The following is a 57,671-nucleotide window of genomic DNA, read 5'->3' on the forward strand; positions in this document are numbered from 1 at the left end:
CACCCGTCTCGCCGCTACGCGGCGAGCCACCCTCTCCCACAAGGGGAGAGGGGAAGAAGAGCTCTCGGTTCACTCGGCTCAGCCAAAAGACCTTCCGCTTACGATTGCAGTGTCGGCGCGACTTCGCGCGCGACGTTGACCAGCGCTGCAATCAGCGGCGTCATGGGATCGCGTTGCGGGATCACCAGGCCGATGCTGTAATTGACCTCGGGGTCGACGATCGGGATCGAGCGGACGGTGTCGGACAGGCCGAGCGTCTCGGCGAGCTTGGCCGGCATCACGCTGGCCCAGCGCCCGGTCTTGACGTGCGTGAACAGCACCAGCAGCGAGTTCGACGTCAGCGTCGGTGTCGCCTCCGCGCCGACCGATCGCAATGCGCGGTCGATGATGCGGCGGTTCTGCATGTCTGGCGTCAAGAGGCACAGCGGCACCTGCCCGACCTCGGTCCAGGTCACCGTCTCGCGATCGCCGAACATCGCGTCCGGCGCGGTGAGCAGGCGATAGCTCTCGTTGTAGAGCGGGATGGTGCGCACCTTGCCGATCGGCTCGTTCTCGATATAGGTCAGCCCCGCATCGACCTCGAGATTTTCCAAGAGCCCCAGCACCTCGGACGAGGTGGTGGACTGGATGCGGAAGCGCACCTCCGGATGCTTGGCACGAAACGGCGTCGTCAGCGCGGCGACCATGCCGAGCACGGTCGGGACCGCCGCGATGCGGATCTCGCCGGAGAGCTGATGCTTCAGCCCGTTGATCTCGTCGCGCATCGCGCGGGCATCGCCCACGATCCGCCGCGCCCAGTCGAGCGCCCGCTCGCCTTCCGGCGTAAATCCCTGAAAGCGCGAGCCGCGTTGGACCAGCATCACGCCGAGAATTTCCTCGAGCTGCTTGAGCCCGGTCGACATCGTCGGTTGCGTCACGCCGCAGGCCTCGGCCGCGCGTCCGAAATGCCGCTCCTTCGCCAGCGCCAGCAATAGTTCAAGCTTGTCGATCAACCGGCCGTCCCCTCGGATTCCATCTCGCATGCAAGCTAGCACGCCGGACCTGCACCAACACGTAAAAACCCGCAGCCGACCCAACTTTCATGACCAATCCGTATCGATCGATTGCGGTTGCAAATCGGTCCGAATCCGCAATCGCAGCTTCTGAGCGATGAGCTCGGTCACCGCGCTGAAGCAGGCGATGACCCTTCCAGCAGCGCCCTGAACACGCGCCGCACCTCGCTCTGGGTCTCCTTCACCCGCGCCTCCAGTGAGGAGAAGTCCGGCGCGTCGCCGGCGCGCGCCATGACGCGCTGCAGGTCGGTGCCGGCGGTATCAGGCTTGAAGCGCTCGCTGACGCAGAGACGCAGGATCTGCGTGAGGTCGTGATAGAGCCGCGCCGCGGCGCGTAGGATCTCCGTCTCCGATTGCGCGAGCACGCCGATCCTGCAGGCATTTTCCAGCACCTGCATGGTGCTGACGTCGAGAATCTCGGGCTTGTCGTGCGCGTGCACGAGCTGGAGATATTGCGCGATGAAGTCGATGTCGACCATGCCGCCGGCGGCATGCTTGAGATCCCAGCAATCGGCCTCGCCCTTCTCCTGCGCAATCGCACGCCGCATGTCGGCGACGTCGTTGGCGGTGATGGCAGGATCGCGGCGGCGGGTCAGGACATCGCGGATGACGCGCTCGATCCGTTCCCGGAATTCGGGCGAAGCCGAGACCACGCGCGCACGCGTCAATGCCATGTGCTCCCAGGTCCAGGCTTCGTTCGCCTGGTAGTCCGCGAACGAGACGAGGCTCGAAGCCACCGGACCTGCGCGTCCCGAGGGCCGCAGCCGCATGTCGATCTCGTAGAGCACGCCGTAATTGGTGCGGGTCGTGAAGGCGCTGATCAGGCGCTGGGTGAAACGGGCGAAATAGTGTGCGCCGTGAAGCGATTTCACCCCGTCGGAGTCCGGATGGTCGCCGTCGAAATCATAGAGCAGGATCAGGTCGAGATCGGACGAGGCCGTCATCTCGCGGCTGCCGAGCCGGCCCATCGCGACGATCGCGGTCTCCTGACCCTTGATGCGGCCGTGCTGGGCGGCGAAGCGATCGGCGACGAGACCGTGCACGGTGTGGACGATTCCCTCCGCGACGTCGGCGAAGGCCGTGCTCGCCTGCTGCGCCGAGACGGTGCCGGAGAGGATGCGTGTGCCGATCAGGAACAGGCTCTCCTGCCCGAACAGGCGCAGGCGATCGAGGAACTCCTCGTATGAGCCGGCGTCCTGCACGGTGGTCGCGAGCCGCCCCGACAATTCCTGCCTGTCGGGCATGGCGCCGAAGAAGCGCGGATCGATCAGGCCATCCATCAGCTGAGGCTGCCGCGCCAGCATGTCGCCGAGCCGCGGCGCGGCTCCCAGCACCAGCGCCACCAGCGCGACGAGATCGCGGTTCTGGCCGAGCAGCGTGATCAGCCGGCCGCCGCGCTGCAGCGCGCCGAGGAAATGATCGAACGAAACGACGGCGCGATCCGGCTCTTCGGCATGGGCAAGGCCGTCGATCAAGGCCGGCACGAACTCGACGAAGGCGCTTCGCGTCGCCTCAACGCGGAAGACGCGATAGTCGCCGGTGATCCAGTCGCGCACCGTCTGCGCGACCGCGGCGGGCTTCTTGAAGCCGAGCGTCGCGAGGTGCTGCAGCAGGCGCGGATCATCGGGGCCCGCACCGTAGTCGAGCGCCGGCAGCCTCGCCGTGCCGGTGGGGTCATCGCCCTCGAACAGTTTTTCGTAATGGCCCTGGACGATCTGGAGCTGGCGCAAGAGGTCGCGCGCAAAGGCCTCCCGAGTCCGATAGCCGAAGAACCACGCAAAGCGCTCGACCGCTTGCTTGTCCTCCGGCAGCGTGTGGGTTTGCTCGTCGGCGATCATCTGCAGGCGATGCTCGACACGGCGCAGGAATTCGTAGGCGGTCGCCAGCTCGTCGCGCGCCGCCACAGTGATCCAGTTGCTGGCGGCGAGCACGTCAAGCGCCCGCAGTGTCGGCCGCACCCGCAATTCCGGATGGCGGCCGCCGGCAATCAATTGCTGGGTCTGCGCGAAGAATTCGATCTCGCGAATGCCGCCGCGTCCGACCTTGACGTTGTGGCCCTCGACCGCAACCTCGCTCTGGCCGCGATAGGTCTGCATCTGCCGCTTCATGTCGTGTACGTCGGCAAGTGCGGCAAAGTCGAGATGCTTGCGCCAGACGAACGGCCCGATCTCGGCGAGCAATGCCTCGCCCGCTTTTGAATCGCCGGCACAGGTCCGCGCCTTGATCATCGCGGCGCGCTCCCAGGTGCGCCCTTCCCGCTCGTAATAGTTCAGCGCGGCGTCCCGCGAGATCGCCACCTGCGTCGAGGACGGGTCGGGCCGCAGCCGCAAATCGACGCGGAAGACGTAACCATCATAGGTGCGCTGCTGCAGGATGCGCGCCATGCCTTGCGTCACGCGGACGAAGAACGGCTGCGGCTCGATATCGGGCGCGAGGGTCGTCGCATCGGGATCGAAGAACACGATGAGATCGATATCGCTGGAATAGTTCAGCTCGCCCGCACCCATCTTGCCCATCGCGAGCACGATCAGCCCGCAGCCCTCTTCGGGTGCCTCGGGATTGGGCGGTGAGAGCTTGCCGCGTGCGGCTTCCTGCCGCAGCAGATATTGCAGTGCCGCCTGCACCGAGGACACCGCGACATCGGTCAGCGCCGCCGTCACCCGCATCACCGGCCAGACACCGCCGATATCGCACAGCGCGATCAGGAGCGCAGCCTCAGCCTTCATGCGGCGGAGCAGCCGCATCACCTCGGCCTCCTCCGAAGCCGCGAGCACCGCGCTGCGCGCCTCCGCGATCAGCGCCGTCAGATGCGCATCCGGATCGCATTCGAGCAGCCGGATCAGGCGCAGGGCATCGGCGCGCACCAGTTCGAACAGATAGGGCGAGAATTCCGCGATCCCGGTCAGGATCTCGCGGACGAAGGGATGACCGAGATGCGTTTCGAGACGGGCCGATTGTACCGGCTCGAGCTCGGCCAGCCAGCTTTCGAAACGGGGTTCGTCGGTTGCGGAAGCGGCAATATGGGGAGCCTCCGCGAAGCGTGCGGCCAGCCTCTCACCATGCTTGTCCGCGTTTCCCGGCGCGGAGTGGTTCATGCCACCTTCTGTGGCACATCCGGTGTTGGCGGAGCAACCCTGTCGCCGGCGCCCGCGCGCGCCGGCAGCACGAGCGTGGCGACGAGGCCGGGATAGGCATCGCCCAAGCGCAATTCGCCGCCGTGCAACGTCGCCACCGCCGAGGCGAGGCTGAGGCCGAGGCCCGAGCCCGGCAGCGTGCGGCTGGCCTCCAGCCGCACGAATCGCTCGATGACGTGCTTGCGGTCGGCTTCGGGGATGCCGGGGCCGCGATCGGTGACGCTGAGCAGCACCTGGTCGCCCTCGCGCCTCGCCTCGATGGTGATTTGCCTCGCGTCCATGCTGACCACGGTTCCCGCCGGCTGTGCCGCGGGCTGGCCGTATTTGATCGCGTTCTCGACAAGATTGGCAAGCGCCTGGCTGATCAGCTCGCGATTGGCATGAACCGGCGTCGGCTCGCACTTGACCTTCAGGGTCATGCCGTCGTCCTCGGCGAGCGGCTCGTAGAGCTCGTGGATGCCCTCCGCGACCTCCGCGGCATCGAAGTCGTCCATGTTGCCGCGCGCCTGTCCGGATTCCGCGCGCGCGATCATCAGAAGCGCATTGAAGGTCCGGATCAGCCCGTCGGACTCCTCGATGGTCCGCTCCAGCGCGGCGCGATAATCCGCCTCGCAGCCCGATTTCGCCAGCGCCTCCTCGGCGCGATTGCGCAGCCGCGTCAGCGGCGTCTTGAGGTCGTGGGCGATGTTGTCGGAAACCTCCTTCAGCCCCGCCATCAGCGCCTCGATCCGCTCCAGCATGGCGTTCAGGTTCTCAGCGAGGCGATCGATCTCGTCGCCGCTGCGCCCCACGGGCAGGCGCTCGCTGAGATCGCCGGTCATGATCCGCTGCGCCGTGCCGGTCATCGCGTCGATGCGCCTCAGCACCCGCCGCGCGACGAAGATGCCGCCGCCGAGGCCGAGCACGACGACGATCAAGACCGAAAACTGCGCCGCCTTGGCGACGATGCCGAACAGGCGCCGCCGCTCTGCGAGGTCGCGGCCGATCAGAAGCCGGAAGCCGTTCTCCAATTCGGTGACGCGAACGAGCGCGCGATGATCGCGGTCATCGCTGTCCTCGATCCGCCGGTAGGCTGTCTCCGACCAGCCGCGCGTCGCCATAACGCCCGGCGCCAGCGAGCCGACATTGCCGGCGATTGCCTGGCCCGTCGGCGTGGTCACGAGATAGAGATTGGCGCCTGGCCGCAGCGCCCGATACTCGATCGTGCGCACGAGACCGACTAGGCCGCGGCGGTCGTAGATCTCGTTGATCTCCGAGGTCTCGGCATTGACGGTCTGCGTGATCTCCTCGGTGATCAGCCGCCGCGTATTCCAGGCGAAATAGGCCAGCAGCGAGGCCGCGAACATCGCGAACAGCAGCAGATAGACCAGCGTCAGCCGGAACGCCGTGGTGCGGACGAGTTTACCGAATGCCGTCACGGATCATGTACCCAGTTTCAACCACGCGCCTGCATCACGAGCATCGACACTCACGTATTTCGCTTTGTTTGCAATAACATAGCCTATAGATTGTCGCACCTGCGCCTAGGTCCCTTGTGGAACGAGCAACGCGAAAGGCATTCGTGACCACACGTGATAGGCGCACGCGGAACGTTAAAGGGGCACTCGATCGGAACCAAGTTAAATCCCCGCAAGCTCGGGCCATGCGGACACCGGACGGAGCCTGCGGGAGCAGTGATCCGCTGTGGGCCTCCCCTTCCGACCACGCTGAGGAACATCAGCCGTTACGGGCGGACGTCCTTGTCGAGGGCATCGCGCCATTGCGGTCAAACCCGCCGGCTTCCCTCACACTTCCAGCCATTGCGCGCGAACGTCGCTGTTTGATTTCAGTTGCTCGGGCGTACCTTCGAAGACCACACGACCGTGCCCCATGACGTAGACGCGGTTGGAGATCTTCATCGCAATCGACAGCTTCTGCTCGACGAGCAAAATTGCGACGCCGGCCTGCGCAATGCGGGCGATGAGATCGCCGACCTGCTGCACGATCAAGGGCGCAAGACCTTCGGTCGGCTCGTCGATCATGATGAGATCGGGGTCGCCCATCAGGGTCCGGCACGTCGTGAGCATCTGCTTCTCGCCGCCTGACAGCACCCCCGCAGGCGTATCTGCCCGCGCGGCAAGATTCGGAAACATGTCGAGCATGTCCTGAAGCTGCCATTTGCCGGGACGCCGCGTATCCTTGATGCCGAGGAGCAGATTCTGGCGGACCGTCAGCCCCGGAAAGATGTCCCGATGCTCCGGCACATAGCCGAGACCGAGGCGCGCGATCCTGTAGCTCGGCAGCCCCGCGATGTCCTTGCCTTTGAAGCGGATCGTGCCTTGCGGCGCAACCTCGCCCATGATCGCCTTGACAGTGGTCGAACGTCCGACGCCGTTGCGGCCGAGCAGGCTGACGACCTCGCCTGCCGCAACGTCGAGATCGACGCCCTGGAGAATGTGGCTCTTGCCGTAATAGGCGTGCAGGTCCCTGACCTCCAGCATCAGTGCGCCTCCTCGCCGAGATAGGCTTCCTTAACTTTCGGGTCCCGCCTGATCTCCTCCGGCGTGCCGGAAGCAATGATGTGGCCGTAGACCAGCACGGAAATGCGGTCGGCCAGGCCGAACACAACGCTCATGTCGTGTTCGACGATGACCAGGGTCTTGCCCTCGGTCAGGCGTCGGATCAGCGACACCGCGCGGTCGGTCTCGGCGTGGCTCATGCCCGCCGTCGGTTCGTCCAGCAGCACGACGGTCGCGCCGCTGGCGATGGTGATGCCGATCTCGAGTTCGCGCTGCTCCGCGTAGGTCAACAAGCCGGCCGGAACATCGCGCCGATGCGTCAGATGGATGTCGTCGAGGATTTGCGCCGTGCGCTCGCGCACCTCCGGCAGGCTATCGACGTTCTTCCAGAAGGCGTAACGGTGCCCCGTCGCCCACAGCACGGCACAGCGGACGTTCTCCCAGACCGACATGCGCGCGAATACGTTGGTGACCTGGAACGACCGCGACAGGCCGCGCCGGTTGATCTCGAACGGCCTGAGGCCGGAGATCACATCGCCGTTCAGTCTCACCTCGCCCGAGGTCGGCTTGATGTGGCCACTGATGAGATTGAACGTCGTCGATTTCCCGGCACCGTTCGGACCGATGATGGCGTGACGCTCACCTTGCGCGACGCTGAGATTGAGATCGCGGATGATGCCGACATTGCCAAAGCGCTTCTCAACGGCGCGGACTTCGATCGCTGCCGTCATGCCAAGTACCCCCGATCGCGCGCGACCGTCGCCGCGCGGTCCCATGCCTCGGCGACGCGCCGCCAGCTCAGGCGCGCGACGAAGAAGCCGCCGATGAGGAGGACCGCCGCGCTCGCCCACGTCAGCGGCGACGCCGGACTGAAGGCAACGCCGAACAGGTTGATCGGATTGCCCTGACCGCTATGCGTGCGCGCGATCGATTCGATCGTCAGGATCACACCGCAAGCCAGTGCCAAGGTCGGCACCGCCGCGATCAGATAGGAAGGGATCACCGTCGGCAGAGTTCCGGCGCGAACCAGCGGCCGGTGCATCATGACCAGCCCGGCGATGCCGCCGGGGGACAGCATCACGATGCCGATGAACATAATGCCGAAATAGAGCTGCCACACGCCGGTGACGCTGGTCAGCCCGAGCTGAAGATAGGTCACGAGGATTGCACCCAGGATGGGTCCGAAGAAGTACGCGACGCCGCCAATGAAGGTCGAGAACAGCACGAGGCCGGATTGGATCGCGCCGAGATAGGCGGCGTTGGCGATCTCGAAGTTGATCGCGGCCAGGCCCCCTGCCACGCCAGCGAAGAAGCCGGCAAAACAGAAGGCGATGTAGCGCACCACGTGCGGATCATAACCGATGAACTGGACGCGCTCGGGGTTGTCCCGCACCGCATTGCTGATTCGCCCCAGCGGGGTCCGCGTCAGCGCATACATCGCGACGGCCGAGATCACCAGCCAGAACGCGATGAGGTAATAGACCTGAAGCTGCGGGCCGAAACTCAAGCCGAAGATCTTCGGCAAAGCCGTGCGGTCGGTCGATATTCCGGACTCGCCGCCGAACACCGAACGCAGGATCAGCGAGGACGACGCCACCAGTTCGGCAATGCCGAGCGAGATCATCGAGAACACGGTACCAGCCCGCTTGGTCATCAGCCAGCCGATGATGATCGCGAAAACGAGGCCGCCGAGTCCACCGAACAGCGGTATGAACGGCAGCGGGATTGGCCAGCCGTGCGAGACCACTGCATTCATCATGTGGCACGCTGCGAAGCCGCCGAGGCCGTAATGCACCGCATGGCCGAACGACAAGAGGCCGGTCTGGCCGAGCAGGATGTTGTAGGACAGCGCGAACACGATCGCGATGCCGATCAGGCTGAAGGACGTCAGCGAGCCGCCGGAGGAGAAGATCAGCGGCAGCACGATCAGCACGGCGACGCCGGCAAGCCATATGCCGTAGAAGCGCAGGCCGTCGCCGGCCGGCTTCCCTGCGAATGTCGATGTCGGCGTCGATGTCGTTTTGGCGTTCATGTCTCGCGCGTCCCCATCAGGCCCATGGGGCGTACGATCAGAATGATCACCAGCAGCAGGTAGGGTACGATCGGCGCCACCTGGGCAATGGTGACGTTCCAGATGTCGGTGAGCACGGACGGCCCTGCCGACGGATCGAGCGGACCGAAGGCGCTCGCCAACGAACCGTTCAGCGCCACCGCGAAGGTCTGTATCAGGCCGATCACCAGCGAGGCGATGAAGGCGCCCGGCAAGGAGCCGAGGCCGCCAAACACGATGACGACGAACAGGATCGGTCCCAGCGCCGCGGCCATGTCGGACTGCGTCACCAGCGCCGGACCGGCGATCACGCCGGCAATTCCCGCCAGCGCGCTGCCGACGCCGAACACCAGCATGAATATGCGTCCGACATTGTGACCGAGATGCCCCACCATATGGGGATGCGTCAGCGCGGCCTGAACGATCAGGCCCACCCTCGTGCGCTTGAGCACCATCAGCAACACGATGAATATCAGGATCGACACAGCCAGCATGAAAATCTTGTAGGCGGGATAATTCGTCGAGAAGATCGTGAAGGCCGGAAAGTCGAGCAGCGCCGGCACGCGGTAATCGACGGGGCTCCTGCCCCACATCATCGCCACGATTTCTTCGATCGCGAACGCAAGACCGAAGGTCAGGAGCAACTCCGCCACATGGCCGTGCTTGTGCGTATTGCGCAGGCCGTAGCGCTCGACCGCCATGCCGATCGCGCCGACCAGCAGCGGAGCCAGCAGCAGGGCCGGCCAGAAGCCAATCCATTTGGTGAGCTGGAAACCGAAGAAGGCGCCGAGCATGTAAAAGCTGGCATGGGCGAAGTTGAGCACGCCCATCATGCTGAAGATGACGGTCAGGCCGCTCGACAGCAGGAACAGCAGCATGCCGAACAGCAGACCGTTCAGCGTCGATATAACGATCAGTTCAAGCACAGTAATCACACCTCTGGCCGGGACAGAAACGGCCCCGGCGAAGTCGGTCCGGATGCGAGCAGCAACCTTCCCGCGAGCCGCTGTCGGCTGCGGGAAGGCAAAGCTATTCCAGGCTTACGGCCGGGTCATCTTGCAAGTTGTGGGAACCATCGTCTTGGATGTGTCGATCTTGGAAACCAGATGCCATCCCCAGCCGGTGCCTTCCTCGTCGAACGGCTCGTCTGCAGCGAGCTTGCCGAAGGAGGAGATGTAGATCGGCTGGAAGAACTGGTGATCGTCCTTGCGCATGACGCCCTCACCGCCATCCAGCACCTCGAACTTGAGATCCTCGAGGGCAGCCGCGACCTTCACCGGGTCGAGCGAGTTGGCCTTCTCGGCCGCGGCCTTGAACATGCGCATCTCGTTGACGGCGCGCGGATACCAAAGCGACATGTTGACCTTGGCACGGAAGGTCTTTTCGAAGTCCATCGCCGGCTGGTGGCCGGAATTGGCAAAGCCCTCGGTGATCTGGAAGACCTGATGGTCGAGACCGGTCTGCTTGATTGCGGTCGGACCACCAGCGCCGCCGGCATAGTAGGTGTACCAATTGACCTTCAGGCCGGCGTCCGCCGCGGCTTTGAGCAGCAGTGCGATGTCCTGGCCCCAGTTGCCGGTCACGACGCTATCGGCGCCCGAAGCCTTGATCTTGGCGATATAAGGCGAGAAGTCGGTGATCTTCAACAGCGGATGCAGTTCGTCACCGACGATTTGGATGTCGGGCCGCTTGGCGCCCAGCATCTTGCGCGCATCCGCACGCACCGACTGGCCGAAGGAGTAGTCCTGGTTGATCAGGTACACCTTCTTGATCGCGGGGACATCCTTCATGTAGCTGGTGAGCGCTTCCATCTTGATGTCGGAGCTCGCATCCCAGCGAAAATGCCAGTAGCTGCACTTTTCGTTGGTCAGGCTCGGATCTACGGCGGCATAGTTGAAGTAGAGCACTTCCTTGCCGGGATTGCGCGTGTTGTTCTTGGTAACGAAGTCGGACAGCGCTGCGGCGACCGACGAGCCGTTGCCTTGCGTGATGAAGCGGGCGCCGGCATCGATGGCCTTCTGCGCCTGCACCAGGCTTTCCTGCGGGTTGGTCTTGTTGTCGAGAGGCAGAATCTCGATCTTGCGGCCCAATATGCCGCCCTTGGCGTTGATCTCGTCAGCCAGATACTGGAACGTCTTCAAGCCGCCTTCACCGATGCTGGCGCCACCGCCGGACAGCGGATCGATGTAGCCGAACTTGATTGTTTCCTGCGCGAATGCCGCTCCTCCGAGCATCGTCAGCGCTGCCGCCGCAGCAATTGCGAGCTTGTGCATCCTGGCCTTCTCCCTTTTGTATGTTCTTGTCCTTGGCGATCGAAGCTGACTCACAACGTCGGTCGCGCCCACTCTTCGCTACTCCAATATTGAATACTGTGTAAAGTTTTGGTGCAAGAAGTAATTGCGGCCTCAACGTGAAGATTGCCGCGCGCCGTCCGGAATATTGAATTCACAGGCAACTTTTGGGATCAAAGCCGCGCTCAATCTGCGGCTGACATCAAGTCCGAACGGGAAAGGATGAAGAGCGCGATCAGGGTCTCAGATTGGTTGCTTTATACCACTCCCCGACGGGGCTTGAGCCCCAAAAGGAACAGCCGCGAAAAATAATCGGCAATCTGCATCGGAGACCAGCTCCGCTCGTCCCTGAACCAGATCGGGTACCAGTGGCCCATTCCAGTCAGAACGCGTTCGGCGAAGTAAGTGTCGACGCTGCGGAAGTATCCCTCGTCGATCCAACACTGGTGGTTTCTCTGGTCCTGCTGGATCGTTGCGAGCACCTGCCTGACATAGTGCTTGCGGTCAACGTCGTTGAGATAGTTGATGTTGTGGTAGGTCGCCTTCGGGCCGCAAGGGGTATCGTGCAGCATCAACAACAGGCGGACTCTCTGGACGACGTAATCGAACGCCCCGAGCCTCAGGTCCTGCAAATATTCTCGAATCCCGATCTCACCGGCCAGACCTCTTCGCAGGCAAGCCAGCAAGAGGCGCTCCTTCTCGCTGAAATGATAATAGATGCCGGCGCGGGTCATGCCTGCCTCCGCCGCGATGCTCTCGAGCGACGTACCGGACGCGCCCCTTCGATTGAAACTGTCCGAAGCAATCGAGAGCATCCTGTCCAGCTTCGCGGCGCGCTTGTTCAATTTCGAGCGGGATTGGAGAAATGGTGCCAGGCTCGGCGCTTCAGGCATGTCCGGTAAGGCAATCTCACGCCGATACACCCCATGCGTGATGATGTCGTCAATGGCATCAATCGCCTGCTGGCGCGAATAATAGTCGCGCTCGGAGAACCAGAACGGAACCCAATCCAGGATGGAGATGAGGGCGACGGCCGTAAGGAGCGGCTCCTCGCAGGCAATCGAGCCGTCGGCAATGCCACGCTTCAGAAAGTCGGCGAGCAGCGCGGCATTCTGCCAGCGCCTGGCATGCACGTCTTTGCTGTAAGACGCAGCCAGTGCATCGATGTCGGAGAACAGGATCATGCGCTGGCCTTCAGGCCGCAGCCGGGCTCTTATGAAGCGCCTGACGATTTCGAGCCCGTCTATCCCGGGTTCGGCCGCCGTCTCGATTTCGTGCCTGTAGATCGCAAGACCGCGCAGGTAGCAGTGAAAGATCAGGTCTTCCTTGTCGCGGAAGTAGTGGTACAGCGCTCCCGGCACCGATCGAACCGATGCTGCGACCTGCTCCATCGTCACATTCGCATAGCTATGGCGGGCAAACAGCTTGGAAGCCGACACGAGGATCTCTTCAGCTCGGTCGGACGGGAAGGCGGCGACTTGCAAGCTTGAATATCCTTCCTGATCGTGGACGGATTCACCCCGGTGAAACGTCCACTACCACACGTCGGATATTCTTGCCATCGGACGAGGCGTTAGGCCAGTATCGCCCGCAACCCTCGGACGGCGGTGCAAATGAAGACGCAGCCGATGATTGCAGGCGCGCCGTAGATCGACGCCGAACGCCCTATCTCATGCCGTCACGGATCATGTATCCGGCGCCGCGGATCGTGTGCAGCAGCGGGCGCTCGAAGCCCTTGTCGATCTTGGAGCGCAGCCGCGAGATGTGCACGTCGATGACGTTGGTCTGCGGATCGAAATGATAGTCCCAGACATTCTCCAGCAGCATGGTCCGCGTCACCACCTGGCCGGCGTGCTTCATGAGGTATTCGAGCAAGCGAAATTCGCGCGGCTGCAGCGTCAGCTCGTCCTTGCCGCGGGCGACGCGATGCGAGAGCCGGTCGAGCTCGAGATCGCCGACGCGATAAAGCGTCTCCTCGGCGGGACCGCCGCGGCGGCGCGACAGCACTTCGACGCGGGCCAGCAGCTCGGCGAAGGAATAGGGCTTCGGCAGATAATCGTCGCCGCCCGCGCGCAGACCCTTGATGCGGTCATCGACCTGCCCGAGCGCGGAGAGAATCAGCACCGGCGTCGTATTGCCCTTGTCGCGCAATGCGCCGATCAGCGACAGCCCGTCGCGCTTGGGCAGCATGCGGTCGACCACCACCACGTCGTATTCGCCGTTCTCTGCCATGGCGAGGCCTTCCTCGCCGTCGGCGGCGTGGTCGGCGATGTGTCCGACTTCGCGAAACGCCTTGGCGAGGTAATCGGCGGATTCACGGTCGTCTTCGATGATGAGGAGGCGCATCGTGCGTTCGGCGGCGGTCAAGGAGGTCAACCTTCTCTAAACATGGCGCGAGCGGCGACCGCATGCAAGCCGAGCAGGAGAGGCTCGAAGCGGGGAAAAAGGCGGGCGGTGAAGCTGGGGGGACCTCACCGCCCTAGGCCTTCCGACGGAGGGGGGCGTAATTCCACCGGAAGGTAGATGAGGGAAGCCAGCGTTGCGCTGCTTCCCCGAAGGGCACCGGCGGCGGGGGCGACTGATGCCGGCGGTACCCTTCATCTCGTGGGCCTCCTGAAGGCCTCAGCCCTTGGCGATGGGCACCGCGACGAAGCGCGACTGGCCGCCGCTCTTCACGCGCATCAGGACGCTGTTCTTGTTGTCGGTCCGCGCCGCATTGATGGCGTCGCGGACTTCGCCGGCGGTTGCCACGCTCTTGCCGCCGACCTCGAGGATCACGTCGCCTTCCTTGAAGCCGCGTTCGGCCGCCGCGCTCTTCGGATCGACCTCGGTGACCACGACGCCTTCCTTGCCGGCACCGGCCACGGAATTGGCCGGCGCAACGGTCATGCCGAGCTTCGGCACGTCGGTGCCCTTGCTGGCGCCCTTGCCGCTGTCCTTGTCGGTGTCGGCCTTGGCCTCGACCGTGTTCGGCAGCTGGCCGAGGGTGAGGTTGACGACCTTGTCCTGGCCCTTGTGCAGCACGTTGAGCTTCACGGACGCGCCGGGCGCCATGCCGCCGATCGTGCGGGCGAGCTCGCGGGCATCCTTGACGGGGTCGCCGTTGACCGCGGTGATCACGTCGCCGGACTCGATACCGGCCTTTGCCGCCGGACCGTTGGCCTGCGGTTCCGCCACCAGCGCGCCTTCGGCCTTCTTCATGCCGAGGCTGTCGGCGATGTCGGAGGTGACGGGCTGGATCTGGACGCCGATCCAGCCGCGGCTGACCGAGCCCTTGTCCTTGAGCTGCGCAACCACGCTCTTGACGGTGTTGGCCGGGATCGAGAACGCGATGCCGACGCTGCCGCCGGAGGGCGAGTAGATCGCGGTGTTGACGCCCATCACCTCGCCGTTGGTGTCGAAGGCCGGACCGCCGGAATTACCCTTGTTCACGGGCGCGTCGATCTGGATGAAATCGTCATACGGGCCGTTGCCGATGTCGCGGCCGCTCGCCGAGACGATGCCCGCGGTCACGGTGCCGCCGAGACCGAAGGGATTGCCGACCGCGAGCACCCAGTCGCCGATCCGCGGTTTGCTGTCGGCGAGCTTGGCGAAGGGGAAGTTCGTGCTGCCTTCGACCTTGATCAGCGCGAGGTCGGTGCGCTGGTCGGTGCCGATCACCTTGGCGGTGTAGGTCTTGCCGTCGTCGGTGGTAACCTCGACCTTGTCGGCGCCATCGACCACGTGGTTGTTGGTCACGGCATAGCCGTCAGCCGAGATGAAAAAGCCGGAGCCCTGCCCCTGCACGACGCGGCCACGGCCGCCCTTCAGGCCGGGGGGCAAACCATCCGGACCACCGAAGCGGCGGAAGAAGCGCTCCATCGGCGAGCCCGGCTGGAACGGCGAGGAGGAATCGTCGCCGTCGTCATTGCTGGCGGTCTTCTCCTTCATGTTGACCTTCACCGAGATCACCGAAGGCTTCACGCGCTCGACCACGTCGGCGAAGCCGACCGGACGCTCGACCTTGCGGACCTCGTTGTTGACCTGCGCATGCGCCGGGCTGGAGAACAGGTCGGCCGGCGAGGTCGACGGGCTGAAGCCATAGACGGCCGCGCCGAGACCGGCGACGACCGAAGCCATCAGCGCGAGCTTGCGCGCGGAAAACACCGACCGGCGCGGCTGCCGGTAGGACGGGAGGTTCGAAAGGTCGATACGATCGTTCATGCGGAAATCTCCAGAGCCCTGAATTCCTGTTGGTGCCGGATGCCGGCACCTTGCGGACCTGAAGATGGGGACTCCCGCCTTACCGCGCGCTGGCGGCGGGGTTAAACTTTCGTAATGATGGTCGGGGCCGATGCGGCAGTTTAGCACAGGCCAAAAATCGTGGTCTTACAGGAACTTAATCGAGTTCCCCGACAAAGCGGCAGGCGCGAATTCTGGCCCCTCAGCTCGCCCTGACACTGACGATGAACTCGTCGACTTCGCGCTTCAAGGTCTCGGCCTGCCGCGACAGATCGACGGCCGAATCCCTGGCTTCGGCCGCCATGCGGCCGGTCTCGGCCGAGGTGGAGGTGATCTGGACGATATGGTTGGAGACGTCGAGGGTTCCGCGCGCGGCGTCCTGGGCGCTGCGCGTGATCTCCTGTGTGGCGTTGCGCTGCTGGGCGGTGTCGACCTCGATGCCCGACATGATCGACGAGATCTCCGACAGCGTCCTGGAAATGCCGTCGATCGCGCCGCGGGTCTCCGCGGTGATGCCCTGAATGCTGGCGACCTGCGAGGTTATCTCCTCCGTCGCCTTGCTGGTCTGATGCGCCAGGTTCTTCACTTCCGAGGCGACCACCGCAAACCCCTTGCCCGCTTCGCCGGCCCGTGCCGCCTCGATGGTGGCGTTGAGCGCCAGGAGATTGGTCTGCGATGCGATCGCCTGGACGAGCTGGACGACCTCACCGATCTTTTCGGCGGCATCCGACAGCGTGTGAATGGTATCGCGGCTCTTCTCCGCCTGGCTTGCAGCGCCTTCGGCGCGCTGGGTCGCGTCCGTGACGCGGCGGCTGATCGTGCCGATCGAGTTCGTCATCGCCTCGGCAGACCCTGCAACCGTCTGCACGCTCGCGCTGGCCTGGCTCGCCGCGCTCGCGACCGCATTGGCCTTGGTGCTGGTGTCGTTGGCGGTCCGCGACAGCGTCTCCGCGTTGGTCTTCAGATGCACGGCCGATGACGCCACGCTGGCGACGACACTGGCGACGAGATCGTTGAAGCGCTTGATCCTGTTATCGAGGAATTTCGACCGCTCGGCCTGATGCTGCGCTTCATGCAGCTGCTGCTCGGAGAGGCGGCGCCGCTCGAGGCCGTTGGTCTTGAACACCTCCAGCGCACCGGCGAGCAGGCCGATCTCGTTGGTGCGGCCGAGCCCCGGAACTGATGTCTCGAACTTCTGGTCGGCAACCTCGCGCATGGCATGCACGATGGCCGCGAGGGGATTGAGGATGCCGTTGCGCACGGCGAACCAGGTGGTGAAGCAGATCGCGAAAGCGACGACGGCGATCACGCCGCAGGCGACCAGGAAATAAGAAAACGCGGTCTGCGCCTGCTGGTAGATCTGCATGGCATGGTCGCGCGCCGGGCCGCTCAGCGCGGCGAAGTTCGAGGACAGGCTGGTGATCTCGTTGTTGAGATAGAGGACCGCGATGAAGCCGGTGCCGCCGCCGATGCCAAGCAGGAACAATAACGCAGCGACGACGGCGCCGACCAGGAAGCGGATCGTCAGATTGCTGTTCGCGAACATCGGGGGACTCAGGAGCTGGAATCAAATCTCGCGACAAGCTTCCAGACAAAGGTCAATTTAGCATGAACCACGCAGCCGTTGCCGCGCACTGCGTGGCACGACGTAGACGGCTTCAGGGCGATTTGGGTTCGTCCGACATCAAGGCCGCGAGCCGTGCCTTCTCGTCGGGCGTGAGCGGCGGTGCCGGTACGTCCACACCAGTTCGCGAGCGGCGGCGGATTTGCAGCCACAGCGCCAGGCCGCCGCCGATCAGCAGCACCGGCCCGAGCAGCCACAGCAGCAGGGTCTGCAGCTCGAAGCGCGGCTTGAGCAGCACGAACTCGCCGTACCGCGCCACCAGGAAATCGAGCACCTGCGAATTGCTGTCGCCGGCCGCGATGCGCTCGCGCACCAGCAGTCTGAGATCGCGCGCCAGCGGCGCATCGGAATCGTCGATCGACTGATTCTGGCAAACCATGCAGCGAAGCTCGCGCGACAATTCGCGCGCGCGCGATTCCTTCACCGGATCCGGCATGATCTCGTCGGGCTGCACGGCGTGGGCCGCCGGCAAAGCCAGCAACACCAACGCGATGAACGCGGCCATCATCCGGCGCATCGGGTCATTCCGCGGGCTGGAGGCGCTGCTTGGCCCGCGCCGGCTTCGGCGCGCCGACCCGCAGACGGCGGTCGGAGAGTGAGAGCACGCCGCCGAACGCCATCAGCACCGGTCCCCACCAGATCAGGAGAACCAGCGGCTTGTGATAGATGCGCACGGCGATGGCGCCTTCGGCGGTGGCGTCGCCGAGCGAGACGTAGAGCTGGCTCGCGCCGCTGGTCAACAGCGCGGCCTCCGTCGTCGAGGAGCCGCGGGTGGTGAAGCTGCGCTTGGACGGCGTCATCACCGTGACCGCCTCGCCATCGCGGCTGATCTTGAACTCTGCGATCATCTCGCGGTAGTTCGGGCCCTGGCGTTGAAACAGCCCGTCGAGCTTCAGATCGTAGCCGGCGACATGGGCAGTCTCGTTCGGTTTCATGGTCGCGATGTATTCGCTGTTCCAGGTGGTCTCGCAGACGATCCCGATCAGCGCAACGCCGAGGGCGGCATGCGCGAACGCGGTGCCCCAGGCCGAGCGCGGCAGGCCGCGCGCCCGGTGCAGCACCGTTGCGAACGGCAGGCGCACCAGGCCCGTCCGTTCGACGAGGTCGGTGACCGCGCCGGCGATGACGAAGACGCCGAGCCCGATCGCGAGCGGCGCCAGCGCGCTGCCGCCCCGCACCCAGGCCCAGACGATGGCGACCACGACCAGCCCGGCAACCCCGGCCGCGAGCAGACGTTGCATCACGCCGAGCAGGTCGCCGCGCTTCCACGCCAGCATCGGCCCGAACGGCACCGCGAGCAGCAGCAGCGCGAACAGCGGCGCGAAGCTCAGATTGTAGAAGGGCGCGCCGACCGACATCTTGAAATCGGCGAGCATCTCCATCGCGAGCGGATAGAGCGTGCCGAACAGCACCACCGCGCAGGCCACCGTGAGCAGCAGATTGTTCAGCACCAGCGCGCCCTCGCGCGAGATCGGTGCGAACAGGCCGCCCTGCTTCAGCGATGTGGCGCGGCCCGCGAACAGCGACAGGCTGCCGCCGATGAACAGGCATAGGATCAAGAGGATGAACACGCCGCGGGTCGGATCGGTGGCGAAGGCGTGCACCGAGGTGATGACGCCCGAGCGCACCAGAAAGGTGCCGAGCAGCGACAGCGAGAAGGTCAGGATCGAGAGCAGGATGGTCCAGACCTTCAGCGCGTTGCGCTTCTCCATCACCAGCGCCGAATGCAAGAGCGCGGTGCCGGCGAGCCACGGCATCAGCGAAGCGTTCTCCACCGGATCCCAGAACCACCAGCCGCCCCAGCCGAGCTCGTAATAGGCCCAATACGAGCCCATGGCGATGCCGAGGGTCAGGAAGATCCAGGCGACCAGCGTCCAGGGCCGCACCCAGCGCGCCCAGGCCGCATCGATCCGTCCCTCCATCAGCGCCGCGATCGCGAATGAGAACGAGATCGAAAAGCCGACATAGCCGAGATAGAGCATCGGCGGATGCACGGCGAGACCGATGTCCTGAAGCACGGGATTGAGATCGCGTCCCTCGATCGGCGGGCTCGCGATGCGCAGGAACGGGTTCGATGTCATCAGGATGAAGAGGTAGAACGCGCTGGCGACCCAGGCCTGCACAGCCAGCACATGCGCGCGCAGCGAGAGCGGCAGATTATTGCCGAAGCTGGCGACCAAGCCGCCGAACAGCGCCAGGATCAACACCCACAGCAGCATCGAGCCTTCATGGTTTCCCCACACGCCGGTAATCTTGTAGAGCAGCGGCTTCATCGAGTGGGAATTCTCGTAGACGTTGGCGACGGAGAAATCCGAGTTCACGTGCAGCATCACCAGCGCCGTGAACGAGGCGCCGACGAACAGCAGCTGAGCCAGTGCGGTCGAGCGCGCCACGTTCATTAGGGCGGCGTCGCCAAGGCGCGCGCCGATCAGCGGCACGACGGACTGGATCAGTGCGAGGGCGAGCGCCAGTACCAGCGCGTAATGTCCTGATTCCGCGATCACCGCACCGCTCCCTGCGGATTGCCCTGCGCGGTCGTCGCCGCGGGGGTGGCAGCGCCAGAAGCTTGGGTGCCGGAACCTTGGGTACCGTAATCGTCCTTCCAGTGCCCCTGCTTCTTCAGGGCATCGGCGACGTCCTTGGGCATGTAGGTCTCGTCGTGCTTGGCAAGGACGGTATCGGCCTTGAACACGCCGTTGGCATCGAGTGCGCCTTCCGCGACGACGCCCTGCCCTTCGCGGAACAGATCGGGCAGAATGCCTTTGAAGGCGACGGGCAGCTTGGCGTTGCCGTCGGCGACCTCGAACGTCACCGCAAGATTGTCGCCGCGCTGGAGCGAGCCGGGCTGCACCAGGCCGCCGAGGCGAAACCGCTTGCCGGGCTCGACATGCTTCTCGGCGACCATGGTCGGGGTCGAGAAGAACACGATGGAGTCGCGCAGCGCGTTGAGCACCAGCGCGGCCGCGAGCGCGAGCACGGCGAGCGATCCGCCGATGATGGTCATACGTCGCTGCTTGCGCGTCATGGCGTATCCGTTCTCCGCATCTGTCGTCCCGAAATCATCCGCCGATCCCGAGAGTCTTCAGGCCTTCGTTGAGCTGGCGCAGCCGCTCGGCGTTGCTGGCAACCGCCTGCCGGGCATCGGCCGAAGCGCCCATTGCCTTGTCCCGCTCGCCCATCACCAGATAGGCGCGCACCAGACGCAGCCAGCCCTCGACATCGTCGCCGTTCTGTTTCAGCCGCGTCGCGAGACGATCGACCATGCCGCGCACCATGGCGTTGCGATCGGTTTCGGCCATGTCCTTGGAGGCAGCAATCGTCTCGTCGGACAGCGCCGGCAGCGTGCCGCCGCCACCGACCCGTGCCAGCGAGGACTGCACCAGGGCACGCCACGGCGCATCCGCAGGCGCTTTCGCAAGCAGCGCGCGCCAGATATTGGCCGCGTCGTCCTTGCGGCCGTCCTGCTCGGCGGCAAGGCCCAGAAAGTAATTCGCCTTGGGATCGTCGGCGTTCAAGGCGTGTGCGCGCTCGAATTCGGCCTTGGCCTCGGCGGTCACCACGCCGCCGGCGGCAGCCGAGATCGCTTCGCCGAGATCGGACCGGCGCTCCGCGCTCTCACCGTTGTAAGTGAGCGAGTTGCGATAGGCGCGCACCGCGTCGTCGAAGCGGCCGAGCCGCTCCAGAACCGGCGCGAGCACGTTCCAGCCGCGCCCGTCCGTCGGATTCTTCTCAAGATGCTGCTCGACCTGCACGACGAGGTTCTCGAGCGACTGCGCCATGCCACCCCCGCGCTCCCGCTGCGCAAGGGGAAAGTCCTGCAGCCGGGGCGAGCCGAGTGGCATGTAGACGCCGGCCGCGATGAGCGGCAGTCCGGCAAGCGCCAGCACGGCCGCCGCACGGCGCCATTTGAGGTTCGACTTCGGCGCCGTTGCCGGCTCGCTGGCCGCCGCCGCGAGCAGCCTGCGGCTAACCTCGACGCGCGCAGCCTCCGCCTCCGGCGCCAAGATCAACCCTGCGGCGAGATCACGCTCGATCTCGGCCAGCTGGTCCTTGTAGACCGCGACCTCGCTGCCCTGATCTTGTGCGCGGCTGGTGCGGCCAAGCGGCAAGAGCACGGCGAAAATCGCCGCGACCGTCATCAGCGCGAACACGAACCATAGCGTCATCTGGCAAGCTTCCGGCGGCGCCCGAACCGCGCCTGTAGGTGCCTTTACACCACGGCCGGACGATGCGGCAATTGACAATTGTCAAGGCGGCGCAACCGCATGTAGTGCCGAAAAGGTGAAAATCCAACGGCTTAGCCGATCTCGAAGTCGATACTTTGCGCGGCCTGCTCGCCGTGCCCGTCGAAGGCCTTCAGGAAGTATGTTCCGGGCTTGATTGCATCCGGCAATCTGATGCGCAGCGCTCCGACCGGAACCCGAGATGCAACCCTGGTGGCGGTCTCGGGCAGCTGCCGATCGCTGGCCTTCTCGACCAGCACCACCTTGGCTCCAACCATCAGCCGTTGATACTTGGCAACGATGACGCGGTTCTCAATTTCAATCGAGCTGATGACCGGTTTCATGCGCCTACAGATGGAAATTTCCAGACTTGCACCCGCGAAAGTACGGTGCGCCTTCAGTGTCGTCAACTTCAAATTGTGATCAGGAAAAGTGCGCGCCGATCAGCCTGCGCGCGACGATTTGCGCTCGCCCGTGAGTGCATTTTCGGCGGCCCGGCTCATCAATGAGGCGTAATCGTCGCCGAACAGCACCTGGCAGAAGCGGATCGCGGCCTGCACCTGCTGCTGCCGATAGGTGCGGACCTTGTGATCGGCGGCACGCAGCGACTGCACCAGCTGCTCGGTCGACCGTTCCACATATTGCTGGAGATCGGAGAAGGTACGCAGCGTCACCTCGTTGATCGCAAGCTCGCTCGCATAGTTGCGGCACGTCGCGACGAAGTCGATCAGTGCCACCGTTTCCTCGACCTCGGTGCTGTCGATCCGCGCGCCCGGCGGAATGTCCTTTTCGGGGCGCTGGCGCAGGATGCGGCGGACGCGGCCGGGAACGCTGTCGATCTCGGACTGCAGCGCATTGGAGATGTCGGCCCGGATCGACGTCAGTTGCTTGCCCCAGGTCGAATCGTTGCGCAGGTCGAGCTCGGTGCGCAGTCCGCGCACGCCGTCGTGCAGCGTCTTGAGGTTGCCGGCGACATTGTCGAAATGGCCGCGCTTGATGTCCATGCGCAGGACCGCGGCGACGCAGGACAAATCGTGCAGGGCCATCGTGACGGCCATACCGTAGGGCGTCGCCGCGACGCGGATCTCGTCATCGGACGCCGCTATCTTGACCGCAAGGCGGATGATCTGCCAGGGCGCGGTCATCCGCTGCACGACGATCGACAAGGCGAAAGGCAGCATCTGCGGCGTCTGAAGCGCCGGAATGTTGAGCGCCGACGTCACCGAGGCGATCTGGGAATCCCCGAAGGCCCGCAAGGTGCGCGGTAATTTCTCGTTCAATGTCGCAATGGCGTCCCGGACCTGGAGCACCGCACCGATCGAATAGAGATCCTCGATCACGTTGGGCGGTCCGACCCGGGCCAGCGCCCGCGACTTGTCGCCGCCGCCCGGCCCCGTCAGCTCGAAGATGGCGTCCGCGGCCACCGCCTGAAGCTTCTGCGCCAGGGCTTCGACCTGCCCAGCACTGTCCGCCGGCATGCGCGCCAGCGCCGCCTCGAATTCGTTCACCTTGTCCGGTGCGCCGTCACGGCCAAGCCACTGCCAGATCGGCTGCAGCGAGGAGCGGCGAATCTGGCCGGCCCTGACAGGAGTGCCCGCTTCGACGAGGAACGGTTCCAACACCTGGAATAGGAGCCGCGACAGATCGTCCGTGCGCGGCGGCAAAGCCTCGTCGGCCTCGCTCTTGCGGACGATCTTGCGCAGCTGCTCGAGCACGAGGGTGGCCACCGCCGTGTCCTGGCCGCGCTCCAGCGCACGCTCGAACTCCCGCATCAGCAGTGCCTGCGACTGCGGCGGGAGCTGCGCGAGATATTCCCTCAGCCGCTCGATCGATGTCTGGCTCATGCGCCCGGGTAATGCACGGTAAAATGGCGGACATGGGATGGGTCCGGCGCGATCATAGAGGGTCCCGACTTAAGAAGCCGTTTAGGAAGCTGCCTCGAATGCCTCCCATGCTTCGCTGGAGGAGCCTCGGCCGCGCCGGAAATTGTCGTCGAAACAAGGGATTATAGTCCGGGAAGAACCAGCTCGGCGCGCAGACCCCCAGTCGGGGCGCTGCCGAGCGAAAGGCTGCCACCATAGAGGGCCGCGAGGTCGGTCACGATCGACAGCCCCAGTCCCGACCCGGGCTTGGACTCGTCGAGGCGCTTGCCGCGCCGGGCGACCTGGGCGCGCTCGGCTTCCGACAGACCACGGCCGTCGTCGTCGACGATGACCCGCAAACGCGGGCCGGCGCCGGCCCGCTGTTGCGGCTCGACCAGGACCTCAATGAGGACGCGGGAGGCCGCCCATTTGCAGGCATTGTCGACGAGATTGCCGACCATCTCCTCAAGATCCTGCCGCTCGCCCCGGAACTTGGCGGATGGATCGGCCTTGGCCTCGACCACGATGCCGCGGTCGCGATGGATCTTCTCCATGGTCCGCCGCAGTCCCTCGATGGCAGGCGCCACCTCCGTCACGGTCGCGACCACCGAGACCCGTGCCGCGATGCGGGCGCGCTCCAGATGATGGGCGACCTGATCACGCATCACATCCGCCTGCTCCATCACCTTCTCCGCGAACGGATCGGCGGCATGCGCGCTGGCTTCGTTGACGATGACCGAAAGCGGCGTCTTGATCGCATGAGCGAGATTGCCGACATGGGTGCGCGCCCGCTCGACGATCTCGCGATTGGCGTCGATCAGCGCGTTGGTCTCGCGCGCCAGCGGCGCGATCTCGACCGGGAATTCACCCTCGAGCCGTTCCGCCCGCCCGGAGCGGATGTCGGCGATCGCGTCCGAGATGCGCTTGAGCGGTGCAAGGCCGAAACGGACCTGGAACACGGTCGTCAGCAGCAGCACGATGCCGAGCGCCGTGAAGGTGCCGCCGAGATAGTAGTCGAAGCTGCGTGTCTCGTCGAAAATCTCGGTATCGTCCCCGGCGACGCTGACCAGAAATTTGCCGTCGGCACCAAGATCGACCGGCCGTTCCACCATGCGCAGATTCTGCCCTTCCGGCCCGTCGACATAGGCGAGGCGGATGCCGGCGGCGGTGAGCTCGGCACCCTGCTCTTCGAGCTTCGGTAGCTTCTTGTCCCAAAGCGAGCGCGAGGAGCGCACTTCCGGCTTTTCGGTGTCGGTCCGCGTGATCTGCCAGTACCAGCCGGACAGCGGCAGGTCGAACAGGGGCTCGCCAAGCGACTGGAACTGGCGGTCCGGCGGCTCGTCGGGCGTTGCGACCTCGGCGATGAGGGTGCGCAGATAGAGATTGAGCCGGCGGTCGAAGGCGCGCTCGGTGGCGTTCTTGTAGACTGACGACAGCACCACGCCTGTGATGGCCAGGATCACCACGAGCCAGGCGGTCGCCGACAGGAACAGTCGGTTCGCAAGCGAGCTAGCGGCCATCGGAATGATCCCGGGCGGCGCAGGATAGCAGGTGGTCGGACGTCATGACCGGACCAAGGGCCCTGTTCGGCCTCCCGTCAAGCCAAGATACTTCAAGGCCGGAACGCCTCAGGCGCCCGGGGCCGGCGGCGGGGTCAGGAGATAGCCCAGGCCGCGGACGGTCTGGATGATGTCGACGTCGAGCTTCTTGCGGATGCGGCCGACGAAGACCTCGATGGTGTTGGAGTCGCGGTCGAAATCCTGGTCGTAGAGATGCTCGACCAGCTCGGTGCGCGAGACCACCCGCCCGGAATGGTGCATCAAGTAGGCCAGAAGCCGATATTCGTGCGAGGTCATCTTGATGGGATTGCCCGACACGCTGACCCGGCCGGTTCGGGTGTCGAGCGTAACCGGGCCGCAGGTCAATTCGCTCTGGGCATGGCCGGTGGAGCGGCGCAGCAGGGCGCGGATGCGCGCCAGCACCTCCTCGAGGTGGAACGGCTTTGCGACGTAGTCGTCGGCGCCGGCATCGAAGCCCTGCACCTTGTCGCTCCAGCGGTCGCGTGCAGTGAGGATCAGGACCGGCATGGTGCGGCCGTTGCGGCGCCAGGCTTCCAGCACCGAGATGCCGTCCTTCTTCGGCAGGCCGATATCGAGCACCACGGCGTCATACGGCTCGTTGTCGCCGAGATAGTGCCCCTCCTCCCCGTCGAAAGCCCGATCGACGACATAGCCGGCGTCGGTCAGCGCCTTGGTGAGCTGGCGATTGAGATCGGGGTCGTCCTCAACAACGAGCAGGCGCACGCTTCTCTCCAAGGATAGGCTGCAAGAACAGGCGACATGAACACCGCCACAGATGAGCAATTCCGGCGTGAACTGAATATGAACGCAGGGAACCGGGCTACGTTACTTTTTGGTCATATACGACCCGGCGCGCGCAAATGCGACTGCGCCCACCATGCCGCCGGAGGAGCCGGTGGCATGGTGGGCGCAACGTGCCGCATCGCGCGGCGAGCCGGAAGGTGCCGGCGTGCTGATCCGGCCGTCAGGTCCGGAAGAACACGAACCAGACGACGGCGAGGATCAGGATCGCAAGCCCGGTCGAGATGGCGAGCAGCGCCGCCACCGATGGTCCGGGCTCGCCCTGGCGTGCCTCTGTCGGAGTTTCGACGATCCGGTTCTGCTCTCGCCTGGTTGCCATGGTGACCTCGATCTGTGGCTGTCGCGTCGGATGGCCGCGACCTCCTCGGCGATGAATTGCCGGGGCAACGCGTCATCTCGGGCGATGTTCCGGTCCATGGGCCCGCCCGGCAAACACGGCGCAGGCGGCGATTAACGCCGTTGCAAGATTCCGCGCCGGCGGTTGCTATGATTCGCAACTGGGCGATGGTATCCTCAAAGCTTGTCCGCTGTTGCGTCTGGAGTAGCCCATGGCCCCCCGCGCCAATTGGAAGGGTTTTCTGCGTCTGTCGCTCGTGACCTGCCCGGTCGCGCTCTATCCGGCCACTTCGGATACGGAGAAGGTTTCGTTCAACCAGATCAACCGCAAGACGGGCCACCGCATCAAGTATCTCAAGGTCGATGCCGAGACCGGCGACGAGGTGACCTCCGAGGACATCATCAAGGGCTACAAGGTCGACACCGACACTTATATCGAGGTCACCAAGGACGAGCTGGACGACATCGCGCTCGATTCCACCCACACGATCGAGATCGACGAGTTCGTGCCCAAGGCCGACATCGACAACCGCTATCTGATCCGCCCCTACTACCTCGTGCCGGACGGCAAGGTCGGCCACGACGCCTATGCGGTGATCCGCGAGACCATCCGCAGCATGGACAAGGTCGCGATCGGCCGCGTGGTGCTGACCAACCGCGAGCACATCATCGCGCTGGAGCCGCTCGAGAACGGGCTGATGGGCACGCTGCTGCGCTACCCCTACGAGGTCCGCAGCGAGAAGGAATATTTCGACGACATCCAGGACGTGAAGCTGACGAGGGACATGCTCGACCTCGCCAAGCACATCGTCGAGAAGAAATCCGGCGCGTTCGAGCCCGAGCTGTTCGAGGATCATTACGAGACCGCTCTGATCGATCTCATCAACAAGAAGCGCAGCGGCATGCCCATCACCGCCAAGGCCGCACCGAAGACCGGCGGCAACGTCATCAGCTTGATGGACGCGCTGAAGAAGAGCATCGCGAACGAGAAGGACGCGGCCCCCGCGGCGAAAGCCGTCAAGGACACGGCCAAGGAGACCGCCAAGGACACAGCCAAGGCCAAGAAGCCGAAGAAGCGCGTCGAGGGCCAGCGCGAGATGCTGCTGCCGATATCAGGCAAGGGCGGCAAGGACGCTGCGGCGAAGGCTGCGACCACGCCGAAGAAGGCCGCCGACAAGCCGGTGCGCGCGCCGGCGCGGGCAAAGAAGGCCGGCTGACAGCACCACGCCCCGCGATCACGCCGTGATGTCTCTCCTCGCCGATCGGCCGGCCTGACATGCCCTGGTCGACGACGTTCGACGATCCCGTCCGCGTGAGCAACAAGCGCAAGTTGTTCACGCTTCAAGAAGCCGCCGACTACATCATGGAGCTGCCCGAGGACGCCCAGCACGAGGCGCATTGGCAGACGGCGATCGAGACCTTGATCAATGCGGCCGAGACCGGCGGCGGCTGGGTGATGTTCGCCCGCATCGCGATGTTGCGGGCGCTGAATGCGGACGGCCGGCGCGGATGAGCGCGATCGAGACATCCTTGCCTATTCGTTGACGAACAGGCTCAACAATCGGTTAAGCGGCCAAGCCAATGGGGGCAATGCAACAGGCTGTCGGTTTGACTTCATTTGAACGGATCGACGGAACCCTAATTTAATGAATGCCGTCGTACGAGGTAAGGTGCGATCGCCGCGTTTTGGCGCGCTCGAAGATTTATTCGATCGATTTGCAAGTCCGATAACGACGCGACCATCAATCGGATCGGATGAACAGGAGTTGGCAATGCGTCTGCTTAGGTCCTTCCTTGCCGATGAGAATGGCGCAACCGCAATCGAGTACGGCCTGATCGCTGCTGGGATCGCTCTGGCAATCGTGACCATCGTCAACAGCACGGGCGCTGCGCTGCTCAACAACAAGTTCAACTCGGTCAGCACGGCGATGAAGTAACCGCCGGCCAACGGCCTGCGCAGCGGCTGCCCGCCGGAGCGGATGGCCATGATCTGGGTCAACAGGATCCGGACGGCGGCGTTTAAGCATGGAGGTCCGACTCCCTGCTGCCGGCCCGTCCATGCATCCAGACCTTCCGCATTCCCAACTGAAGATCCGCCGCGTCCGCCTCGACACCGGCCGTGAGAACGTCGTCGTCGTCTCGAGGCGCTCCAAGGCGCTGCGCGCGGAGATCTTCCGCGGCTTCAGCCGCGTCGAGCTTCGTCAGGGCGGCAAGGTTCTGCTGGCGACCCTGCTGATCACGGACGACGATACGCTCGCGGCTCCCGACGAGATCGGCCTCTCCGAGCCTGCGTTCCGGCGCTTCGCCGAAGCGGTCGGATCGGAGGTCACGGTCAGGCCCGCCTCGCCTCCGGAGAGCCTGGAAGCGGTGCGTGCGAAGATCCGCGGACGAACTCTGAGCCAGGCCGAGATCGGCGCGATCATCAGCGACCTTGCCCATTATCGCTACTCCGACATGGAGATCGCTGCCTTCCTGATCGGGTCGGCGAGCTTCATCACCAGCGACGAGCTGCTCGCCCTCACGGGGGCCATGGCGCAGGCCGGCACGCAATTGGTCTGGCCGACCCCTGTCGTCGTCGACAAGCATTGCATCGGCGGCATCCCCGGCAACCGCACCTCGATGGTGGTGGTGCCGATCGTCGCCGCGCATGGCCTGCCGATCCCGAAGACCTCCTCGCGCGCGATCACCTCGCCGGCCGGCACCGCCGACACGATGGAGGTGCTGGCGCGGGTGAATATCTCCGTCGAGGAGATGAAGGCGATCGTCTCCTCCTGCAACGGCTGCCTGATCTGGGGCGGGCACGTGAACCTGTCGCCGGCCGACGACGTCCTGATCTCGGTCGAGCGCCCGCTGAGCCTGGATACTCGCGAGCAGATGGTCGCGTCCATCATGTCCAAGAAGATCGCGGCAGGCTCGACCCATCTGCTGATCGACATTCCGGTCGGGCCGACCGCGAAGGTCACCGGCGGCGTCGAGGCCATGCGGCTGCGAAAGCTGTTCGAATTCGTCGGCGACCGCTTCGGCCGGACGGTCGAGGTGATCACGACCGACGGCAGCCAGCCGATCGGCAACGGCATTGGGCCGGTGCTGGAGGCCAACGACGTCATGGCGGTGCTCGGCAATGACAAGGATGCGCCGCGCGATCTGCGCGAGAAGTCGCTCCGGCTCGCCGCCCATCTGCTGGAATACGATCCCAAGCTGCGCGGCGGGGCCGGCTATGCCCGGGCGCGCGAACTGCTGGATAGCGGCGCGGCACTGAAGCAGATGCAGAAAATCATCGACGCACAGGGCCCCTCGACATGCAGCAACGAGCTCGGACCGCTCAGCTTCGACGTCGAGGCGAGGCATGACGGCATCGTGTCCGCAATCGACTGCCTGCGTCTGAACCGCCTCGCCCGCACCGCCGGCGCGCCGCTCGACAAGGGCGCAGGCATCCGCCTGTTCAAGAAGATCGGCGACCGCGTCGAGCAGGGCGAGCCACTCTATCGCGTCTACACGTTCGGCCGGTCGGAGCACGATTTGGCGGCCAGCGCGACTGCGGCCGACGACGGCTATGCGATCAACGGCAAGCCCCTCGGAGAATGACAGATGAGCATCACCGTTCGATTCTGCGGTGCCACCCGCACCGTGACCGGCTCGAGCTATCTGTTCCAGACCGCAAGCGGCTGTTTCCTGGTCGATTGTGGATTGTTCCAGGGCCAGAAAACGCTGAAGGAGCTCAATTACCGCGCCTTTCCGTTTCGCCCCGCCGACATTGATGCGGTGCTGCTCACGCATGCTCACATCGACCATAGCGGTCTGTTGCCGAAGCTCGTGCGCGCGGGCTTCGAGGGGCCGATCCTGGCGACGCGCGGCACGATCGACCTCTGCTCCTACATGCTGCCCGATGCCGGCAACATCCAGGAATCGGAGGTCAAGCAGCTCAACCGGCGCAATGCTTCGCGCGGGCGCAAGGAGGTCGAGCCGATCTACACGCAGGCCGACGCGATCGCATCGCTCCGATCGTTCCGCGCCGTCGACTACGAACGCTGGACCGACGTGATCCCCGGCGTCCGCGCACGCTACTGGAACGCCGGCCATTTGCTCGGCTCCGCCTCGATCGAGCTGGAAATCGCCGAGCAAGGCGCGGCGCGGCCGCTGCGCGTGCTCGTCTCCGGCGACGTCGGGCCGGAGGCCAAGCTGCTCCAGCCCGATCCCGAAGCGCCGAGCGATTTCGACTACGTCATCTCGGAATCGACCTATGGCGACCGCGTGCGCGAGGCCACGACACCTGCGCTTCGCCGCAAGCACCTCGCGGCCGAGGTGCGCGATGCCGCGGCGGCCGGCGGCGCGCTGCTGCTGCCCGCCTTCGCGGTCGAGCGCACCCAGGAGCTTATCGTCGATCTCGTCGACCTGATGGAGCACCGCGAGATTCCGACGGCGCCGATTTTCCTTGATTCACCGCTCGCGATCCGCGCGACCGAAGTGTTCCGCCGCCATTCCGAGAGCCTCGATCCGTCGGTCGACGCCACGCGCCTGCTCAACTCGCCGCATCTGAAATTCACCGAGACCGCGGACGAGAGCAAGGCGATCATGCGTCTGTCCGGATTTCACATCATCATCGCCGCGAGCGGCATGTGCGATGCGGGCCGGATCCGCCATCATCTGAAGCGCTGGCTGTGGAACGAGCGCGCGACCGTGCTTCTGGCCGGCTTCCAGGCCAACGGCACGCTCGGCCGCTTCCTTCAGAACGGGGCCAAGGCCGTCCGCATCCAGGGCGACGAGATCAAGGTTGCTGCCCGCATCCGCATGATCGACGAATATTCGGGCCATGCCGACGGCGCCGGCATGGCCAGCTGGATCGCGGCGCGTCGTCCCATCGCGCGCGGGCTGTTCCTGGTCCACGGCGAGGAAGCGGCGGTTGCGGGCCTGGCCGAGCGCATCGCCGAGCGCATCATTCCCGCGGCCAGGATCTACCAGCCGATGCTGGACGACACTTTCGAGCTCGCGGCACCCGAACCGCGCGTGCTCGACGCCGATCGTCGCCGGCGACTGTCGCCGGAGGCCGTGACGCGTCTCGACTGGCACAACGAGATGTCCGAGCTGATGCTCGACATCAACGATCGCGTCGCAGCCGCCGCCGACGACCGCGCCCGCGGCGTCATCATCCGAAGGCTGCGGCGGGCGCTGCAGGAAACGGCGTAGCGCCGGCGGAAACAATAAGCCGGATTGCGCCTCGCTTCATCCAGGCTACGGCGCTTTGACGGCCCTCTGGGTGCTGATATTCTCCGGCGGAACGGGCTCGACGAGCCATGCCGTCAATCGATCAACCAGCGCTGCCGAGAGAATGCGGATGAGACGCGTGATGCTCCTGACAATCGGCCTCATGTCTGTCGTCGCCTGGCCGCACGACAGCGCCAGAGGCCAAACTTCGGCCGCGCCGCCGGTTTCGCTTGCTCGGCCCGATGCAGCGCCGCCACGCCCGGGTGCCACCAAGCCCGCCCGGGTAACGACGAACGGAACTCCAGCAGCGACGTCCAGCAGAGAGCCTTCCGTGATTGGCCGGCCTCAACCGAATCCAGCCGCCGACTACGATGGCTTCAGCGTCGGCACCGTCGATGACCTTGGCACGCCGAGCCGCGTGACGCCGGCCGTGCGTTCACGCGCAGCAAGGGACGCCAGGTCCAATCCGGATGGTCTCGATCAAGAAGATGAGGCGTTGAAGCGAAAGCTGATGATCTGCCAGAGCTGCAAATAGCAGAGCAATCGGATATGACTTGTGGCGGCGGCCTGCGCGCACGCCTCGTCCTTCGAGACGGCGCTGACGCGCCTCCTCAGGATGAGGCTAGTCAGCATCAGTGCTCGTTGAAATGGCTGCCGCGCACTCCGCCCTCATCCTGAGGAGCCCGCCCATAGCGGGCGTCTCGAAGGATGGCCGCCGGGGAAACTCCCAAATGCGATAGCCCTGCTGCAAAGAGGGATGTAAGCACAGCTTCAGATGCCGCGCCCATCCCGCTCGAATTCGTCCTTGCGAATCTTCAGGTTTTCGCGCCGCTGCTCCTATCCTTGAGGGCGGCCAGCAACTCTTTTCCGAGCGCTCCGGCAGAGGCGGGGTTCTGGCCCGTGATGAGCCGGCCATCGACGACGACGTGAGGTTGCCAATTGGCCGCGGACGAGTACTCGGCACCCTCTGCCCTCAACGCATCCTCGAGCTCGTAAGGTACGTCATCGCGCGCATAGTCGTACTCTTCCTTCTTCGAAAAGGATGTCAGCTTCTTGCCGCGCACGAACGGGACGCCATCGCCGAGGTCGACGCCAAGCAGCGCGCACGGCCCGTGACAGACAGCGGCGACGAGCTTGCCGGTGCTCCAGGCTCGCACAACGGCACTTTGGACCGCCGCATTGCGCTGGATGTCCACCATGGGACCAAGACCGCCGGGTATCAGGATGGCGTCGTAGTCGGCGGCATCCACCTCGGATAATTTACGGCTGTGATTCAGGCGGCGAAAGGCTTTGCTGGCGAGGAAATCCTTCTGAGCAGGATCTTTCTCGTCATATGCATCGTAAGGCGTCCACCCCCCGGCCGGCGACGCGAACTCCACCGCGATCCCAGCCTTGTCGAGCACCTCGAAAGGATGGGCAACCTCGGCGAAAAAGAAGCCGGTCTTGCGACTATGCGGTCCGATCACGGCTGCGTTGGTGACAATGAAGAGGACGTGTTGGGTCATGGTTTTCTCCTTTCGATAATGCTATCTGGGATCGCCTTGCCGCGGTGCGGAGACCGCCTCAATTCGGACAGGGCTGTCCGGCCGCGCCCCACATCGCCATGTCCTTGACGTGATCCTCGAAGGTGCCGGGCGGCGTTGAGCGGCCGGCTCCGGGCGCCCAGCCGCGCGGGATGAAGCCGCTCAGCGAGGCATCGTGCCGCAAATGCCCGACGAGACCAGCGGCGTCGCGACCGCCGTTGCGCTTGGGATCTTTCATCTGGGCACAGATCTCGGCGCCGCTCTTGCCGAACCAGATGAAAGCCACCGGGGCGAGCTGCCAATCGATGCCGGCGCGCGGCGGCGAGGGCGCCGGCTCGTTCGCCTGGGTCGAGGTCATGTGGCAGGTCGAGCACGGGATCGCTTCCGCTCCGATGCGGCTCTCGCCGCCATGGATGTTCATGCCATGCGGGCGAGGCTTGGTTTCGCCGGCCGGCGTCCAGATCGGTATCGCCTTGGCATCGACATGGCAGTTGGCACACCGTGGATGGGTCACGACGGCTTCGATCCGCTTCCACGCCTCCAGCCCCTCGGCGCGGCTGACGCTACCGGGCGGCAGCAGGTCCTTGGCGGCCTCGTCCTTCGCGGCGACGATCCCGGTCAGGGCGGCGACGGCCGACGCTGCCAAGACCAACGCGATCAGAGATCTCTGCATGGCGTGTCTCACACGAAATCGATGAACTTGTTGAAGGGCATTTCGCGGATGCGCTTTCCGGTCGCCGCGAAGATCGCATTGGCAAGCGCAGGCGCGGCGGGTGGCACCGGCGGCTCGCCGAGGCCCCTCACCTTCGGATCGTTCTCGAGCCCGCGAACTTCGATGATCGGGCATTGGTGGATCCGCATCGCCTCATGGTGATTGTAATTGGTCTGCTGCGCCGCGCCTTTTGAGTAGGTGATTTCGCAATTGATCGCGTGGCCTAGGCCCCAGACGACGCCGCCCTGGACCTGGTTCTCGAAATTGACGGGATCGATCACCTTGCCGACGTCGACCGCGACCCAGACCTTGTCGATCCGGATGCCACGGTCCGTCGCCGTCACCTCGACGACCTCGGCAACCGGTGTCCCGAACGACTCGACGAAGGCGACGCCGCGGCCCCTGCCGTTGCCGAGCGGCCCCTTCCAGGTCGACATCTCCGCGACCGTCTCCAGCAGCTTGCGATAATGCGGCACATTGCACATCGCGATGCGCGCCTTCATGGGATCGAGGCCGGCTGCGTGGATCAATTCGTCAATGAAGCTTTCGGTGAAGAAGCCGGCTGTGGACGCTCCCACGGAGCGCCACGTGGTGCACGGCGACAGCCCTTGCGCCTCGTAGCTGATGGCGCGGAAGTTGGGGATGTCGTAATAGACGTTCCACGTGCCGGCGGCCAATTGAGGATCGGGATCCTTCGAGGGTGCACCCATGCGCTCGAGCAGTCCCTTGAACGGCGCCGTCGATGCCAATTGCAGGTCGGTCGCAACGATCTTGCCGTTGGCGACGCTTCCCCTGTGACGCGCGATCGCAATCTGCCGCGGAATATCCTGAAGGAAATCCTCCTCGCGCGAGAAGACGAGCTTGATCGGCGTCCCGCGCATCTGATTGGCGATCTCGGCGAGCACGCGGACGTTCTCGAATTCGAGACGATGGCCGAAGCTTCCGCCGGTCCATTGATTGTGGAAGGTGACCTGCTCCGGCTTGACGCCGATAGCGTTCGCCGCGATGGCTTGCACCGCCTGCGGGCTCTGATGGCCAACCCAGATTTCCATGCCCTTGTCGGTGACGAGACCGATCCCGTTCAGCGGCTCGAGCGGCTGATGCGCCACGTAAGGGGCGCGATATTCGGCTTCGACGAGCTTGCCCGTCTTCAGGCCGGCTCCGACGTCGCCGATCGTCCGCCACTCCTTGCCGAGGAATTCGGGCTTGAACGATGATTCCAGCACTTTCCAATGATCGGCCTGCTCGGCGGGATAGGCCGAAGGCGCCCACTCGCAAGCGATGGCGTCGACGGCTTTCATCGCGTACCAGCTGTTGGTGGCGATCACCGCAACGCCGTTCTTGATCTCGAGGATCTTCTTCACGCCGGGCATCGCGCGCGCCTTGCTGGCGTCGTAGGATTTCAGCGGCTGGCCCTTGCCGGGGTTCAGCTTGACTGAGGCGTAGAGCATGCCCTCCATCTTCTGATCGATGCCGAATTGCAATTCGCCCATAACTTTGGCGCGCACGTCGAGGCGCGTCATCGGCTTGCCCAACATGCGCCAGGTCGAGGGATCGCGCGGCTGCGCATCGAGCACCGGCGGAATTCTTGCGGCCTCGGCCGCCAGTGAGACGTACGGAATTTTGCTTCCGTCGGGCAGGATCACGTGGCCGGATTGCGTGCGGATGTCGGCGATTGCGACGCCCGAACGTTTGGCCGCAGCTGCCTTCAACGTCTCGCGCGCAACTGCCCCTGCCACGCGCAGCTTCTCATAGGTGTCCGGGATCGTGCTCGAGCCGCCCGTCATCTGCAGGCCGGATTTGCGAAGACTTTCCAGCGCCGCAGCACGTGCTGCTTCGGCCGCAGGGCTCTGGTCCGCGGCCAGGAACGGCGCCAGCTCCTCCTTGAATCCGGTGTTGAAGTAAGCGGGACTCGGGCCGGCGAAGCGGACTTCGAACTGGCCGGGGTCGAGGTCCATCTCCTCGGCGATCATGATCGGCTGCACCGAGCCGACACCCTGACCGATGTCGGCGTGTTGCGCGATCAGCGTGATCTTGTCGGGGCTGATCTCGACCCATGGATTGAAGGTGACGGAATTCGGGCCGAGGCCGGCGGCCAGCGGATTGCCATCGGCACTCGGCGCGGCCGCTTCGGCCGGACCATAGGCACCGAAAACGATGCCACCGGCGACCGCGGCAGAGCCGAACACGAAAGCCCGACGCGAAAGGGTTTGCATGTCGCCCATCTCACTTCTCCGCCATCTTGTTTGCGGCGGCCGCATGGATCGCCGCACGAATGCGCGGATAGGTGCCGCAGCGGCAGAGATTGCCGGACATCACCTGGTTGATCTGCTCGTCAGTCGGTTTTGGGATCGATGCAAGAAGCGAGATGGCCTGCATGATCTGACCGGTCTGGCAGTAGCCGCATTGCGGCACCTGATGCGCGATCCAGGCCTGCAAGACCGGATTTTGGTCCTTGTTGTGCAGGCCTTCGAGCGTGACGACCGATTTGCCCGCGACCTCGCCGATATGGGCCTGGCAGGACCGCACCGCCTTGCCGTCGATGTGAACGGTGCAGGCCCCGCATTGCGCGACCCCGCAGCCGTATTTGGCGCTGGTGATGCCCAGTTCGTCACGCAGCACCCACAACAGGGGCATCTCGGGCACGACGTCGACCTGGCGCTTGATCCCGTTCACCTTGAGCTCGATCATGCCGATATGTCCTCTCGCCTACCTGGTCGCTGCAACAGCAATGCTCGACGCCCATTGCGCCGTATTTCCGAATCCTGCTGGATCATGCGCAATCCCTGCGGAATGGCTTTCGAGCCAATCGGCTTTCACCTCGGCCTGGCCACAGCACAATTCGCGATACTGCCCCGGGGTGAGATTTGCGGCCTTGCGGAATACGCGCGTGAAATTGGCCTGCGAGCCGAAGCCGAACTCCAGGGCAATCTCGACCAGCGACAGGTGGTCGCGCGCGAGCTCCTGTCGCGCGGCGTGGACGCGGCGATCGGTGACGTAACGGTGCGGTGACAATCCGGTCGCTTCGCGAAACAGCCGGGAAAAATGATAGGGGCTGAGGCAGGCCTGGGCCGCCAGATCCTCGAGCCTGACATCGCTGCCGAGAGACGCCTCGATATAGTCCAGCACGCGCTGGAGGCGCCTTGGGTCGAGCGCCGGCGATTTGTCGGGTGCGCGCCAACGGTCGATGGTGTAATTGCCCAAAAGATGCGCAGCAAGCGCGACCTGGATCCCCTCCACGAACAGCGCGTCGGTCGGCTGGCGCGGGCGATGGAGCAGATCGCGAAGCGGCGAACAGATGTGGAAGAGCACCTGGTCCGCCAGACCGTGCGCATAGGCGATCTCGATTTTGGCCGGATCGATGTCGAAATCCGCAAGTGCACTGTGGTCGAGCAGCGCGGGCGGCAGATAGAGATGAAGACATTCCATCCGGTCGGAAAGCTCGAGGTGGCTCTCCTGCGTGCCCACAGGCACGAGATAACTCATGCCCGGACGCGCGAGGCTTTTCTGGATTGCGCCGTTGCCGGCGCGGGACACCATCCCTCCGCCCGACAACAGCATGACGATCTCGGTGCAGATGGGAACGGGCGTTGCCTGACGGCCCGCCTCGAACTTGCGATGCTCGATGCTCAGCCCCGGCCAATCATTGACCTCCGCGAGCTTCTCGCTGTTCTTGTATTTCTCATCACCATGCGTCACGAGCGCCATCCCGACCTCCGCTTTGTTGCGGCGATTCCCGGCCCCGTATCGCGCGAGCGATCATTCCATCCGGTGGTGAGTTGCAGCCCCGGTCACTGCCACGCCGATCGCGAATTACTCACAAGCTGCGCCAGCGAAGTCCAGAGGCGGCACGGTTAAAAGAGGTAAAAGCCAGCCAAGGCAAAGGCTTGGCGCCAGACGTGTTCGGCTTCGCAAGCTTGATCTCCTCGCACCTCAGCAAGATGCGTGCGTCATCGCGCAGGAATCGGAAATATCGCAATGCGGGCGTGCGCTAGTGAAGGCGCACCAACGACAATGTCGCCGTATAGAGGACAGGAGCCTGACATGAAGCCGCTTACCTCCGCGCTTGCCGCGTTGTCGATCGCAACCGCCGCCCCCGCGGCCGCGGCCGACAGGAATGTTTCGATTGTTCTCGTGCACGGCGCCTTCGTCGATGGCTCGGGCTGGAAGGACACCTACGGCATCCTCTCGGAGGCGGGCTATGAGGTGCTCGTCGTTCAGCAGCCGACGATCACGCTTCGCGACGATGTCGCCGAGACCGAGCGCGTGATCGCCAAGGCACGGCATCCGGTCATTCTGGTCGGGCATTCCTATGGTGGGATGGTCATCACGGAAGCCGGCGACAATCCCAAGGTTCGCAGCCTGGTCTATCTCGCTGCCTTTGCTCCTGACGCCGGAGAGTCCGTCAGCACGCTGGCGGAAGCCCCGGTGCCCGCCGGCGAGCACAAAGCTCCGCTGGTCACCGAGGGCAATTATCTGCTCGTCGACCGCGCAAAATTCCCCACCTCTTTCGCGGCCGATGTCGACCCGGCCACGACCCGCTTCATGGGCGCCGCGCAGCTGCCCTGGGGATTGCAGGCGGTGCAGACCAAGGTCGATCGCGTGGCGTGGAAGACGAAGCCGACCTATTACATGGTGACGAGCGAGGATCGCATGATCCCGCCGACGGCACAGCGCACCATGGCCAAGCGTTCCGGCGCGAAGGTGACGGAGATGAAGAGCAGCCACGCCGTCATGCTGTCGCATCCGCGCGAGGTCGCGGCGTTCATCAGAAGCGCAGACACGTCAGCGACCGACTGAGATCGGCTGCGCCGCACACCGACGGACTTGGCCCTCGCAGACAAGGACTAGCAACATGTCCCTCAAGGATATTCTGCCGGGACGACTAGGGTTCGGCGCGGCGCCGCTCGGCAACATGTTCCGCGACATCCCGGAGCGGGAAGCGCTCGCGACGGTGAACGCAGCCTGGGACGACGGCATTCGCTATTTCGACACCGCGCCGTTCTACGGCGCGGGGCTTGCGGAGATCCGCATCGGCGCCGCACTCGCCGGCCGGCCGCGGAGCGACTACGTGCTCAGCACCAAGGTGGGCCGCCTGATCCTGGACGAGATCGAGGACGTCGATGCCCGCGACCTCGGCGAGAAGGGCGGCGTATTCAGGTACGGCCGCCCGAACCGGATCGTGAACGATTATTCCCGGGACGGAACGTTGCGCTCGATCGAGGACAGCCTGAAGCGGCTCGCGACTTCCCACATCGACGTCGCTTTCGTGCACGACGTTGCGCAGGATTTCTACGGCGACGAGTGGCTCTCGGTGTTCGAAAGCGCCCGCAAGGGCGCCTTCAGGGCGCTCGACCGGCTGCGCGACGAAGGCGTGGTCAAGGCGTGGGGACTAGGTGTCAACCGGGTCGAGCCGATCGAGCTGCTGCTCGCGCTCGAAGAGCCGCGCCCCGACGGCTTCCTGCTCGCGGGCCGATACACGCTGCTCGACCATGCAAGGGCGCTGCAGCGGGTGATGCCGATGGCCGCCGAGCACGAGCTCGCGATCGTGGTCGGCGGCCCCTACAGTTCCGGCGCGCTCGTCGGCGGCCCGAACTTCGAATATGCGCCGGCGCCTCCCGAAATCCTCAAGAAGGTGGCGCGGATCAAGGCGATCGCAGACCGCTATCGGATCAGCATGAAGGCGGCCGGCCTGCAGTTCGCGCTCGCCAATCCCGTGGTTGCCGCCGTCATTCCCGGTGCGAGCCGCCCAAGCCGCATCGCCGAGGATCGCGCGGCGCTCGAGGAAGCCATCCCGGCGGAGTTCTGGCGCGAGCTGCGCTCCGAGGGGCTGGTCAGCCCCGCAGCTCCGCTTCCCGCCGCTGATTAACCAATCCACCGAACGACCAAGGAGAGCAACATGACAGATGAAACCGACAACACCACCGAGATGGGTCGCCGCGCCCTGCTTCAAACCGCCGGCGCCGCCGTCGTCACCAGCATCATAGCCGGCACGGCAATCGACGCACGGGCCGCGACACAGGATGCGGAGCGCGACGAGGCGCCGCTCGGCGCGCGGCTCCAGGGCGTCCAGCATTTCGGGCTGACGGTCCAGAACATGGAGCGGGCGTACCAGTTCTACACGGAGGTGCTTGGCGGCACCGAGGTGTTTCGGCACGGCGACTTCCAGGGGGACGGGGTGCAGAACACGCTGTTGGCCGACCAGGAGATCGAGGCGAACGCACGCGGGATCAATCCGCGAACAATTGGCGTGCCCGACTTGCGAAGCGGGGCACAGCGGCTCGATGTCCGGTTCATCCAGTTCGACAACATGGTGCTGGAGCTGCTGCAATATCGCGAGGCTGATCAGCCCATGGGCAGCGCCAAGAGTTTCGCCGAACCGCTGGAGCACATGAGCCCGGCCTTTCCGCGCATGATGCACATCTGTTTCTACGTTCGCGACGATGTCGACTTCAACAAGTTCATTGCGGATCTCGAAGCGGAATCGGCGCGCCGCGGCATGACGCAGGTGAGGGCGAACCGCACCATCCGCGTCATGACGGAAGCGGATCGCAAGGCCGCGCCCCGCAGCACCAACACGAACCGGGTGACCGCTGAACCCTCGAACGGCTGGGAGTTGATCTATTGCAAGGGACCCGAAGGCGAGCAGCTCGAATTCGTCAAGGCGCTCGGTCCGGTCAAGAAGCGCTTCAGCGAGGCCTTGGCAAAGCGGCAACAGAAGATCCTGCGCTAGATTCTCGTGCGGGGCGGCTGTCAGGTGTCCTGGCTGGTCACTCTGCGATCCAATCACATGTCGAGGACTTCACCATGCAAACTCTCGTCCGCAACTCGCTTGCCGCCCTGCTGATCGCCTCCGTGGCGCCGGCGACGCTTCCGGCCATGGCTCAGGAGGCGCCGCGCATGCACTATGGGGAGATCCCGGAGGGGGCATATTCCGTGGTGGCCCAGGTGCGCGCCAAGCCTGGAAAGGAAGACATGCTGCGTGCCGCCACCTTGCCGCTGATCGACTTGGTCCGCGGCGATCCCAAGAACCTGATCTATTTCCTTCAGGAAGACCGCGCCAAGCCGGGCCACTTCATCTTCTACGAAGTCTCGCCAGCCAGGCCGATTTCGACGCACACAACGCGATGCCTTATGTGAAGGATTGGTTCGCCAAGCTTCCGGAACTTGCCGACGGCGGCGTCGAAGTCATGCGCATGGCCGTTCTTGGCAAGCCCAAAAAATAGCCGAGCCGTCCGGCGCGCGCGTGTGTCAATTGTCCTGCGGCAAATCGTACGACCCGGAAGGGTTCCCTTCAAAAATATTGCAGTGCATGATAATACCAGTCGATCTGTTCGATCGATTGGCAATGATCAATGCGGGCTGCCACGGAGACACGACAACGCGGCACAGGCCGCCGGGAGCTAACCTACAGCTTCGGCTCCTTTCGACTGATACCCAGCCGCCAGTTGCTCCTTCTCAAAGGGCGCCCCGTCAAGCTGGGCGGACGCGCATTCGAGCTTTTGCAGCTGCTGGTGCAGCGCTGCGGCGAGCTGGTCAGCAAGAACGACCTGATGGCGGCCGCCTGGCCCGGCACCTTCCTCCACGACAGCAATCTCAAGGTCAACATGTGGAGCTTGCGGCGTTCGCTGGGAGATACCCAGATAGAGCCCGTCTACATCGCGACCGTGGCGCGACGCGGATACAAGTTCATCGCCGAGGTGCAGATCAGCATCGGCGAGGTCGAGGACGATCTTGCGCTCGCCGAACCGCTTCCCTCGTCTAGTCCGCCATTGCTGCGCGGCATCGTTGGTCGTGAAGCGGAAATCGACGAAATTACCAGTCTCTTGACCGGCAACAGGCACGTGACCCTGGCGGGGGCGGGAGGAATCGGCAAGACGACGGTTGCCTTGGCTGTAGCCCAGGCGTTTGCGCCACAGTGCCGCGACGGCGTGTGCTTCGTCGATCTCGCAACGATCTCCGACCCGACGCTGTTCGGCGCCGCACTGGTGACGGCATTGGGCATCAGGGGCAATCCGGACAACAGCCTGGCTGCGGCCATCGACTCTCTGAAACCGCGGCAGATGCTGGTCATTCTGGACAATTGCGAGCACGTCCTGCCAGCCGCAACGATCTTCGCCGGCAGGTTCATGGCGGAGGCATCGCCGTCCAAGCTGCTTGCGACGAGCCGCGAACCGCTCGGCACCGCCACCGAGCACGTCGTCCGGCTCGGCTCCCTGGTCTCACCCAAACCCGGCCACGCCCTGACCGCAGATCAAGCCGTCAGGTTTCCGGCAGTGCAATTGTTCGTCAGCCGCGCCGCCGAATGGGCGGACTACCAATTCGTCGATCATGATTGCGAGGCCGTTGCCGCAATCTGCCACTCGCTCGACGGCCTTCCGCTGGCCATCGAATTGGCGGCAGCCCAGATCGGCAGGTTCAATCCTCACCGATTGGTGGAGTTGCTCGACCAGAATTTGGGTTTTCGTGCCCCCGCCGCCGATGGCGCGCCGCCGCGTCATGAAACGCTGATGGCGACGATCGACTGGAGCTTCAGACTGCTGTCGCAGCGGGAAGCCAGACTGTTCGGCCTGCTCTCGGTGTTCAGCGACGCATTCGAGGTCGAGGACGCGGTCTTCGTCGCCGAAGCGGCAGGGCTCACGCCGGTCGACGTCGTCACCGGCCTCGGCAGTCTCGTTGCCAAATCGCTCCTGAGCGCGCAGGCACATGGCGCGAGCCTGCGCTATCGCCTGCTCGACAGCACATGCCGCTATGCGAGCGAGCGGCGCCGGGCCGATCCTGCCTGCGACCAGGCGCTGCGCCGTCATGCGCAACGTGTCCTCACGCTGTTCGAGCAGTCCGAGGAGGAGTGGAACTGGCGCGAGCCGGCCGATTGGACCCAGCGTTACCTTGGCCGCATCGCCGACTTGCGCGCCGCTCTTTCATGGGCGTTCGGCGAGCACGGCGATGCCGTACTCGGGATCAGGCTCACGGTTGCGGCGATCACCTTGTGGTCGGAGACGTCGATCCTGTCGGAAGCGCAGGCGCGGTATGCGGACGCGCTCGCATTGGCCAAGACCGTCCCGTGCGACGATCTGTCGAAGACAAAACTCGCCTGCGCCCTTGGGTGGAGCCTCTTCTACGCCCGCAAGATGTCGAATGAGAACGAGATTGCCTGGCTCGATGCCATCCTCTTTGCAAAGCGGGCCGGCAACATCGAATATCAGCAGCGGGCGCTGGTCGGGTTCGGCTTCTACCTGCTGCAGATCGGCCAGGTCGAGCGCGCCATATCTTATCTTGAAGAGGCCACTGAGCTCGCCGACCGCGATCGCGATCTGACGGCGACGTCCGAAGCCGATCGCGCGCTGGCCTGGGCTCGCGCTTTTGCCGGCGAATTGAGCAGGAGCCGCCCTGTTCTCGACCGTCTTGCAGCGACCTACTCGCTGGCCGAAGGGCGTTCGCGCAAGGACGCGAACGAAGTCTATCGGTTCATCACCGTCCGCTTCAATCTGCCCTTCGTCGCGTGGATGCAAGGGCAAGCGGACTACGCGGCGAGGCTCGCCAAGGACGCAATCGATGCCGCGGACCGCAGCGGCCATTGGGTGTCACAGTCGAACGCATTTGGGCTCGCCGCCCTTCCCGTTGCGCTCGAAACCGGCAATCTTGACGCGCTCGCGAGCTACACTGAGCGATTGCGTCGCAACCTTGAACGCGAGCGCATCTCACGCTGGGTTCCGGTCGAGCGCTATTTCTCCGCATGCCTTCGCGACCTGCGGGGCGATCCACGCGCGGTGGAGGATATTCGAGCCGCGATCGACGAACTGACAGAATGCCGGTTCTTGATGCGGATCGGCAGCTATCTCGCGGTCCTCGCCCGCGCCTATCTGAGGCAAGGGCGGATCGCGGAGGCGCAAGAAGCCATCACGCGGGCGATCGAGCATCAGGAACGCCAAGGCGAGCGCTGGTGCCGTCCGGAGCTCCAGAGAGTTGACGCCGCGATCCTTCTCCACACCGGCGAGCCGCTGCGCGCCGAAAAGCGGTTTCAGCAAGCGCTCGCGGAAGCGCGCAGGATAGGCGCGCTGACGTTCCAATTGCGGATCGCGACCGATCTCGCGGCACATTGGATCGCCACCGACCGCAGATCCAAGGCTGTCCGGCTGCTCTCGCCGATCTATCACGAGTTCACCGAGGGGTTCGGGACACCGGATCTGCTTGCGGCCCAGCGCCTGCTGCAGCCGACCGCGAGCGGCTGCAGCGACCATCGCAGGATGGAGCCGGTGCACGCTCGCGACGCATAGCTGGCCTACCGCCGCGCTCGCTGCCCGCGCTTTACGCTCCCGGAAATTCCTGATCCTCTCCTCCCAACAAGCCGGATCAACCGGCCTTGCCAGGGAGAGAGACGCCATGAAGCTCGGCACCGCCATTGCGGAAATCATGAGGCGCGAGGGGATCGAGATCCTCTGCGGCTATCCGGTCAACCATCTCATCGAACACGCGGCCAAGGCCGAGATCCGCCCGGTGATGGTGCGGCAGGAGCGCGTCGGCATCCACATGGCGGATGCGATCTCGCGGGTGACGTCGGGACACCACATCGGTGCCTTCTGCATGCAGCACGGGCCGGGCGCGGAGAATGCGATGGGCGGCGTGGCGCAGTGCTTCGGCGAATCCGTTCCCGTGCTGGTGCTGCCGATGGGCTATCAGCGCCGGCTGGCGCATATCGAGCCGAACTTCAATTCCAGCGAGGCGATGAAGCCGTTCGCGAAATCGTCCGAGCCGATCATCCTCGCGAGCGAAGTCGTCAACATCTTCCGCCGCGCCTTCACCAAGCTGAAGAACGGCCGCGGCGGGCCCGTCATCGTCGAGATCCCCTCGGACATGTGGAACGAGGAAGTGGCGGAGCCGCTGAACTACACGCCGGTGTTGCGCACCCGCTACGGCGCCGACCCCGTTCACGTCACGGAAGCCGCCAGTCTGCTGGTGAACGCAAAACGGCCGGTGATCTATGCCGGCCAGGGCGTGCATTACGCGCAGGCCTGGCCGCAGCTGAAACGGCTCGCCGAGCGATTGGCGATCCCCGTCACCACCAGCTTGGGCGGCAAATCATCGTTTCCGGAGACGCATCCGCTGTCGCTCGGCTCCGGCGGCCTTGCAGTGCCGCGCGCGGTGCCGAAGTTTCTGGCCGAGGCCGACGTCATTTTCGGCATCGGCTGCTCCTTCACCGAGACCAATTTCGGCATCGCGATGCCGAAGGGAAAGACCATCATTCATTCGACGCTCGATCCCAATCATCTCAACAAGGACGTCGAAGCGAAGATCGGCCTGGTCGGCGATGCCGGCCTCGTGCTCGACGCGCTGCTGGAGGAGATCGGCAAAACCGTCACCGCGGATCGCGATGCATCCGCCGTCGCGGCCGAGATCGCAGCCTCGCACAAGGAATGGCTGGCGAAATGGATGCCGAAGCTGACCAGCAATGACGCGCCGCTCAGCCCCTACCGCGTGCTGTGGGATCTCCAGCACACCGTTGACATCGCGAATACGATCATCACCCACGATGCCGGCAGCCCGCGCGACCAGCTCTCGCCGTTCTGGCGATCGGTCGAGCCCCTCACCTATCTCGGCTGGGGCAAAACCACGCAGCTTGGTTACGGCCTCGGTCTTGCGATGGGCGCCAAGCTGGCAAAGCCCGACAAGCTCTGCATCAACGTCTGGGGCGATGCTGCGATCGGCTTCACCGGCATGGATTTCGAGACCGCGGTGCGCGAGCGCATCCCGATCATGTCGATCCTGCTCAACAATTTCTCGATGGCGATCGAGCTGAAGGTGATGCCGATCTCGACCGAAAAATATCGCTCGACCGACATTTCCGGCGACTACGCCGCGATGGCCCGCGCCTTCGGCGGCTACGGAGAGCGGGTGACGCGGCCGGAGGACATCGTTCCCGCGATCAAGCGCGGCATCGCGAAGACGAGGGAAGGCGTGCCGGTGCTGCTGGAGTTCATCACAGCCAAGGAGACCGAGGTGTCGCGGCCCGGCACGTGAGCGGAGCCGGTGCGGGCACGGCTGCGAGCCGCTGGCTCCGGCCGCAGAAGTTGTGATAATCCGGCCCGGTGCCGCGCACGCCCGCGGCATCAAGCTGGACCGGGAATGACGACCGTTTTGCAGGAAATCGAGGAACTCGAGCGCCGATTGGGGTCGGCCGCCGCCGAGATTGCGCAGCTGCGGGCCGAGCTTGCGACGGCTCGGGATCGCCAGAGCGCCAGCGCCGAGATCCTGCGTACCATCGCCGCCTCGCCGTCCGATGCGCGGCCGGTCTTTACGGCGGTCGCCGCCAGCGCAAAGCGCCTGCTCGGCGGCTTCTCCGCCACCGTGCTTCAGTTCATCGGCGACGAGCTTCACCTCGTGGCGTTCACGCCGACCAATCCGGAGGCGGACGCGGGGCTCAAGGCGTCGTTCCCGCGCAAGATCGCGGACTTCCCGACTTTTGGCCTCGTGCGGGAGGGCCAGACGATCCAGTTTCCCGACAGCGAGGCGGCCGACGTCCCTGAACTGAACCGGGAGCTGGCGCGGCTGCGCGGCTTCCGCAGTGTGCTATTCATGCCGCTGATGAACCGGGGCGCGCCGGTCGGCATGATCAGCGTCACCCGCGCCGAGCCAGGATCATTCGCGCCCGACCTCGTCCAGCTGCTGCAGACCTTCGCCGACCAAGCCGTGATCGCGATTGAGAACGCGCGCCTGTTCAACGAGACGAAGGAGGCGCTGGAGCGCCAGACCGCGACGGCCGACATCCTGAAGGTGATGGCGGCATCCCCGTCCGACGTGCAGCCGGTATTCGCGGCCATCGCCACCAACGCCAACCGGCTGATCGGCGGCTTCTCCACCGCGGTGCTCCGCTATATCGACGGTGCCGCGCACCTTGCGGCATTCACGCCGACCGATCCGGCCGGCGATCGCGTGCTCCAAGCGTCCTTTCCGGTGCCGTTCGCACAATTTCCGCCCTACCAGCTCGTGGCCAATGGTACCGCGGCGCAATTGCCCGACACCGAGGTCGAGCCGGCCGCGCGCGACATCGCGCGGGCCCGCGGCTATCGCAGCATGCTGTTCGCGCCTCTGATGAGCGAAGGCGAAGCCATCGGCATCATCATCGCGACGCGACGCGCGACCGGCAACTTCGCCGAGCATCACGTGCGCCTGCTGCAGACCTTCGCCGACCAGGCCGTGATCGCGATCAAGAATGTCAGCCTGTTCAACGCGACCAAGGAAGCACTGGAACGTCAGACTGCGACTGCCGACATTCTCAAGGTGATCGCGGCTTCACCGTCCGATGTCACGCCGGTGTTCCAGGCCATTTCCGACAGCGCCAAGGCGCTGATCGGAGCGCACTCCTCCACTGTCACCCGCCTCGTCGACGGCATGCTGCATCTGGCCGCCTTCACGACCGACAATGAGGCCGGCAATGCGGATCTGCTGAACTCATTTCCGACGCCGCTGTCCTCATCGGGCATTCACAGTCGGGTGGCGAGCAGCGGCGAGTATGCCTTCCGCAGCGACATGCAGAACGAGCCTGATCTTACCGAGGCCATGAAGGAGCTGGCGCGAACACGCGGTTATCGCAGCATCCTCGTGGTGCCGATGCTGCGCGATGGCCTTGCGATCGGCACCATCGCCGTCACGCGGCGGGAGCCCGGTTATTTTCCGGACAAAGCCATCAACCTGCTCAAGACCTTTGCCGACCAGGCCGTGATCGCGGTCGAGAACACGCGCCTGTTCAACGAGGTTCAGGACCGCACCAGCGAGCTCGCCAAATCGCTCGATGATCTCCGCGCCGCGCAGGACCGCCTGATCCAGACCGAGAAGCTGGCGTCACTGGGCCAGCTCACGGCCGGCATCGCGCACGAGATCAAGAACCCGCTCAACTTCGTCAACAATTTCGCCTCGCTGTCTGCCGAGCTGACCGAGGAGCTGAACGGGGTGCTCGCGCCGGTCCCGCTCCCCGAGAACGTCCGCAGCGAGGTCGACGAGCTGACGGGGCTTCTGCAGGACAACCTCGGCAAGATCGTGCAGCACGGCCGCCGCGCCGATTCCATCGTCAAGAACATGCTGCTGCATTCGCGCGAAGGCGGCGGCGAGCATGGGCTGAGCGACATCAATGCATTGGTCGAGGAGAGCCTGAATCTCGCCTATCACGGCGCACGCGCCGAGAAGCCCGGATTCCACGTGACGCTGAAGCGCGCGCTCGATCCAGCGGCCGGACAGGCCGAAGTGTTTCCGCAGGAAATCACCCGCGTGCTCCTGAACCTGATCTCGAACGGCTTCCACGCGGTCATCAGGCGCAAGGCCGACGGTGCCGCCGGTTACGAGCCGATTGTGACCGCCGCGACGCGCGATCGCGGCGATGACGTCGAGATCACGATCCGCGACAACGGCACCGGCATTGCCGACGATGTGAAGGAGAAAATGTTCAATCCGTTCTTCACCACCAAGCCAGCCGGCGAAGGCACCGGCCTCGGGCTGTCGATGACCCACGACATCGTCGTGAAGCAGCACGGCGGCACGATCGACGTCGCGACCGAGCCGGGCGAGTTTACTGAATTCACGATCGTGCTGCCGCGCAAGAGTGGTCTGTCAGACAATAGCTGAGGTTGAATCGCGCGGTGGGTGCTTTCGGCAAACTGGCGTGGCTCATTCGGCGGCAATTGCTGTCGTTCTCCGGCGTCGGCCTCATGCTCGGTGCCCTGTTCTTCGCAGCCGCGCTGACGCCGACGCTGATCCCGCGGAGCTATCTCACGCAGGGCGCCATCGCCGGCGCCTGCTTCGGGATCGGCTATCTCGCCGGCAACGTCTGGCGCTGGCTGTGGCACTATCTGGAATTGCCCGAGCCGCCGGCGCGCCTGAGATCGACCGCAAACGCGCTGGTGGCGGCCGCCTGCCTGCTCGTCGTCATTGTTTTTCTGTGGCAGGCGGCCGGATGGCAGAACTCGATCCGCACCGTGATGAAGATGGCGCCAGTCGAGACCGCCCATCCGCTCAAGGTCTGCGCCATCGCCGTGATGACGTTCGTCGTGCTGCTGGTGCTGGCGCGGCTGTTCGCGCTTGCCGTGCGCCTCATCGCCGCGCGTGCGAGGCGCGTCATTCCGCGGAGGATCGCGAACGTCATCGGCGTGCTCGCCGCGGGCCTGTTGTTTTGGTCAATCGCCAGCAATGTCCTGATCCGCACGGCGTTCAACGCGCTCGATGTGTCCTTTCGCGAAGTCGACGCCTTGCTCGAGCCCGAGCGGCCGCAGCCGACCGCGCCCGAACGAACGGGAAGTGCCGCCTCGCTGGTGAAGTGGACGCAGCTTGGACGCATGGGGCGCAGATTTATTGCCTCGGGGCCGACCGCAACGGAGATCAGCGCCGTTACAGGAAGGCCCGCGCTGGAGCCCGTGCGGGTCTATGTCGGCCTTGGCGGCGCCGAGACGGCACAAGCGCGCGCCAGGCTTGCGCTCGACGAGCTCAAGCGGCAGCACGGGTTTGAACGCGACACACTCATCGTCGTTACACCGACCGGAACCGGCTGGATCGACCCTGCCGCGATGGACACCGTCGAATATCTCCACCATGGCGACGTCGCCAGTGTCGCGATGCAGTATTCTTATCTCAACAGTCCGCTGTCGCTGCTGTTTCAGCCCGAATCCGGTGCAGAAGCGGCGCGCGCCCTGTTTTCGGAAATTTACGGCTACTGGGCGACGCTGCCGAAGAACCGGCGGCCGAAGCTGTACCTGCACGGACTGAGCCTCGGCGCGATGAACTCGGAAAAATCCGCAGAGCTGTTTGAGATGATCGGCGATCCGATTGCGGGCGCACTTTTGAGCGGCGCGCCGTTCGAAAGTCGCATCTGGCGCTCGATCACGGCAAACCGCAATCCGGGCACGCCGGCCTGGCTGCCGGAATTCCGCGACGGCCGCTTCGTGCGCTTCATGAACCAGAATGGACCGTCGGTGCCGGCAGATGCGCCCTGGGGTCCGATGCGCGTCGTCTATCTGCAATATGCGAGCGACGCGATCACCTTCTTCGCCTATCACGACGCCTATCGGGCCCCTGACTGGATGACGGCGCCGCGCGGGCCGGATGTGTCACCGGAGCTGCGATGGTATCCAGTCGTGACGATGCTGCAGCTCGCCCTCGACATGGCGGTCGCGACCAATACGCCGATGGGCTTTGGCCATGTCTATGCGCCCGAACATTACGTCGATGCCTGGGTCGCCGTCACCGATGTCCATGATTGGTCCCCCGACGCGCTGGCGCAGCTCAAGACCCATCTTGCAGCGGCGGCGCGAAAGGCCGCCGAGGGCAATGTCGCAAACGAGCCTTACGCCGATCGAGGCGGCTAGCCTACTCGGCCATCTCCACGGGCTGCTTGGCCGACGGTCCGGCCAGCGGCCGCTCCTCCATCGCGATCAGGCACAGCGCGGCGATCGTCATCAGCGCGGTGGCGGCGCCGAACACGTAGCGGAAGGCGTGCCGCATGTCGTCGGCGGGTATCGCGACGGCGCCCGCGGCGTGATGCTCGCCGGCGAGCGGGACGTCGGTGCCGAGCGCGATGAGCAGGATCGCGGCGAAGGCCGCCACCGTGAACGAGGACATCAGCGAGCGGAAGAAGTTCATCGCGCCGGTGATGGTGCCGACTTGCGGACGCGCCACCGAATTCTGCAGCGAGACCACGCACACCGGAAAAGTCGTGCCGAGTCCCAGCGCGAATGCGGCCATCAGCAGCAGCAGGCCCCAGAGCGGCAAGGTGGTGACCGTGAGAACGAGACCGCACAGCGCGGCCCATGACGTGCCGACGATGGCGACGCGCTTGTAGTGCTTGGCCCGAGCCATGGTGCGGCCGGCGACGGCCGCGCCGACGGTCGAGACCGCCGCGAGCGGGATCAGCGCAAGCCCCGCCTCGCTGGCGGTGAGATGATAGACCTGCTCGTAATAGAGCGGCAGCTGCACGGTCAGGCCGGTTATCGCCCCGAGGCCGCAGCCGCCCGCGGTCAGCGCGAACGGCGCCACCGATCCCGTCAACAAGGGCAGCGGCAAGAACGGCTCGTCGGCCCGCCGGGCGTGCCACACGAAGGTCACCGCGAGCGCGACGGCACCGCCCACCATCGCCAGCACCGTCGGCGAAAGCCAAGCATAGCGCGTCCCGCCCCAGGTCAGCACCAGCATGAAGACCACGGCGGACGCCATCAGCAAGAGGCCGCCGAGCCAGTCGACCTTGCGCTTGCGGTGGAACACCGGGATCTTCTTCATCTTCGGCAGCAGCAATGCGAGTGCTGCGGCCGCAAGCGGCAGGTTGATCCAGAAGATCATCGACCAGTGCAGATGCTCCGCGAACACGCCGCCGATGACCGGGCCGAGGATGCCGCCGACCATCCAGACGCTCGAGAAATAGGCCTGGTACTGCCCGCGCTCGCGCGGGCTCACCACGTCGGAGATCACGGTCTGCACCACCGGCATGATGCCGCCGCCGCCGAGGCCCTGAAGCCCGCGTGCCAGGATCAGCATCGGCATGTTCGGCGCGATCGCGCACAGCACCGAGCCCGCGACGAACAGGCTGAGCGAGATGATGATCATGACGCGGCGGCCGTAGATGTCGCTGAGCGTGCCGAACACCGGCGCAACCGCAGTCGAGGCGAGCAGATAGGCGGTGATCACCCAGGACAGATTGGAGACGTCCTGGAACTGGCGTCCGATGGTCGGCAGCGCCGTCGCCACGATGGTCTGGTCGAGCGCGGCCAGGAACATCGTCAGCATCAGGCTGATGACGATGGTGCGGACCTCGTCGGAGCTCAGCGGCACCGGCGGGGCGATCGAGGGCGCGTCGTCGACGCTGATGACCTCGCTCGGCAGGCGGGACAGCTCTTCGGCAATGTCGTCGGGCAAGGCCTGGATGTCGGCAGAATCGCTCTGCCGGTCGAACTTGTTCATCTCGATCGGGCGTCGTGACGCGGTGCAACACCGCGAAGGATTCGTACTATGCAGCCCAATGTAGAGGGGAAATTTCTTCCCAGGCAGGCACCGCGACGCATGGGTGCATCCCGCCGACGCATCCTCGCGGCTCCGTGATCGACAGGCGGAGCGGCGCAGTATTGAGGTACTACTTGGGGCCTGAGCGCCCCCAAGCCCACTAAAGCTCAATGGGGTCCAGCAAGTTGATCAGATGCGGTTTGCCGGGATCAACGATGACCACTTTCTTGCCGAACTTGGGATTGCTCCGGAACAGAGCGCCGAGGCTGTGCTTTTCCGGCGACCAATTTTCTCGAACCGGCTTCTTGGTTGCCGGATTCTTCTTCTTGCGCGCCTTTTCCTTCGCCTGCTCCTTTTCCCAGTCGGCTTGGCGCTCGATATCGATCTCGTCAATCGGATAGGTCAGGTGGATTGTGTATTCGGCGTCGACGCCCCGTGCTTTCAGCAGCATTTCCAGGGTCGCTCGTTCGGGGTTACCGTGCTCGCCATCGCCTGAGAAGACGTAGTGATCGGCAGGCAGACGTTCGAAGAAGATCGTCTCCATATTGTTGTCGCTGCCGTGGTGCGGCACCTTGAGAAGATTGACGTGGCGCGTCTTTCCGGGGGCGAGCAACCTGGCTAGCTCAAGTCCCTCCAAGACCTTGTCGCCACGCGCGTCGCCGGTCAGCAGCATGCTCTTGCCGCCCATTTCAGCCAAAACGACGATGCTGGAGAGATTGGGCACCGACTTGTCGACGAATGCCGCCAGCATTGCTTCCGGGCTTTTCTTCCCCTGCTTTTGCTCCCGGAGCCATTTATCGTGGGCCTCCTGAAGGGCCATCAATTCCGGCTGCATCGGTCCGGCCACGGTCATCTTGAGGCCGCCATCCAACGTCACCGCTTCCGTATCCTCGGTTGCGACGATCAGCTCGCCGTCGAATTTGTGGTTCAGTTTCCATTGCCGACGTGCCGGCGACCGACGTTGCAAGACTTCCCGATCATCACGCAATTGACGGCCTTGCGAAATGCCGGCGAGAACATCCACCGTCTGATGCACCTCTTCCTCGTCGGACTCTTCGTCGGGCTCAATTGCGTCAAAATCCGGCCTGCGCGCAGTGCCTGCCTCGAATGACGCCGGCCCAAATCCGGACAACAGTTCTTCAGGCGCAGTCGTAAGCAGATCGTCAAAGCTGTTGTGCCACAGGCTGGCGACCTTGAGACGGAGATCGGGACTGTTGCCCAGCTGATCCGCCGTTAGTTCGAGAATGCCCCTGATGTGATCGTCGTCGATATGACTGATCATCACAACGTCTATCGGCAAGGGATCATTCGGCTCCAATTCGCGCGAACGGTGAATCTGCGCGATTCTCGGCGCCAGATGTGGCTTATAGACCTTGGCAGGTCCTCCATCGATCAGCATCAGATGCGGATCGTCAGCTGTTCCGAAATGAAGGATCAGGCAATCGCCCTTGCGGGCACGCAAGACGTCAAGGCTAAAATGCATCGCATTCCTCCTCAGATCGATTGAAGAGCCCGCAACACGTCGAGCATGCCGTGCCCCTGAAAGCTGCGCTCGCGGCCAAGATCCGTCGCGCTCTCGCACAGGATGCGTTTGACCCGACGCGGCTGCCCGATCAGCTCTTCGTATCGGGCGAGCAGCATCGCCGCGGCTCCACTGACCATGGGAGCCGCCATGCTGGTGCCCGATTCCGGAGCCCAATCATCATTCGGAACGGTCGATAGAATTCGCTCACCGGGCGCGACGAGATCCGGCTTCGCGCGGCCATCGCCAGTTGGACCGCGGCTCGAGAAGAAGCTGATTCCGTATGTATGCGGCCAATTCCCGTGGGTCGATCCAACCGTGATGACGCCCTCGGCGTTTCCTGGATCGGTAATACTGAAGGCGGCGTAATTTTCGAACGGACCGTCCTTCGTTTCGAATTTCTGAAAGCCGCGATTACCCGCTGCGGCCACGACCACCACTCCGCTTTCGACCAAACGCTCGCATTCGTTGCAAATCGGCGTCCGCCCACATGCAAAATTGCGCACGTTATGGGGAATTGAGAGGCTGAGATTCGCGCCGTGAATCATGATGTAGTTGTGCCGCTCGTTGACGTAACGGATGTACTGCATGGCAGCGATAACGGCGAACTCGGTCTCCTCCAGGCTCGCACCCAGCACGCGGAAATCGTACAGTCCGATGTCCGGGCACATGCCGCCAGCGTATTTGCCGTCCTTCTGGTCCGCTCCGATGATTCCGGCAACGTGGGTCCCGTGCGAACTGGGCAGCTTTTCAGACTTGTCGTTTGGATCCGGCCTCTTGACCGTGATTAGCCTTTCGACGGTCGCCCAGTTGATGGGGCGCTCCTTCTCGAAGTCTTCGGCAATCTTCTCTAGATTGACGTCCACCTCGGCTCCAGCGAGCCCGGACGTTCGGATCAGCTTTTCGCGGGTTTGAGCATCGACGTCACCCGTCTCACTGCTAACGATCTCGCGAATATTCGTGAAGTCGAAGATTTTCCTGACACGCGACGTCGGCTTCTCGCCGGACGTCATGAACGCGTCGTGATTGTTTTGAATACCGGAATCAAGAACTGCCCAAACGATGTTCTTGCACTGGACGTTGAACAGCGACCTCGCAGCGTCGGCCTTGACCGCTGGCACCGACCGATCGAGCGCGGGAACGGCCGATCGGTTGAGCGATACCTGGAAAATACAAGTTGGTCTCTCTTCCGCCGGCTCGCTCCTGGTATCGACGCCGTCGTTCTGCTGCCGAGCATTCTCGTCCGCTTTGACTACTTCATAAAGTGCGAACATGCCGGAGAGAATCTCGTCAGCATAGTCCCGGTATCGTTCCAATGCCTGCTCAAAGGTCAGTGGCTCCAGTGGTTCGTCCCAACCGACGGGACGTTCCAGCTTGCAAATCCAGTAAATCAATCCGGCGAGCGCGATATACCTTTGGAGCGACGTGGCATTGTCCAATGTGCGTTCGCGCAGCGCGTTGGATCTCTTCGGCCCTTGCTGGAGCAACTTTTTGATCGTCCCCTGATTATCGCCGGCATCCACGCCTTCGATCCTTTCGGCCACCTTCGGCTCGCGCCACCATTGTGTCCGCGGCACCAGGATGCGCAGCACTTGGTCGAAATAGAGCCGCGCACCGACGAGCCCCTGCAAATAGGCGACCTTGGCCTTTGTTGGAGGCCGGGCAGGCGGCGCAGATTCGACCGGCACTTTCAGCGCGCCTGCGATGGTACGGGCCACGCTCACCGCGGTCGCATTCTTGTGCGGCGTAATCAGAACGTCCTGGGCGATGCCCGGATCGAGAGCGTAAGCCGCCCAGACATCGCCGAGCAGCGGCGAGTCCTGCAGCACGCGCCTGTCGTCGCGGGGACCCAGGAGGATATGTTCGACCACTTCGGGCGGAACGGAGAACTGCTTGGGTCTTCCGTCGGCCGAGACCGGCCAAGTCGGCCCGCGGCTCTTGGGTGTGCCGCTTTGCGGTTTTGCACGCCGCTTACGCCCCTTGTCGTCCGCCATTGTCGTCTTCCTCAGACACCAGACTGCGGATAGGGAAAGGCGGGCGGCGGCCCGACCGCCGCGAGATGCTTGCGCAGGGCTGCATCACACACGGCGTAGCCCCAGTTGATCAGTCTTTCCTGCGTCGTCGCGTCCAACCGCTTCAGACGTGTCGGCACTTCCGCAAGTTGCAATGTACGCTCGAAAGGACACGGCAGAGCATCGGCCAGCCCGTAATTCGCGATGTCGGTGCGGATGCCCCAATAGGCGCCCTTGCGCGTTCCCGATTTGAAGGAGTCGATGACCTGGCGCTTGCGCAGCGAACGCACCTGATTGTCGATCAGATTGAGGATCCGGTAGGAATGCCGCGGCCAATCCGTCTCCGGCTCCTCCTCAGCCTCGATCTTGCCGCCGGCGTCGCTGACCAGAACGGTCTGGTGGCGCTTCCATGCGGTCTCGAGGCCGAGATTGTCGTAGACGCCGCCATCGCTGAGAACGACGCGCGTTGTAAATGGAGGCCGCTGCAGGTCGAGCCCGGTACCGGGCACGAAATCGCTGTCCTTGAGGCGCAATTCGAAGGGAGAGAGGACCGGAGGAAAAGCGGAGGACGCCGCCACGGCTTGCGCCAGCAGAATTTCTGGATTCTTCACCTCGCCGACGCGGTAGTCGCGCATATAGGGCTTCATGAAGCGCCAGAGCGCGCCTGACTGCACGTTCGTCGCATTGATCACGAAGCGCGGCTCGTCAGGCATATCCTGCAGAGTCTTGCCGCGAAACAGGTGATCGTCATACGCCTCGGCAATCCGGTCGCCGATGCTGCCTGGTAACAGTGCGCCCAGGATGACCGACTCGGCGTCGATTGTGATGCCGGCGAAGGCGCGCAACGGCGCGACGAATTTCGGAATGAAATCGCTGTCGACGCTGTCGGGTGTGAAGCTGAGGCCCGGCCACGCCAGCGCCAACATGCCGGCAGTGATCGACCCGCCGGAAACGCTCGATATGCGCCTGACGTTCTTCAGCAGTCCTGTTTCATATAGGCGCCACAGGACGCCGACATGAAACACCATCGCGCGATATCCTCCGCCGGAAAGGCAGAGCGCAGTGGTTGGTTTCAGCGGCTTGTTCTCGTCGTCGGTCGGTATCGGGTGAACCGGATCGGTAATCATGGGGCCCCCAAAAATCCTAGGGTACCTTCAGCAATTCAAAACAACCTGAATATAGCCATAGCAGAATCTACAACCAGCTTAGCACCTCAACCCCTGAATGTGAAGCGCATCTGCATGCGACCGCTGCGCACAGCTGTTCAAGGTCGCTTCTTCAGGCGCGCTCGCTTCGGCAAGGTCGCCGGCCATTGCACGATGTGGTCCTCGAGCTCCTCGTCCGGGACCTCCTCCTCGCTGCTCTCCACGCGGCCGCGCACGGAGACGCCGGCTTCGTGCACGGTGTTGGGGTCACCCGAAACCAGCGGATGCCACCAATAGAGGTCGCGCCCTTCGGCGACGAGCTTGTAGCCGCAGCTCGGCGGCAGCCAGTTCAGGGTGCGGACATTGGCCGGGGTCAGGCGGACGCAGTCCGGAACCTTGTCGGAACGGTTCGGATAGTCCTTGCAGGCGCAGCTCGTCCCGTCGAGCAGCTTGCAGCCGATATGGGTGAAGTAGATCTGCCCGGTATCCTCGTCTTCGAGCTTGTTCAGGCAGCAGCGGCCGCAGCCATCGCACAGGCTTTCCCACTCGCGCTCCGACATCTGTTCCAACGTCTTGGTTTTCCAGAAGAATCCTTCCTGGCCTTGAGATCGTTTGGGAGCTGCGGTCATGCGCCTCAACAACAGTTCGAAAGAGCTACGGCAACGCCATCTAGGGCGCGCGGCGGCAATGGTGCAAGCGAGGCCCCTTTGAGGCCCGTAATGAACCGGGGGTCAATTAGGCCTGTTGTTCAAAATAGCGAGCGTGGCCATTGGTTTATGAGCCCCGCTCGGCTAGAAGGAACAGCAAGTCCCTCGGATGCTGGCCGGGCGCCTTGGGTTTGCCGCAACATACCCGCAAGACGTCTCGATGCCGCCCCGGCCGGGTGCTTGAACGCTTTCGAAGCAAGCCGCAAGGGTTCTAGGTGCGCCAGATCATACCACCGCATTGGAAGCAGAGGATCCGGAATTTCTTCCTGGATCTCGATGCGCGCATCGACTCCTCGCTGTTCTCCTCGGCCAAGGGCATCCGCGAGCTCTACGAGCGCTACTCGACCTTCATGGACCGCTTCTATGTCGGGCGGTGGAAGCGCTGGGTGTTCATCGAGCCGTTCTCGGAGGCCGCAACCCTCGGGCTCGGCGGCCTCGTCGTGATGCTCGCCCTCGCCATCCCGGCCTTCCGCGAGACCGCGGACGAGGACTGGCTGAAGAAGTCCGACCTCGCGGTGAGCTTCCTCGACCGCTACGGCAACCCGATCGGCAGCCGCGGCATCAAGCACAACGACTCCATTCCGCTGGAAGACTTTCCGGACGTGCTGATCAAGGCGACGCTGGCGACCGAGGACCGCCGCTTCTACGAGCATTTCGGCATCGACATCGCCGGCACCGCGCGCGCGCTCGTCACCAACGCGCAAGCCGGCGGCGTGCGCCAGGGCGGCTCCTCGATCACCCAGCAGCTCGCCAAGAACCTGTTCCTGAGCAACGAGCGCACCATCGAGCGCAAGGTCAACGAGGCCTTCCTCGCGATCTGGCTGGAATGGCGCCTGACCAAGAACGAGATCCTCAAGCTCTATCTGGACCGCGCCTATATGGGCGGCGGCACCTTCGGCGTCGACGGCGCGGCGCATTTCTACTTCAACAAGTCCGCGCGCGACGTGACGCTGGCGGAAGCGGCGATGCTCGCCGGCCTGTTCAAGGCGCCCACCAAGTACGCCCCGCACATCAACCTGCCCGCCGCCCGCGCGCGCGCTAACGTCGTGCTGGACAACCTCGTCGATGCCGGCTTCATGACCGAGGGCCAGGTGTTCGGCGCCCGCCGCAACCCGGCCTTCGCGGTCGACCGCCGCGACGAGGCCTCGCCGAACTATTATCTCGACTACGCCTTCGACGAGATGCGCAAGCTGGTCGATACCT

General features: G+C 64.4%; 46 protein-coding genes (1 of these 46 only partly in view). 15 read left to right on the forward strand and 31 right to left on the reverse strand.

Annotation, left to right across the window (positions count from 1 at the left end; translation table 11 throughout):
- Window positions 1-98 precede the first annotated feature (98 nt).
- The 21 genes from XF30_RS26995 to XF30_RS38695 all read right to left on the reverse strand — a co-directional run bounded on the left by XF30_RS26995 (window position 99) and on the right by XF30_RS38695 (window position 25,655).
- On the reverse strand, window positions 99-992 hold the full coding sequence (locus XF30_RS26995) for a LysR family transcriptional regulator (protein WP_036005748.1): 894 nt from the start codon (window positions 990-992) through the stop codon (window positions 99-101).
- A 167-nt stretch (window positions 993-1,159) separates the two neighbouring features.
- Window positions 1,160-4,147: a bifunctional [glutamine synthetase] adenylyltransferase/[glutamine synthetase]-adenylyl-L-tyrosine phosphorylase gene (locus tag XF30_RS27000; protein ID WP_109144357.1), complete on the reverse strand. Its 2,988-nt coding sequence runs from the start codon at window positions 4,145-4,147 to the stop codon at window positions 1,160-1,162.
- A complete protein-coding gene (locus XF30_RS27005; RefSeq protein WP_109144358.1) occupies window positions 4,144-5,604 on the reverse strand; it encodes a sensor histidine kinase in 1,461 nt (486 codons plus the stop codon). Before XF30_RS27005 ends, XF30_RS27000 begins: the two co-directional genes overlap by 4 nt.
- Window positions 5,605-5,970: 366 nt before the next feature.
- Window positions 5,971-6,666 carry an ABC transporter ATP-binding protein gene (locus XF30_RS27010; protein WP_036005758.1) on the reverse strand — a complete coding sequence of 232 codons (696 nt, stop codon included), beginning with the start codon at window positions 6,664-6,666 and terminating at the stop codon, window positions 5,971-5,973.
- Window positions 6,666-7,415: an ABC transporter ATP-binding protein gene (locus XF30_RS27015; protein ID WP_036005761.1), complete on the reverse strand. Its 750-nt coding sequence runs from the start codon at window positions 7,413-7,415 to the stop codon at window positions 6,666-6,668. Before XF30_RS27015 ends, XF30_RS27010 begins: the two co-directional genes overlap by 1 nt.
- The gene (locus XF30_RS27020; protein WP_109144359.1) at window positions 7,412-8,716 is read right to left on the reverse strand and encodes a branched-chain amino acid ABC transporter permease; all 1,305 of its coding nucleotides are present in this window, start codon (window positions 8,714-8,716) and stop codon (window positions 7,412-7,414) included. Before XF30_RS27020 ends, XF30_RS27015 begins: the two co-directional genes overlap by 4 nt.
- A complete protein-coding gene (locus XF30_RS27025) occupies window positions 8,713-9,660 on the reverse strand; it encodes a branched-chain amino acid ABC transporter permease (protein ID WP_036005767.1) in 948 nt (315 codons plus the stop codon). Before XF30_RS27025 ends, XF30_RS27020 begins: the two co-directional genes overlap by 4 nt.
- 114 nt (window positions 9,661-9,774) lie before the next feature.
- Window positions 9,775-11,007, reverse strand: a complete 1,233-nt coding sequence (locus tag XF30_RS27030) for a branched-chain amino acid ABC transporter substrate-binding protein (protein ID WP_036005770.1) — start codon at window positions 11,005-11,007, stop codon at window positions 9,775-9,777.
- 275 nt (window positions 11,008-11,282) lie between these two features.
- Entirely contained in the window at window positions 11,283-12,509 is a 1,227-nt protein-coding gene (locus tag XF30_RS27035) for a TetR/AcrR family transcriptional regulator (RefSeq protein ID WP_082641338.1), read from the reverse strand.
- Between the two features lie 181 nt (window positions 12,510-12,690).
- Window positions 12,691-13,371, reverse strand: coding sequence for a response regulator transcription factor (locus tag XF30_RS27040; RefSeq protein WP_109145866.1), 681 nt, complete (start codon window positions 13,369-13,371; stop codon window positions 12,691-12,693).
- Window positions 13,372-13,647: 276 nt separating this feature from the next.
- Entirely contained in the window at window positions 13,648-15,228 is a 1,581-nt protein-coding gene (locus XF30_RS27045; protein ID WP_036005773.1) for a Do family serine endopeptidase, read from the reverse strand.
- A 220-nt stretch (window positions 15,229-15,448) separates the two neighbouring features.
- A complete protein-coding gene (locus tag XF30_RS27050) occupies window positions 15,449-16,792 on the reverse strand; it encodes a methyl-accepting chemotaxis protein (protein ID WP_036035201.1) in 1,344 nt (447 codons plus the stop codon).
- 112 nt (window positions 16,793-16,904) lie between these two features.
- A complete protein-coding gene (locus XF30_RS27055; RefSeq protein WP_036005780.1) occupies window positions 16,905-17,387 on the reverse strand; it encodes a cytochrome c-type biogenesis protein in 483 nt (160 codons plus the stop codon).
- A 4-nt stretch (window positions 17,388-17,391) separates the two neighbouring features.
- Entirely contained in the window at window positions 17,392-19,374 is a 1,983-nt protein-coding gene (locus tag XF30_RS27060) for a heme lyase CcmF/NrfE family subunit (RefSeq protein ID WP_109144360.1), read from the reverse strand.
- Complete coding sequence (ccmE, locus tag XF30_RS27065) at window positions 19,371-19,895, reverse strand: cytochrome c maturation protein CcmE (protein ID WP_057027208.1); 525 nt, start codon at window positions 19,893-19,895, stop codon at window positions 19,371-19,373. Before ccmE ends, XF30_RS27060 begins: the two co-directional genes overlap by 4 nt.
- Window positions 19,896-19,929: 34 nt before the next feature.
- Complete coding sequence (gene ccmI / locus XF30_RS27070; RefSeq protein WP_036005789.1) at window positions 19,930-21,036, reverse strand: c-type cytochrome biogenesis protein CcmI; 1,107 nt, start codon at window positions 21,034-21,036, stop codon at window positions 19,930-19,932.
- A gap of 131 nt (window positions 21,037-21,167) precedes the next feature.
- On the reverse strand, window positions 21,168-21,437 hold the full coding sequence (locus XF30_RS27075) for a hypothetical protein (protein ID WP_036005792.1): 270 nt from the start codon (window positions 21,435-21,437) through the stop codon (window positions 21,168-21,170).
- Window positions 21,438-21,536: 99 nt separating this feature from the next.
- Window positions 21,537-22,937 carry a hypothetical protein gene (locus XF30_RS27080; RefSeq protein ID WP_036023270.1) on the reverse strand — a complete coding sequence of 467 codons (1,401 nt, stop codon included), beginning with the start codon at window positions 22,935-22,937 and terminating at the stop codon, window positions 21,537-21,539.
- Between the two features lie 161 nt (window positions 22,938-23,098).
- Window positions 23,099-24,475: an ATP-binding protein gene (locus XF30_RS27085; RefSeq protein WP_109144361.1), complete on the reverse strand. Its 1,377-nt coding sequence runs from the start codon at window positions 24,473-24,475 to the stop codon at window positions 23,099-23,101.
- Window positions 24,476-24,583: 108 nt separating this feature from the next.
- Window positions 24,584-25,258, reverse strand: a complete 675-nt coding sequence (locus tag XF30_RS27090) for a response regulator transcription factor (protein ID WP_036005801.1) — start codon at window positions 25,256-25,258, stop codon at window positions 24,584-24,586.
- Window positions 25,259-25,499: 241 nt separating this feature from the next.
- Window positions 25,500-25,655: a hypothetical protein gene (locus XF30_RS38695; protein ID WP_167361642.1), complete on the reverse strand. Its 156-nt coding sequence runs from the start codon at window positions 25,653-25,655 to the stop codon at window positions 25,500-25,502.
- 229 nt (window positions 25,656-25,884) lie between these two features.
- Here XF30_RS38695 and ku point away from each other — a divergent pair, with 229 nt between their 5' ends.
- The 6 genes from ku to XF30_RS27120 all read left to right on the forward strand — a co-directional run bounded on the left by ku (window position 25,885) and on the right by XF30_RS27120 (window position 31,409).
- Complete coding sequence (gene ku, locus XF30_RS27095) at window positions 25,885-26,889, forward strand: non-homologous end joining protein Ku (protein ID WP_109144362.1); 1,005 nt, start codon at window positions 25,885-25,887, stop codon at window positions 26,887-26,889.
- Between the two features lie 59 nt (window positions 26,890-26,948).
- Window positions 26,949-27,185, forward strand: a complete 237-nt coding sequence (locus tag XF30_RS27100; protein ID WP_036005807.1) for a hypothetical protein — start codon at window positions 26,949-26,951, stop codon at window positions 27,183-27,185.
- 259 nt (window positions 27,186-27,444) lie between these two features.
- Window positions 27,445-27,609, forward strand: coding sequence for a Flp family type IVb pilin (locus XF30_RS27105; protein ID WP_036005811.1), 165 nt, complete (start codon window positions 27,445-27,447; stop codon window positions 27,607-27,609).
- Window positions 27,610-27,730: 121 nt separating this feature from the next.
- On the forward strand, window positions 27,731-29,257 hold the full coding sequence (locus XF30_RS27110; protein WP_109145867.1) for a thymidine phosphorylase family protein: 1,527 nt from the start codon (window positions 27,731-27,733) through the stop codon (window positions 29,255-29,257).
- Between the two features lie 3 nt (window positions 29,258-29,260).
- Window positions 29,261-30,856, forward strand: coding sequence for an MBL fold metallo-hydrolase (locus tag XF30_RS27115; RefSeq protein WP_109144363.1), 1,596 nt, complete (start codon window positions 29,261-29,263; stop codon window positions 30,854-30,856).
- Between the two features lie 160 nt (window positions 30,857-31,016).
- Entirely contained in the window at window positions 31,017-31,409 is a 393-nt protein-coding gene (locus XF30_RS27120; RefSeq protein ID WP_502696142.1) for a hypothetical protein, read from the forward strand.
- Between the two features lie 280 nt (window positions 31,410-31,689).
- Here the strand turns inward: XF30_RS27120 and XF30_RS27125 are convergent, their stop codons facing one another.
- From XF30_RS27125 to XF30_RS27145, 5 genes are read right to left on the reverse strand one after another with little or no spacing between them, the layout of a single operon-like run.
- Window positions 31,690-32,379 (reverse strand): type 1 glutamine amidotransferase domain-containing protein, encoded by a 690-nt coding sequence (locus tag XF30_RS27125; RefSeq protein WP_036005815.1) that lies wholly within the window; start codon window positions 32,377-32,379, stop codon window positions 31,690-31,692.
- Window positions 32,380-32,437: 58 nt separating this feature from the next.
- Window positions 32,438-33,070 carry a hypothetical protein gene (locus XF30_RS27130; RefSeq protein ID WP_036023264.1) on the reverse strand — a complete coding sequence of 211 codons (633 nt, stop codon included), beginning with the start codon at window positions 33,068-33,070 and terminating at the stop codon, window positions 32,438-32,440.
- 8 nt (window positions 33,071-33,078) lie between these two features.
- A complete protein-coding gene (locus XF30_RS27135) occupies window positions 33,079-35,334 on the reverse strand; it encodes a xanthine dehydrogenase family protein molybdopterin-binding subunit (RefSeq protein ID WP_109144364.1) in 2,256 nt (751 codons plus the stop codon).
- Window position 35,335: 1 nt separating this feature from the next.
- The gene (locus XF30_RS27140; RefSeq protein ID WP_036023261.1) at window positions 35,336-35,800 is read right to left on the reverse strand and encodes a (2Fe-2S)-binding protein; all 465 of its coding nucleotides are present in this window, start codon (window positions 35,798-35,800) and stop codon (window positions 35,336-35,338) included.
- Window positions 35,801-35,818: 18 nt separating this feature from the next.
- Window positions 35,819-36,817 (reverse strand): helix-turn-helix transcriptional regulator, encoded by a 999-nt coding sequence (locus XF30_RS27145; protein ID WP_244609029.1) that lies wholly within the window; start codon window positions 36,815-36,817, stop codon window positions 35,819-35,821.
- 336 nt (window positions 36,818-37,153) lie between these two features.
- Between XF30_RS27145 and XF30_RS27150 the strand changes: the two genes are divergently transcribed.
- From XF30_RS27150 to XF30_RS27185, 8 genes are all read left to right on the forward strand, one after another.
- The gene (locus XF30_RS27150) at window positions 37,154-37,909 is read left to right on the forward strand and encodes an alpha/beta hydrolase (RefSeq protein WP_036005822.1); all 756 of its coding nucleotides are present in this window, start codon (window positions 37,154-37,156) and stop codon (window positions 37,907-37,909) included.
- Window positions 37,910-37,964: 55 nt separating this feature from the next.
- Window positions 37,965-38,978: an aldo/keto reductase gene (locus XF30_RS27155; RefSeq protein ID WP_109144365.1), complete on the forward strand. Its 1,014-nt coding sequence runs from the start codon at window positions 37,965-37,967 to the stop codon at window positions 38,976-38,978.
- Between the two features lie 30 nt (window positions 38,979-39,008).
- The gene (locus XF30_RS27160; RefSeq protein WP_109144366.1) at window positions 39,009-39,842 is read left to right on the forward strand and encodes a VOC family protein; all 834 of its coding nucleotides are present in this window, start codon (window positions 39,009-39,011) and stop codon (window positions 39,840-39,842) included.
- 74 nt (window positions 39,843-39,916) lie between these two features.
- A complete protein-coding gene (locus tag XF30_RS27165) occupies window positions 39,917-40,249 on the forward strand; it encodes a putative quinol monooxygenase (RefSeq protein WP_244609030.1) in 333 nt (110 codons plus the stop codon).
- A 308-nt stretch (window positions 40,250-40,557) separates the two neighbouring features.
- Window positions 40,558-43,386: an ATP-binding protein gene (locus tag XF30_RS27170; RefSeq protein WP_244609031.1), complete on the forward strand. Its 2,829-nt coding sequence runs from the start codon at window positions 40,558-40,560 to the stop codon at window positions 43,384-43,386.
- Between the two features lie 52 nt (window positions 43,387-43,438).
- The gene (locus XF30_RS27175) at window positions 43,439-45,127 is read left to right on the forward strand and encodes a thiamine pyrophosphate-requiring protein (protein ID WP_283811217.1); all 1,689 of its coding nucleotides are present in this window, start codon (window positions 43,439-43,441) and stop codon (window positions 45,125-45,127) included.
- Window positions 45,128-45,232: 105 nt separating this feature from the next.
- The gene (locus XF30_RS27180; protein ID WP_109144369.1) at window positions 45,233-47,725 is read left to right on the forward strand and encodes a GAF domain-containing sensor histidine kinase; all 2,493 of its coding nucleotides are present in this window, start codon (window positions 45,233-45,235) and stop codon (window positions 47,723-47,725) included.
- 83 nt (window positions 47,726-47,808) lie between these two features.
- Window positions 47,809-49,458 (forward strand): alpha/beta hydrolase, encoded by a 1,650-nt coding sequence (locus tag XF30_RS27185; protein WP_109145869.1) that lies wholly within the window; start codon window positions 47,809-47,811, stop codon window positions 49,456-49,458.
- Window position 49,459: 1 nt separating this feature from the next.
- On the opposite strand, the gene XF30_RS27190 is transcribed toward XF30_RS27185, so the two are convergent.
- From XF30_RS27190 to XF30_RS27210, 5 genes are all read right to left on the reverse strand, one after another.
- A complete protein-coding gene (locus XF30_RS27190; RefSeq protein ID WP_109144370.1) occupies window positions 49,460-51,043 on the reverse strand; it encodes an MDR family MFS transporter in 1,584 nt (527 codons plus the stop codon).
- 199 nt (window positions 51,044-51,242) lie between these two features.
- Window positions 51,243-52,565: a ComEC/Rec2 family competence protein gene (locus tag XF30_RS27195; RefSeq protein WP_109144371.1), complete on the reverse strand. Its 1,323-nt coding sequence runs from the start codon at window positions 52,563-52,565 to the stop codon at window positions 51,243-51,245.
- An 11-nt stretch (window positions 52,566-52,576) separates the two neighbouring features.
- Window positions 52,577-54,598 carry a S8 family peptidase gene (locus tag XF30_RS27200; protein WP_109144372.1) on the reverse strand — a complete coding sequence of 674 codons (2,022 nt, stop codon included), beginning with the start codon at window positions 54,596-54,598 and terminating at the stop codon, window positions 52,577-52,579.
- 11 nt (window positions 54,599-54,609) lie between these two features.
- Window positions 54,610-55,743 (reverse strand): patatin-like phospholipase family protein, encoded by a 1,134-nt coding sequence (locus XF30_RS27205; RefSeq protein ID WP_109144373.1) that lies wholly within the window; start codon window positions 55,741-55,743, stop codon window positions 54,610-54,612.
- Window positions 55,744-55,880: 137 nt separating this feature from the next.
- On the reverse strand, window positions 55,881-56,390 hold the full coding sequence (locus XF30_RS27210; RefSeq protein ID WP_036005840.1) for a YcgN family cysteine cluster protein: 510 nt from the start codon (window positions 56,388-56,390) through the stop codon (window positions 55,881-55,883).
- A gap of 293 nt (window positions 56,391-56,683) precedes the next feature.
- On the opposite strand from XF30_RS27210, the gene XF30_RS27215 reads away from it, so the two are divergent.
- Window positions 56,684-57,671 carry the 5' end (the start) of a transglycosylase domain-containing protein gene (locus XF30_RS27215; RefSeq protein ID WP_036005842.1) on the forward strand. It continues 1,301 nt past the right edge of the window, so 988 of the gene's 2,289 nt are visible here — the first part of the coding sequence; it begins with the start codon at window positions 56,684-56,686; its stop codon lies off the right edge, out of view.

This window comes from Bradyrhizobium sp. SUTN9-2, assembly GCF_003122645.1.
In the GTDB taxonomy this organism is placed as follows: domain Bacteria; phylum Pseudomonadota; class Alphaproteobacteria; order Rhizobiales; family Xanthobacteraceae; genus Bradyrhizobium; species Bradyrhizobium yuanmingense.

Coding starts and splice junctions, on each gene's coding strand:
- XF30_RS27200 (WP_109144372.1), bottom strand. CDS start 54,598: ATGGCGGACGACAAGGGGCGTAAGCGGCGTGCAAAACCGCAAAGCGGC.
- XF30_RS27135 (WP_109144364.1), bottom strand. CDS start 35,334: ATGGGCGACATGCAAACCCTTTCGCGTCGGGCTTTCGTGTTCGGCTCT.
- XF30_RS27185 (WP_109145869.1), top strand. CDS start 47,809: ATGCTCGGTGCCCTGTTCTTCGCAGCCGCGCTGACGCCGACGCTGATC.
- XF30_RS27080 (WP_036023270.1), bottom strand. CDS start 22,937: ATGAGCCAGACATCGATCGAGCGGCTGAGGGAATATCTCGCGCAGCTC.
- XF30_RS27195 (WP_109144371.1), bottom strand. CDS start 52,565: ATGCATTTTAGCCTTGACGTCTTGCGTGCCCGCAAGGGCGATTGCCTG.
- XF30_RS27110 (WP_109145867.1), top strand. CDS start 27,731: ATGCATCCAGACCTTCCGCATTCCCAACTGAAGATCCGCCGCGTCCGC.
- XF30_RS27165 (WP_244609030.1), top strand. CDS start 39,917: ATGCAAACTCTCGTCCGCAACTCGCTTGCCGCCCTGCTGATCGCCTCC.
- XF30_RS27010 (WP_036005758.1), bottom strand. CDS start 6,666: ATGCTGGAGGTCAGGGACCTGCACGCCTATTACGGCAAGAGCCACATT.
- XF30_RS27105 (WP_036005811.1), top strand. CDS start 27,445: ATGCGTCTGCTTAGGTCCTTCCTTGCCGATGAGAATGGCGCAACCGCA.
- XF30_RS27045 (WP_036005773.1), bottom strand. CDS start 15,228: ATGAACGATCGTATCGACCTTTCGAACCTCCCGTCCTACCGGCAGCCG.
- XF30_RS27140 (WP_036023261.1), bottom strand. CDS start 35,800: ATGATCGAGCTCAAGGTGAACGGGATCAAGCGCCAGGTCGACGTCGTG.
- XF30_RS27020 (WP_109144359.1), bottom strand. CDS start 8,716: ATGAACGCCAAAACGACATCGACGCCGACATCGACATTCGCAGGGAAG.
- XF30_RS27055 (WP_036005780.1), bottom strand. CDS start 17,387: ATGCGCCGGATGATGGCCGCGTTCATCGCGTTGGTGTTGCTGGCTTTG.
- XF30_RS27050 (WP_036035201.1), bottom strand. CDS start 16,792: ATGTTCGCGAACAGCAATCTGACGATCCGCTTCCTGGTCGGCGCCGTC.
- XF30_RS27205 (WP_109144373.1), bottom strand. CDS start 55,743: ATGATTACCGATCCGGTTCACCCGATACCGACCGACGACGAGAACAAG.
- XF30_RS27160 (WP_109144366.1), top strand. CDS start 39,009: ATGACAGATGAAACCGACAACACCACCGAGATGGGTCGCCGCGCCCTG.
- ccmI (WP_036005789.1), bottom strand. CDS start 21,036: ATGACGCTATGGTTCGTGTTCGCGCTGATGACGGTCGCGGCGATTTTC.
- ccmE (WP_057027208.1), bottom strand. CDS start 19,895: ATGACGCGCAAGCAGCGACGTATGACCATCATCGGCGGATCGCTCGCC.
- XF30_RS27125 (WP_036005815.1), bottom strand. CDS start 32,379: ATGACCCAACACGTCCTCTTCATTGTCACCAACGCAGCCGTGATCGGA.
- XF30_RS27155 (WP_109144365.1), top strand. CDS start 37,965: ATGTCCCTCAAGGATATTCTGCCGGGACGACTAGGGTTCGGCGCGGCG.
- XF30_RS38695 (WP_167361642.1), bottom strand. CDS start 25,655: ATGGCAACCAGGCGAGAGCAGAACCGGATCGTCGAAACTCCGACAGAG.
- XF30_RS27150 (WP_036005822.1), top strand. CDS start 37,154: ATGAAGCCGCTTACCTCCGCGCTTGCCGCGTTGTCGATCGCAACCGCC.
- XF30_RS27075 (WP_036005792.1), bottom strand. CDS start 21,437: ATGAAACCGGTCATCAGCTCGATTGAAATTGAGAACCGCGTCATCGTT.
- XF30_RS27190 (WP_109144370.1), bottom strand. CDS start 51,043: ATGAACAAGTTCGACCGGCAGAGCGATTCTGCCGACATCCAGGCCTTG.
- XF30_RS27145 (WP_244609029.1), bottom strand. CDS start 36,817: ATGGCGCTCGTGACGCATGGTGATGAGAAATACAAGAACAGCGAGAAG.
- XF30_RS27085 (WP_109144361.1), bottom strand. CDS start 24,475: ATGGCCGCTAGCTCGCTTGCGAACCGACTGTTCCTGTCGGCGACCGCC.
- XF30_RS27130 (WP_036023264.1), bottom strand. CDS start 33,070: ATGCAGAGATCTCTGATCGCGTTGGTCTTGGCAGCGTCGGCCGTCGCC.
- XF30_RS27180 (WP_109144369.1), top strand. CDS start 45,233: ATGACGACCGTTTTGCAGGAAATCGAGGAACTCGAGCGCCGATTGGGG.
- XF30_RS27015 (WP_036005761.1), bottom strand. CDS start 7,415: ATGACGGCAGCGATCGAAGTCCGCGCCGTTGAGAAGCGCTTTGGCAAT.
- XF30_RS27040 (WP_109145866.1), bottom strand. CDS start 13,371: ATGCGCCTCCTCATCATCGAAGACGACCGTGAATCCGCCGATTACCTC.
- ku (WP_109144362.1), top strand. CDS start 25,885: ATGGCCCCCCGCGCCAATTGGAAGGGTTTTCTGCGTCTGTCGCTCGTG.
- XF30_RS27000 (WP_109144357.1), bottom strand. CDS start 4,147: ATGAACCACTCCGCGCCGGGAAACGCGGACAAGCATGGTGAGAGGCTG.
- XF30_RS27030 (WP_036005770.1), bottom strand. CDS start 11,007: ATGCACAAGCTCGCAATTGCTGCGGCGGCAGCGCTGACGATGCTCGGA.
- XF30_RS27115 (WP_109144363.1), top strand. CDS start 29,261: ATGAGCATCACCGTTCGATTCTGCGGTGCCACCCGCACCGTGACCGGC.
- XF30_RS27100 (WP_036005807.1), top strand. CDS start 26,949: ATGCCCTGGTCGACGACGTTCGACGATCCCGTCCGCGTGAGCAACAAG.
- XF30_RS27210 (WP_036005840.1), bottom strand. CDS start 56,390: ATGACCGCAGCTCCCAAACGATCTCAAGGCCAGGAAGGATTCTTCTGG.
- XF30_RS27120 (WP_502696142.1), top strand. CDS start 31,017: ATGCTCCTGACAATCGGCCTCATGTCTGTCGTCGCCTGGCCGCACGAC.